This is a genomic window from Corynebacterium sp. 122RC1, from assembly GCF_024580955.1.
Taxonomy (GTDB): Bacteria; Actinomycetota; Actinomycetes; order Mycobacteriales; family Mycobacteriaceae; genus Corynebacterium; species Corynebacterium kozikiae.
In genome coordinates this window covers 1-57,671 of record NZ_JANIKD010000008.1, presented here as the reverse complement: position 1 = coordinate 57,671, position 57,671 = coordinate 1, and the positions used below count along the sequence as shown (strand labels likewise).

The 57,671-nt window shown below is 59.6% G+C and carries 47 protein-coding genes and 4 tRNA genes (1 of these 51 running past the window's edge); 16 read left to right on the top strand and 35 right to left on the bottom strand.

Going from position 1 to position 57,671, the window contains the following annotated elements; translation table 11 throughout:
* Nucleotides 1-370 carry the end of a class I SAM-dependent methyltransferase gene (locus NQ050_RS05590; RefSeq protein ID WP_257038304.1) on the top strand. Its footprint begins 488 nt before the window's first position, so the window shows 370 of its 858 coding nt (coding positions 489-858); its start codon lies beyond the left edge, outside the window; its stop codon occupies nucleotides 368-370.
* Here the strand turns inward: NQ050_RS05590 and polA are convergent.
* A complete protein-coding gene (polA, locus tag NQ050_RS05585) occupies nucleotides 367-3,072 on the bottom strand; it encodes a DNA polymerase I (RefSeq protein WP_257038336.1) in 2,706 nt (901 codons plus the stop codon). The genes NQ050_RS05590 and polA overlap by 4 nt on opposite strands.
* Before the next feature lie 452 nt (nucleotides 3,073-3,524).
* Between polA and NQ050_RS05580 the strand changes: the two genes are divergently transcribed.
* The 5 genes from NQ050_RS05580 to NQ050_RS05560 all read left to right on the top strand — a co-directional run bounded on the left by NQ050_RS05580 (nucleotide 3,525) and on the right by NQ050_RS05560 (nucleotide 7,708).
* Nucleotides 3,525-3,598, top strand: a tRNA-Leu gene (locus NQ050_RS05580).
* Between the two features lie 329 nt (nucleotides 3,599-3,927).
* Nucleotides 3,928-4,917, top strand: coding sequence for a DUF368 domain-containing protein (locus NQ050_RS05575; RefSeq protein ID WP_373456469.1), 990 nt, complete (start codon nucleotides 3,928-3,930; stop codon nucleotides 4,915-4,917).
* Between the two features lie 148 nt (nucleotides 4,918-5,065).
* Nucleotides 5,066-5,971, top strand: a complete 906-nt coding sequence (locus NQ050_RS05570; RefSeq protein WP_257038303.1) for an ABC transporter substrate-binding protein — start codon at nucleotides 5,066-5,068, stop codon at nucleotides 5,969-5,971.
* Nucleotides 5,972-6,007: 36 nt separating this feature from the next.
* A complete protein-coding gene (locus NQ050_RS05565; RefSeq protein WP_257038302.1) occupies nucleotides 6,008-6,934 on the top strand; it encodes an amino acid ABC transporter permease in 927 nt (308 codons plus the stop codon).
* A gap of 6 nt (nucleotides 6,935-6,940) precedes the next feature.
* Complete coding sequence (locus tag NQ050_RS05560; protein WP_306428407.1) at nucleotides 6,941-7,708, top strand: amino acid ABC transporter ATP-binding protein; 768 nt, start codon at nucleotides 6,941-6,943, stop codon at nucleotides 7,706-7,708.
* 57 nt (nucleotides 7,709-7,765) lie between these two features.
* Here the strand turns inward: NQ050_RS05560 and NQ050_RS05555 are convergent, their stop codons facing one another.
* The 8 genes from NQ050_RS05555 to NQ050_RS05520 all read right to left on the bottom strand — a co-directional run bounded on the left by NQ050_RS05555 (nucleotide 7,766) and on the right by NQ050_RS05520 (nucleotide 15,896).
* The gene (locus NQ050_RS05555; RefSeq protein WP_257038301.1) at nucleotides 7,766-8,509 is read right to left on the bottom strand and encodes a sulfite exporter TauE/SafE family protein; all 744 of its coding nucleotides are present in this window, start codon (nucleotides 8,507-8,509) and stop codon (nucleotides 7,766-7,768) included.
* A 73-nt stretch (nucleotides 8,510-8,582) separates the two neighbouring features.
* On the bottom strand, nucleotides 8,583-9,062 hold the full coding sequence (gene coaD, locus NQ050_RS05550) for a pantetheine-phosphate adenylyltransferase (protein WP_257038300.1): 480 nt from the start codon (nucleotides 9,060-9,062) through the stop codon (nucleotides 8,583-8,585).
* A complete protein-coding gene (gene rsmD / locus NQ050_RS05545) occupies nucleotides 9,059-9,694 on the bottom strand; it encodes a 16S rRNA (guanine(966)-N(2))-methyltransferase RsmD (protein WP_257038299.1) in 636 nt (211 codons plus the stop codon). The genes coaD and rsmD overlap by 4 nt, the downstream gene beginning before the upstream one ends.
* Before the next feature lie 3 nt (nucleotides 9,695-9,697).
* Nucleotides 9,698-9,910, bottom strand: a complete 213-nt coding sequence (locus NQ050_RS05540; RefSeq protein WP_257038297.1) for an acetyl-CoA carboxylase biotin carboxyl carrier protein subunit — start codon at nucleotides 9,908-9,910, stop codon at nucleotides 9,698-9,700.
* A gap of 152 nt (nucleotides 9,911-10,062) precedes the next feature.
* Nucleotides 10,063-12,369, bottom strand: coding sequence for an ATP-dependent DNA helicase RecG (locus NQ050_RS05535; protein WP_257038296.1), 2,307 nt, complete (start codon nucleotides 12,367-12,369; stop codon nucleotides 10,063-10,065).
* A gap of 8 nt (nucleotides 12,370-12,377) precedes the next feature.
* Nucleotides 12,378-14,144: a DAK2 domain-containing protein gene (locus tag NQ050_RS05530; RefSeq protein WP_257038295.1), complete on the bottom strand. Its 1,767-nt coding sequence runs from the start codon at nucleotides 14,142-14,144 to the stop codon at nucleotides 12,378-12,380.
* A 10-nt stretch (nucleotides 14,145-14,154) separates the two neighbouring features.
* Complete coding sequence (locus NQ050_RS05525; protein ID WP_257038294.1) at nucleotides 14,155-14,886, bottom strand: uracil-DNA glycosylase; 732 nt, start codon at nucleotides 14,884-14,886, stop codon at nucleotides 14,155-14,157.
* Nucleotides 14,887-14,891: 5 nt separating this feature from the next.
* Nucleotides 14,892-15,896, bottom strand: a complete 1,005-nt coding sequence (locus tag NQ050_RS05520; RefSeq protein WP_257038293.1) for a thiamine-phosphate kinase — start codon at nucleotides 15,894-15,896, stop codon at nucleotides 14,892-14,894.
* 205 nt (nucleotides 15,897-16,101) lie between these two features.
* Here NQ050_RS05520 and NQ050_RS05515 point away from each other — a divergent pair, with 205 nt between their 5' ends.
* On the top strand, nucleotides 16,102-17,148 hold the full coding sequence (locus NQ050_RS05515; protein WP_257038292.1) for a DUF3515 domain-containing protein: 1,047 nt from the start codon (nucleotides 16,102-16,104) through the stop codon (nucleotides 17,146-17,148).
* Between the two features lie 54 nt (nucleotides 17,149-17,202).
* On the opposite strand, the gene NQ050_RS05510 is transcribed toward NQ050_RS05515, so the two are convergent.
* Nucleotides 17,203-18,300: a D-alanine--D-alanine ligase family protein gene (locus NQ050_RS05510; protein ID WP_257038333.1), complete on the bottom strand. Its 1,098-nt coding sequence runs from the start codon at nucleotides 18,298-18,300 to the stop codon at nucleotides 17,203-17,205.
* A gap of 104 nt (nucleotides 18,301-18,404) precedes the next feature.
* Nucleotides 18,405-19,400 (bottom strand): NAD(P)H-dependent glycerol-3-phosphate dehydrogenase, encoded by a 996-nt coding sequence (locus NQ050_RS05505; RefSeq protein ID WP_257038291.1) that lies wholly within the window; start codon nucleotides 19,398-19,400, stop codon nucleotides 18,405-18,407.
* Between the two features lie 249 nt (nucleotides 19,401-19,649).
* On the opposite strand from NQ050_RS05505, the gene NQ050_RS05500 reads away from it, so the two are divergent.
* Entirely contained in the window at nucleotides 19,650-20,645 is a 996-nt protein-coding gene (locus NQ050_RS05500; RefSeq protein WP_257038290.1) for an NUDIX hydrolase, read from the top strand.
* Between the two features lie 79 nt (nucleotides 20,646-20,724).
* Here the strand turns inward: NQ050_RS05500 and leuD are convergent, their stop codons facing one another.
* Nucleotides 20,725-21,315, bottom strand: a complete 591-nt coding sequence (gene leuD, locus NQ050_RS05495; RefSeq protein WP_257038289.1) for a 3-isopropylmalate dehydratase small subunit — start codon at nucleotides 21,313-21,315, stop codon at nucleotides 20,725-20,727.
* A gap of 183 nt (nucleotides 21,316-21,498) precedes the next feature.
* A complete protein-coding gene (gene leuC, locus NQ050_RS05490) occupies nucleotides 21,499-22,947 on the bottom strand; it encodes a 3-isopropylmalate dehydratase large subunit (RefSeq protein WP_257038288.1) in 1,449 nt (482 codons plus the stop codon).
* Between the two features lie 140 nt (nucleotides 22,948-23,087).
* On the opposite strand from leuC, the gene NQ050_RS05485 reads away from it, so the two are divergent.
* Nucleotides 23,088-23,813, top strand: coding sequence for an IclR family transcriptional regulator (locus NQ050_RS05485; protein ID WP_257038287.1), 726 nt, complete (start codon nucleotides 23,088-23,090; stop codon nucleotides 23,811-23,813).
* Between the two features lie 15 nt (nucleotides 23,814-23,828).
* Here the strand turns inward: NQ050_RS05485 and NQ050_RS05480 are convergent, their stop codons facing one another.
* From NQ050_RS05480 to NQ050_RS05450, 7 genes are all read right to left on the bottom strand, one after another.
* Nucleotides 23,829-25,343 (bottom strand): hypothetical protein, encoded by a 1,515-nt coding sequence (locus NQ050_RS05480; protein WP_257038286.1) that lies wholly within the window; start codon nucleotides 25,341-25,343, stop codon nucleotides 23,829-23,831.
* Nucleotide 25,344: 1 nt separating this feature from the next.
* The gene (locus NQ050_RS05475; RefSeq protein WP_257038285.1) at nucleotides 25,345-25,983 is read right to left on the bottom strand and encodes an HD domain-containing protein; all 639 of its coding nucleotides are present in this window, start codon (nucleotides 25,981-25,983) and stop codon (nucleotides 25,345-25,347) included.
* A gap of 66 nt (nucleotides 25,984-26,049) precedes the next feature.
* Nucleotides 26,050-26,688, bottom strand: coding sequence for an NADPH-dependent F420 reductase (locus tag NQ050_RS05470; protein ID WP_257038284.1), 639 nt, complete (start codon nucleotides 26,686-26,688; stop codon nucleotides 26,050-26,052).
* A gap of 2 nt (nucleotides 26,689-26,690) precedes the next feature.
* Entirely contained in the window at nucleotides 26,691-27,827 is a 1,137-nt protein-coding gene (locus NQ050_RS05465) for an LLM class flavin-dependent oxidoreductase (protein ID WP_257038283.1), read from the bottom strand.
* A gap of 283 nt (nucleotides 27,828-28,110) precedes the next feature.
* Nucleotides 28,111-29,781, bottom strand: a complete 1,671-nt coding sequence (locus NQ050_RS05460) for an ABC-F family ATP-binding cassette domain-containing protein (RefSeq protein ID WP_257038282.1) — start codon at nucleotides 29,779-29,781, stop codon at nucleotides 28,111-28,113.
* Nucleotides 29,782-30,069: 288 nt separating this feature from the next.
* Nucleotides 30,070-30,145, bottom strand: a tRNA-Glu gene (locus NQ050_RS05455).
* Nucleotides 30,146-30,985: 840 nt separating this feature from the next.
* A complete protein-coding gene (locus NQ050_RS05450; RefSeq protein ID WP_257038281.1) occupies nucleotides 30,986-31,927 on the bottom strand; it encodes a sugar-binding transcriptional regulator in 942 nt (313 codons plus the stop codon).
* Nucleotides 31,928-32,072: 145 nt separating this feature from the next.
* Here NQ050_RS05450 and NQ050_RS05445 point away from each other — a divergent pair, with 145 nt between their 5' ends.
* The 6 genes from NQ050_RS05445 to NQ050_RS05420 all read left to right on the top strand — a co-directional run bounded on the left by NQ050_RS05445 (nucleotide 32,073) and on the right by NQ050_RS05420 (nucleotide 39,178).
* Complete coding sequence (locus NQ050_RS05445) at nucleotides 32,073-33,833, top strand: glycerol-3-phosphate dehydrogenase/oxidase (protein WP_257038280.1); 1,761 nt, start codon at nucleotides 32,073-32,075, stop codon at nucleotides 33,831-33,833.
* Nucleotides 33,834-34,212: 379 nt separating this feature from the next.
* Complete coding sequence (locus NQ050_RS05440; RefSeq protein WP_373456434.1) at nucleotides 34,213-34,986, top strand: MIP/aquaporin family protein; 774 nt, start codon at nucleotides 34,213-34,215, stop codon at nucleotides 34,984-34,986.
* A 123-nt stretch (nucleotides 34,987-35,109) separates the two neighbouring features.
* Nucleotides 35,110-36,663, top strand: a complete 1,554-nt coding sequence (glpK, locus tag NQ050_RS05435; RefSeq protein ID WP_257038279.1) for a glycerol kinase GlpK — start codon at nucleotides 35,110-35,112, stop codon at nucleotides 36,661-36,663.
* Nucleotides 36,664-36,835: 172 nt separating this feature from the next.
* Nucleotides 36,836-37,696 carry an NAD(P)-dependent oxidoreductase gene (locus NQ050_RS05430; protein ID WP_257038278.1) on the top strand — a complete coding sequence of 287 codons (861 nt, stop codon included), beginning with the start codon at nucleotides 36,836-36,838 and terminating at the stop codon, nucleotides 37,694-37,696.
* 262 nt (nucleotides 37,697-37,958) lie between these two features.
* A complete protein-coding gene (locus NQ050_RS05425) occupies nucleotides 37,959-38,450 on the top strand; it encodes a hypothetical protein (protein ID WP_257038277.1) in 492 nt (163 codons plus the stop codon).
* A gap of 434 nt (nucleotides 38,451-38,884) precedes the next feature.
* A complete protein-coding gene (locus tag NQ050_RS05420) occupies nucleotides 38,885-39,178 on the top strand; it encodes a hypothetical protein (protein WP_257038276.1) in 294 nt (97 codons plus the stop codon).
* A gap of 535 nt (nucleotides 39,179-39,713) precedes the next feature.
* Here NQ050_RS05420 and NQ050_RS05415 read toward each other — a convergent pair.
* From NQ050_RS05415 to gltX, 4 genes are all read right to left on the bottom strand, one after another.
* A tRNA-Glu gene (locus NQ050_RS05415) sits at nucleotides 39,714-39,786 on the bottom strand.
* Between the two features lie 34 nt (nucleotides 39,787-39,820).
* Nucleotides 39,821-39,892, bottom strand: a tRNA-Gln gene (locus NQ050_RS05410).
* A 168-nt stretch (nucleotides 39,893-40,060) separates the two neighbouring features.
* The gene (locus NQ050_RS05405) at nucleotides 40,061-41,095 is read right to left on the bottom strand and encodes an alpha/beta hydrolase-fold protein (protein ID WP_257038275.1); all 1,035 of its coding nucleotides are present in this window, start codon (nucleotides 41,093-41,095) and stop codon (nucleotides 40,061-40,063) included.
* Between the two features lie 3 nt (nucleotides 41,096-41,098).
* Nucleotides 41,099-42,574 carry a glutamate--tRNA ligase gene (gltX, locus tag NQ050_RS05400; protein WP_257038274.1) on the bottom strand — a complete coding sequence of 492 codons (1,476 nt, stop codon included), beginning with the start codon at nucleotides 42,572-42,574 and terminating at the stop codon, nucleotides 41,099-41,101.
* 38 nt (nucleotides 42,575-42,612) lie between these two features.
* On the opposite strand from gltX, the gene NQ050_RS05395 reads away from it, so the two are divergent.
* Nucleotides 42,613-43,737: an isochorismate synthase MenF gene (locus NQ050_RS05395; protein ID WP_257038273.1), complete on the top strand. Its 1,125-nt coding sequence runs from the start codon at nucleotides 42,613-42,615 to the stop codon at nucleotides 43,735-43,737.
* On the opposite strand, the gene NQ050_RS05390 is transcribed toward NQ050_RS05395, so the two are convergent.
* From NQ050_RS05390 to NQ050_RS05340, 11 genes are all read right to left on the bottom strand, one after another.
* Nucleotides 43,734-44,444, bottom strand: coding sequence for a bifunctional 2-polyprenyl-6-hydroxyphenol methylase/3-demethylubiquinol 3-O-methyltransferase UbiG (locus tag NQ050_RS05390; RefSeq protein WP_257038272.1), 711 nt, complete (start codon nucleotides 44,442-44,444; stop codon nucleotides 43,734-43,736). The genes NQ050_RS05395 and NQ050_RS05390 overlap by 4 nt on opposite strands.
* A 52-nt stretch (nucleotides 44,445-44,496) precedes the next feature.
* Nucleotides 44,497-45,294 carry a fumarylacetoacetate hydrolase family protein gene (locus tag NQ050_RS05385; protein ID WP_257038271.1) on the bottom strand — a complete coding sequence of 266 codons (798 nt, stop codon included), beginning with the start codon at nucleotides 45,292-45,294 and terminating at the stop codon, nucleotides 44,497-44,499.
* A 64-nt stretch (nucleotides 45,295-45,358) separates the two neighbouring features.
* A complete protein-coding gene (locus NQ050_RS05380; RefSeq protein ID WP_257038270.1) occupies nucleotides 45,359-46,027 on the bottom strand; it encodes an exonuclease domain-containing protein in 669 nt (222 codons plus the stop codon).
* A complete protein-coding gene (locus NQ050_RS05375) occupies nucleotides 46,027-47,880 on the bottom strand; it encodes a DUF294 nucleotidyltransferase-like domain-containing protein (protein WP_257038269.1) in 1,854 nt (617 codons plus the stop codon). The genes NQ050_RS05380 and NQ050_RS05375 overlap by 1 nt, the downstream gene beginning before the upstream one ends.
* 120 nt (nucleotides 47,881-48,000) lie before the next feature.
* Nucleotides 48,001-49,020: a 3-isopropylmalate dehydrogenase gene (locus NQ050_RS05370; RefSeq protein ID WP_257038268.1), complete on the bottom strand. Its 1,020-nt coding sequence runs from the start codon at nucleotides 49,018-49,020 to the stop codon at nucleotides 48,001-48,003.
* Nucleotides 49,021-49,223: 203 nt separating this feature from the next.
* Entirely contained in the window at nucleotides 49,224-50,816 is a 1,593-nt protein-coding gene (serA, locus tag NQ050_RS05365; protein ID WP_257038331.1) for a phosphoglycerate dehydrogenase, read from the bottom strand.
* A gap of 271 nt (nucleotides 50,817-51,087) precedes the next feature.
* Nucleotides 51,088-52,914: a DUF262 domain-containing protein gene (locus NQ050_RS05360; protein WP_257038267.1), complete on the bottom strand. Its 1,827-nt coding sequence runs from the start codon at nucleotides 52,912-52,914 to the stop codon at nucleotides 51,088-51,090.
* Nucleotides 52,915-52,932: 18 nt separating this feature from the next.
* Nucleotides 52,933-53,889, bottom strand: coding sequence for a cation diffusion facilitator family transporter (locus tag NQ050_RS05355; protein ID WP_257038266.1), 957 nt, complete (start codon nucleotides 53,887-53,889; stop codon nucleotides 52,933-52,935).
* Nucleotides 53,890-54,018: 129 nt separating this feature from the next.
* Nucleotides 54,019-55,035 carry a ketol-acid reductoisomerase gene (ilvC, locus tag NQ050_RS05350; protein ID WP_257038265.1) on the bottom strand — a complete coding sequence of 339 codons (1,017 nt, stop codon included), beginning with the start codon at nucleotides 55,033-55,035 and terminating at the stop codon, nucleotides 54,019-54,021.
* Between the two features lie 203 nt (nucleotides 55,036-55,238).
* Nucleotides 55,239-55,772, bottom strand: a complete 534-nt coding sequence (gene ilvN, locus NQ050_RS05345) for an acetolactate synthase small subunit (RefSeq protein WP_257038264.1) — start codon at nucleotides 55,770-55,772, stop codon at nucleotides 55,239-55,241.
* 18 nt (nucleotides 55,773-55,790) lie between these two features.
* Nucleotides 55,791-57,671 (bottom strand): acetolactate synthase large subunit (locus tag NQ050_RS05340; protein WP_257038263.1); only part of this gene is annotated, 1,881 nt, incomplete at its 5' end.

Sequence of the window (57,671 nt, the reverse complement as noted above, 5' to 3'; positions counted from 1 at the left end):
GCCTTTTGTCCCGGATGTGCAGGCTGTAATGGCAGATATTCACCGGGTCTTGGTGCCGGGCGGCCGGTGGGTGTTCTCCGTGACACACCCTATGCGCTGGGTGTTTCCCGACGACCCCACCGCTCTCACCGCAAGCTATTCCTACTTTGACACCGAGTACGTGGAAACCAGCGAGTCCGGAGAGATTCTGTATGCCGAGTATCACCGCACGTTCGGCGAGTGGATCAGGACAATCCGCGATTCCGGGTTCGAATTGCTGGATGTCCTGGAACCCACTTGGCCGGATGACCTGACAGAGACCTGGGGCCAGTGGTCCCCGCAGCGTGGTGCCCTGTTCCCCGGTACGGCGATTTTTTGCTGCCAAGCCTAGTGAGCCGCTTCGTCCCAGTTCACTCCGGCACCCGCGGACACCTCCAGCGGAACATCAAGGCTGATGGCTTGATCCATCTCGCGTTCCAGGATTTCCTGGGTCCGCTCGAGCTCACCAGGGGCAACTTCAACCACGAGTTCGTCGTGAACTTGCAGCAGCACCCTGGACTGTAGCTTGGCCTCGGTGAATGCTTGGTCCACCCGAATCATGGCCACCTTAATGATGTCTGCAGCGGTCCCCTGAATCGGCGCGTTGAGTGCTGCCCGTTCGGCGTTTTCGCGAGCTACGCGGTTGTCAGAGTTGAGCTCCGGTAGATACCTGCGGCGCCCGAAGAGGGTTTGGGTGTATCCGTCCTTGCGGGCTTGTTCTACTACTTCATCGAGGTAGCGTTTCACTCCACCGAATCGCTCAAAGTAGTTTTCCATGATCTGCTTGGCTTCACCTGCTGGGATTCCCAGTTGTTGGGAGAGACCGAACGCTGAGAGGCCATACACAAGCCCGTAGCTCATGGCCTTTACTCGGCGGCGCAATTCCGGCGTCACTTGGTCCACCGGTACGTCAAAGACTTTGGATCCAACGTAGTTGTGCAGGTCTTCACCTTCCCGATATGCCTCCACCAAGCCTTGATCGGCGGAAAGGTGCGCCATAACTCGCATTTCAATCTGCGAATAGTCCGCGGTGAGCAGCGTTTCGTAGCCTTGACCCACTTCAAATGCGGAACGAATCTTGCGGCCCGCTTCCGTTCGCACGGGGATGTTTTGCAGGTTCGGCTCAGTGGAGCTTAAGCGTCCGGTAGATGCAACCGTCTGGTTGAAGGTGGTGTGGATTCGGCCGTCGGGACCGATTGCCTTCAAAAGGCCTTCCAGGGTGGTTTTCATCTTTTGGTACTCGCGGTGAGCGAGCAAATGATCCAAGAAAGGATGGGGGTGCTTTTCCGCAAGCACCTCGATTTCCTTTGCGGCGGTGGAATAACCGGTCTTAGTTTTCTTGGTTTTGGGCAGCGCGAGCGTGTCAAAAAGCACGGTCTGAAGCTGCTTGGGGCTAGACAGGTTGAGGGTTTCATCCCCCACCAGTGCCCGCGCTTCAGCTTCCGCCTGTGCGACCTGCGCCTTAAACGTTTCGAGCTGCTCCTCAAGCGTTGCCGCGTTCACCTGAATGCCCACGTGTTCCATGCGAGCGAGGATCCCCACGAGCGGCAATTCCAAATCCTGGTACAGCGCAAAGGAGTCAATCGCCTGCAACTGTTCCGTCAGCGCTTCCGCAAGGTCCATGACCGCGGCGGCTTCGTCGATCATTGCCGCAAGCTCATCCGCGCCCAGCCCTGCACCCTCGTGCCCAGCAATGTCGAGCAAACTCAACTGCTCGGCAGATTCCGCGGAACCGCTGGAATCCCCAGCTTGTGCGGCTCCCTGACCTGGCAGTGGGCGCTGCAGGTGACGCTGGTAGACGTCCTTGAGCTCGTAGGTGCGTTGTCCGGGGCGAAGCAAGTACGCGGCGATCGAGGTATCTTGCGCGAGCCCACCCAACGCAAATCCCCTGCCTAGCAGCATGTGGATCGTGGGCTTTGCATGGTGGAAGAACTTTGGAGCGGCACTTGCGAGCCACTGCGCGAGCGCCTGCTCCTCCTCCGGAGTGATCTCCCCCAGATCCACGGCTTTTGCATGGCGTTCGGAATCCAGCAGCGCCACCGCTTGCGCGTCGCCCTGAGCAGGCGTTCCGACGCCCCGCACAACCACAGCAACCCCGTTCTCACCGCGGCCCGCTAGCCACTTTTCCAAGGGCTCTGTATCCACCGTGATCTGGACTTCAGCCTGGATTTCCACCGGAGTTTCGGCTTGCGCCCCCACGGCCGCGATGACGCGTTCGCGCAGGTTAACACCAAATTCCAGACGGTCGAATTGCTCTGTCACACCCTGCAGGTCCGCAGGGCGGAGCTCTAGTTGATCAGGGGAATATGGCAGTTCCAGGTCTTTGATCATCTCTGTGAGCTTGCGGTTCATCCGCACCTGTTCAATGCGCTCGCGAAGGGAAATGCCAACCTTGCCCTTGATTTCCTCCGCATGCTCGAGCAGGGCCTCCAAGGTTCCATATTGGACAATCCACTTGGTGGCGGTCTTCTCCCCCACGCCAGGGACGCTCGGGAGGTTATCGGATGGGTCGCCACGCAGCGCTGCAAACTCGGGGTACTGCGCTGGGGTAAGGCCGTATTTTTCTTCCACCGCCTCCGGGGTGAATCGGTGCAACACAGATACTCCGCGCATCGGGTAAAGCACGGTGGTGGAATCATTGACTAACTGGAAAGAATCGCGGTCTCCAGTGACGATCAACGTTTCAAAGCCGAGCGGTTTTGCTTGGGTGGCCAGTGTTGCGATGATGTCATCGGCCTCGAAGTTTTCTTTTTCCAAGGTCACAATGCCCAATTGCTCGAGCACTTCTTTTATCAAACCAACCTGGCCCTTAAACTCGGGCGGAGTTGCCTCACGTTGGGCCTTATAGTCAGGGAACATTTCCGAACGGAAGGTTTGCCGCCCCACGTCAAAAGCCACCGCAACATGGCTTGGCTGTTCATCTACCAGCAACGTTGCGAGCATTGACAGGAATCCATACACCGCATTGGTGGACTGGCCACCCGAGGTAGAAAAGTTTTCTGCCGGCAGGGCAAAGAACGCACGGAAGGCCATGGAGTGGCCGTCGATGAGCATGAGACGATTGCTATTGGAAGTGCTGTTGGAAGTCACGCGCACCAGTGTAGCCGTCGGCCCGAACGTTGATTGAACGGGTTTGGGAGGGATTAGGGCTGTCCGGCGTTGCCTTGATGGCGCAATGCGCTCCGTGCACGCTGGCGCGTTGGTCGATAGGACGCGTTGGTCGATAGATAAAAGTCGATAGGACCCGTTTTTCCCCAAAATGGGCCGTCCTATCGACCAACGCAACGGCCTATCGACTTTAACCTATCGACCAACGCCCAAAACAACACCCGGATCTGGTCCCCTCGCATCTAGCGGAGCTAGCCAGCCCGAGTATGCCGCGAAAAACATGGTAGTGCGCAACCTCGGCCAAGCGCGCAGTTCCCAAGGAGCCATACACCACCCGCATCGCAGGTGAGCGTAGGATTAGGAATCCAGGAATACCTTGCGCTAGACTTTGCGCCAGCGCCCCTGTAGCCCAATTGGCAGAGGCAACGGATTCAAAACCCGTCCAGTGTGAGTTCGAGTCTCACCAGGGGCACATCTTCAACCCCTTCTACTTGCAAAAATGCAGGTGGGAGGGGTTTTAATTTTTCTAGAAACCGTGGCACCGAGACCAGAACAATCAAGCAGGTCGTGCAATTGTCGTGGAATAGCCGCCGCGGAACTTTAACCACCATGCCCGCCAATACAGACTCTAAGACAATAGCTGGCCCAACACCCGCCACCTATCCGGGTTCCCCCAAGCTCATGGAGTACACTGCACCTTTGAGTTTTCTGGCGCCGCACTCGGGCGCCCCGTCGGAATTGGCTGCAATACACGGCGTACACAACGCAGGCGCCAATTCCCTAAGCAGAAGTTTGGACTTTATGACTGCAACCTCCCCAACCTCCCCAACCTCCCCCACCTCCGCTGCACCGAAGCAGCACAAAAACCCACTGATGAACTTGCTGTACGTCGTGTTCGGCGGCCTAATTGGCTTGGCTGAGCTGGTTCCGGGTGTGTCCGGCGGCACCGTCGCTTTGGTGGTAGGTATCTACGAGCGTGCTATCCACAACGGCAACGCACTGCTTCGCACGGTGAAGTTCGCGCTCACCGACCGTTCCAAGGTGAAGAAGGCTGCAGGCCACGTCGAATGGCTCTTCCTCGCCTGCGTGGGCGTTGGCATGGTATTGACCGTGTTCACCTTCTCCTCCGTGATGCACTCATTTGTGGAGAACAGCCCGGAAACTGCCCGCGCGCTCTTCCTCGGCATGGTGGCTATTTCCATCTTGGTACCGCTGCGCATGATTGACCCGGCGGACTTCCAGAAGCACAAGGTTATGGCAATTCTGCTATTCATTGGGTTTGCACTGCTCACCTTCTTTGGCACTGGCTTTACCTCTGCAGAAAAGACGGACCCTTCGCTCGTTGTCATCTACTTCGCCGCTGCCATCGCCGTATGTGCATTGGTGCTGCCCGGCGTTTCCGGCTCCTTCCTGCTCCTCGCCCTGGGTCTCTACGCCCCCATCATGCAGGCGGTTTCCGAGCGTAACGTGCCGGTAATCATTGTGTTCGTGCTTGGTGCTGCAACCGGTATCGCGCTGTTCATCAAGGTGTTGGACCACATGATGACCAAGCACCGTACCCTTACCCTGGCGACGATGGCGGGCCTCATGCTCGGTTCCCTGCGCGCACTGTGGCCGTGGCAAGACGCGAACGCAAACCTGCTAGCCCCAGGTGACAACCTCGGCTGGATCATCATGATCGTGGCGCTTGGCGCGGCGATCGTTGGTGCCGTGATGCTCGCGGAGACGCTGACCAAGAAGCGCAACCAAAATGAGGAAGCCACCCCAGCAAACCGCGCACTGAAGGGTTAAGGCGGCACGCAGTCCCCCCACCCACGTCCCCTAAACACCGGCAGGCTCCAAAGCAGGCCGGTGTTCTGCATAAGGAGTTCCCGCAGTAGATCCCGCCCACAGCCTGTCGGTTACTCAATACTCTTGAGCAGCTTGTATGGTACTTAGCATGAGATTTGCACAAAAGGCGTGCTCTGCGCTGCTCGCGGCCACGCTGGCGGTGGGTTTGTCCGCATGCGTCACCAATGAAGAGCAGGGCCATCCGGATGGTTGGGTGGAAATCTCGCCGGCGGCTGTGCCGGAGATCGCGGCAATGGTCCCTGAGTCGATTGCTCAGCGTGGAGTGATCAGCGGCGGCACCAATCCTCCGTTTGCGCCATTCGAGTTCAAGAGCTCAGACGGCGCGATCATTGGCGCCGAGATGGATCTCGCCCGCGCGTTGGCGTCGGTAATGGGACTGGAGTTTACGCCCCTGGAGCAGGACTTTTCCTTGATCCTTCCCGCGCTTTCCGGCGGCACCGTTGATATGGGTGTGTCCGGTTTTACGGACAACGAGGAACGCCGGAAGAACTACGACTTCATCAACACCCTCTACGCAGGCATCCAGTGGGGGCAGCGCATAGACGATCCTCCTGTGAGCCGGGAGGATGCGTGTGGCCTTACTGTCGCGGTGCAGCGCACCACGGTTTCTGAAACTGACGACGTCCGCCCTCTCAGCCAAGAGTGCGTGGATCAAGGCAAGGAACCAATCGAGGTCCTCTCCTACGAAACTTCGGACCAAGCAGCCACAGCCCTCGTGCTCGGCCGCGCCGATGCTTTCTCCGCGGACTCCCCGGTTCTCGGATATGCCATTGAGCGTGCCGACGGCAAGCTCACCACCACCGGCGAAATTTTTGATGCCGCACCGTATGGGATTGCGGTTCCCAAGGACTCCCCGCTCGGCCCTGCCCTTGCGGCTGCGATGCAGCACCTCATTGAGTCCGGCGATTACGCCCGCATCATGGACCAATGGGGCATCACTGAGGGGCTACTGGATCAAGCACTCATCAATGAAGTCCCCTACAACCAGCGTTAAGCGCAATCGCAAAGACCACACCATAAAGGATTCAAAATGACACAACCCAAGCCAATCGAGGCGAAGCCCCTGCGCCACCCAGGCAGGGTGCTTTCCGCGGCGATTATCCTCGCGCTGTTTGCGTGGTTCGTGATTTCTGCTGCAACTAACGAGGCCTATGGCTGGGATACCTACCGCCAATACCTCTTTGACACCCGCATCGCCACCGCCGCCATGCACACCTTGGCCCTGACTGTCCTCGCAATGGTGATTGGTGTGGTGCTTGGGTGCGTCGTTTCTGTGATGCGCATGTCCCCCAACCCCGTCCTGCGCAGTGTTTCCTGGGTCTACCTGTGGGTATTCCGCGGTACGCCGGTGTATGTCCAGTTGGTGTTCTGGGGCCTGCTCGGCTCCATTTACCAGACCATCAACGTAGGCTTCGCGGAGTTTTCTGTAGAGGACCTGCTTTCCAACATGTTCTTCCTGGCCGTGATCGGCTTGGGCCTCAACGAGGCCGCGTACATGGCTGAGATCGTGCGCTCCGGCATCCAGGCGGTGCCAGAGGGACAAACGGAGGCCTCAAAGGCACTTGGCATGAGCTGGTGGATGACCATGCGCCGCACGGTGTTGCCGCAGGCCATGCGAATTATTGTGCCGCCCACGGGTAACGAGTTCATCTCCATGTTGAAAACCACCTCCCTGGTTGTGGCGATTCCCTACACCGCCGAACTCTATGGCCGTTCTATGGACATTGCTGCCGCGCTCTTTGACCCCGTGCCGCTGTTGTTGGTGGCGGCAACGTGGTACTTGGCAATTACTTCCCTGCTTATGGTTGGTCAGCACTACCTGGAAAAATACTTTGAAAAAGGTGCCACTAGGGAGCTCACTGCCCGCCAGCTCGCGGCATTGGCTGACGCTGAGGGAGCTTTGCCGAAAAACGTCCAAGTTGTCCCGGAACCTCCTCGCCCAGGAAAGGATGCGTAACGCACCATGAGCAATCATTTGATGATTGACGCCCAGCAAGTCTGCAAGAGTTTTGGCCAACTTGAGGTTCTCAAAGGCATCGACCTCCAGGTGCCAAAGGGCAGCGTCACCTGCTTGATTGGCCCTTCCGGTTCCGGCAAATCCACCTTGCTGCGCTGCGTCAACCACTTGGAGAAGGTCACTGCTGGCCGCTTGTACGTGGACGGCGAGCTGATCGGCTATCGTGAGCGCGACGGCGTCCTCTATGAAATCTCGGAGAAGGAGGCCTCCCGCCAGCGCTCGGACATTGGCATGGTGTTCCAAAACTTCAACCTCTTCCCACACCGCACTGCCTTGGAAAACATTATTGAGGCGCCGGTGCATGTGAAGAAGGTCCCGGAGGCGCACGCGCGCGCACGGGCCGAGCAGCTCCTCGCCCAGGTGGGGCTCGCGCACAAGGCGGAGGCGTACCCGGCGCAACTTTCCGGCGGCCAGCAACAGCGCGTGGCAATCGCGCGTGCGGTTGCTATGGATCCCAAGCTCATGCTTTTCGACGAGCCGACCTCCGCACTTGACCCAGAACTCGTCTCTGAGGTGCTGCGCGTGATGCGTGAACTCGCCCAAGAAGGCATGACCATGCTGGTGGTCACCCACGAAATCGGCTTCGCCCGCGAAGTAGCAGACAAAGTGGTGTTCATGGACGGCGGCGTGGTAGTTGAGGAAGGCACCCCGGCAGAAGTGATTGATAGTCCACGCCACGAGCGCACCAAGGCATTCCTTTCCAGCTTGCTGTAGCACGTTCTTTCCCGCTGCGAGGGTGAGGCCCACACCGCCCCTCCAAGCGTGCAGCAGCTAGAAAACCCCGAGAAGCCCGCGCACTGTAACGGTGGCGCCACCAGCAAAGGCACAGGCCAGTGCGGCTTTGCGCGCGGACTCTCGGGATATTTTTGTGGCCAGTTTGCCGCCGAGTGCAATCCCGATCATCATTGCTGCAATCCCTGCGACCCACACCCAAGCGCTGGTGTTTGCTACCCCGCCAGAGCCGCCGAGCAACTTAGCGCAGAATGAAACCAGACCGGCAACCACAAAGATGGGCTGTAAGGTGGCCGCGAAGCTGCGCTGTTCCCAACCGCTTGCTTGGGCATAGACCGTGATCGCCGGCCCCGCCACTCCAGCGAGCGTGTTCATAAACCCGCCCACGGTTCCAGCTGCAAGCATCGGAATGGTTCCACGAATGGCGGGCAGGTGCCGTGCCCCAAACACCACCCCACCGAGGGCGATGAGCAAAAGCGCCCCCACGATTAACTGCAGCCACGCCCCCGGCATGTGATTGATCAGCAGTACCGCCGGGAGAGCGCCGAGCCAGAGCACCGAGGCAATTGCGCCAAATGCCTTCCAATCAACGTGGTGTTTCACCGTGAACGTGGTGAGCAAGGCATTGATGGTGGCCAACAGATTTACCACCATCACACCCTCAACAGGCCCCAGGAGCATTGCTAATACGGGTGCGGCGAGCAGCCCCAGGCCCATGCCTGATACCCGTTGCATGCAGGATCCAACGGCAACAGCACAGAACACCACGAGGATTTCCAGCATTGTCACGCCTCTGCCGCTAACTGGTCAACCTAGGCAGCCTCGTCCACTGCCCCGACTGTCCCGACTATCCAGCCTATTCAGCCTGTTTCTTCGCGAGCATCCGGTTCACTGAATCCGGCACCATCCCGGTCACGTCTCCGCCGTACTTCACCACTTCTTTCCATAAGGTGGAGGAAAGGTAGCCAAAGCGCGGGTCAGTGAGTAAGAAGATGGTGTCAATGCCGGAAAGGCGGTTGTTCATTTGCGCCATCGGCAGCTCGTATTCGTAGTCCAAGGACGAGCGCAGGCCCTTCACAATCGCATCAATGCTGTGCGCGGTGGTGTAATCCACCAGCAAACCGTGCCAATTGTCCACCTTGACGTTGCTTAGGTGAGCGGTCGCCTCGGTGATCATCTGTACTCGCTCGTCCAGGGTAAACATGCCGGTGTTCTTGTTTGGATTGGCGGTGACCAACACCGTCACCTCATCATATTGCGCGGCTGCACGTTCAAAAATGTTCAGGTGCCCCATGGTCACTGGGTCAAAGGACCCCGGGCAGATTGCGCGTTTCATCCCTCTTCACCTTCTTCAACACCATCGCTACCCTGGACGCCGGAGTCTTGGGCATCCCACAAATCCTTGTGGAATACGGCCATGTCCATCCGCGCGATACCGAAGGTGCGCTTCTTGAGCTTCTGGGTTGTTGGCACCAGGCATTCGGGCCACGCTGTTTCGGCGCTGTCTCGGTGGCGTTCGATGACCACGGCGGCGCCGTCGGCAAGCGTTGGCAGCAGCGCCTGCACCATTTCTGCTACCGCCTCATCCGCGAGCTCATAAGGTGGGTCCGCAAGCACCATGTCAAAGTATTCTTTGGGCGCGGTTGCCAGGTAGGTGGAGGCCTTCATCTCCTCGATTCGCACGTCGGGGTGGCCAACTACCTGCGCGTTGTGCCGGATCACCGCCACTGCTTTGGGGTTGTTTTCCACCAGCACCACGGTTGCAGCCCCGCGGCTCGCGGCCTCAAGCCCCAGCGCACCCGACCCTGCGAAGAGGTCCAAGACGCGGAAATCCTGGAACCCAAAGCGTACAGCGAGCGAGGAAAACAGGCCCTCTTTCGCCCGATCCGAGGTAGGCCTGGTGCCGTGTTCGGGCACCTTCAGTTTGCGGCCGCGGGCCTCACCAGAAATCACACGAGTTTGCCCCATGGTTTAGGCCTCCCTGAGAGTGATCAGGGCGTCTCCGCCGATCACGTCCGAAAAATCAGCCACATGCAGCTCGTCCACCACCCCCGGTCCTGGCGCCAGCAGCGGGGCTTCAAGCTTGATTGCCTCTACAGATGCGAGCTCCTGGCCGGTCTCAACCCTGTCTCCGGCGGCAACTTTGTAGTGCACAATGCCTGCAAAAGGGGCGCAAATTTTCATGGGTCTACCTTAGCGCAAGCAGCGCGTGCGAGGGCGCGCCCCACCCATTACCGACGCCGCCAGCACGCCCACCCATCACCGCCGCACGCGGGAAACAGCGCTGGGACTTGTCGCAAGGTTTTGTCGCTAGGTTTTGTCGCTAGGTTTTGTCGCTAGGTTTTGTCCAAGTACTCCTGCAGATGCAGCTCGATGCCCTCCACCAGCGCAGCGGCGAGCTCCGGGTCCTGCGAGGCAAGCCGATCCGCATCCTGATGCGCTCGCTCCACCAACTCCCGATCTTGGGTGAGCTTGAGGAAGCGCGTGGTACGAGCAACCCCAGACTGGCTGACGCCCAAGACGTTGCCCTCTTGGCGCACACTGAGGTCCAATTCCGCGAGGGCAAAACCGTCATTCGTCTCTGCCACCGCCTGCAAGCGGCTAAAGCTCGGCTCCTCCACGCTGCGATCGGTGTAGAGGAAGCACAGTGAAGCATTGCCGCCGCGGCCCACGCGCCCGCGGAGCTGGTGGAGCTGGGAGATGCCAAACTGTTCGGGTTCGGTAATGATCATCACTGTGGCATTCGGGACGTCAATGCCCACCTCAATCACGGTGGTGGAAACCAGCACGTCAATCATGCCGGCTGCGAACTGGGCCATGATGGCGTCTTTGTCCTCTGGATGCATGCCGCCGTGCAACATCGCCACCTTGAGGCCTTTGAGCTCGCTGTGTTGAAGCTGGAGCTTGGTCTCCTCCACCCCTCCTTCGCCCTGGATCCTGGGGCAGACCACATAGGCTTGGCGGCCTTGCTGGATTTCCTCGCGGGTGCGTTCCCACATGCGCTGCACCCACTTGGTATTCCCCGCTTGGATCACATGAGTTTGAATCGGTTTCCTGCCGCCCGGCAGTTCGCTGAGGATGGAAACGGTGAGGTCACCAAAAGCCGTGATGGCAATGGTGCGTGGAATCGGGGTGGCCGTCATCACCAACAGGTGCGGGGTCAGCCCATTGGGCCCCATGTTGCGCAGGTGGTCACGCTGTTCCACACCGAAGCGGTGTTGCTCATCCACCACGCAGAAACCCAGGCGGAAAAACTCCACGCCCTCCTGCAACAGCGCATGAGTGCCCACCACAATGTGCGCTTCACCGGACACAATATCCAACAGCGCTTGGCGCTTGGCCACCACAGGCAAACTCCCGGTGAGAACCGTGACCTTTGCCTGCACCCCCGCCTGATCCAGCAGAGCGCGGATGCTATGGCCATGCTGCTGAGCCAGCACCTCAGTGGGTGCAAGCAGTGCGCATTGGTATCCGGCATCCACCGCCTGCAACATAGCAAGCACACTCACCACGGTCTTACCGGAACCAACTTCACCTTGCAGCAGACGCTGCATGGGGTGCTCACAACTCAGGTCAGCGGTAATCTCCTCTAACACCTTTTGCTGACCTGTAGTGAGGGCATACGGCAAGGCAGCGGCGAGCTTCCCATACCTCGACTCCCCACTCGATGAAGCTCCACCCGACGAAGCCCCACCTGCCGCTCCCGCCGCAACCGCCAAGATGGGCGCCGAGCGGGTTTGCGCCTGGGCACGTCGTAACGCCATGACCAAGTTCAGGGTGAGGGCCTCGTTGTATTTCAGCCGCTGCACCGCATGGAACGCGCCGGGTTCCTGAGCGAGGTGGAGCTGGCGCACGGCGGTATCAAAATCGGGCAGGCCTTGCGGGATGTGCGCGCCGATCGGGTCTGGCAAGGTGTCGGTATTTTGGAGCACCTGGTAGATGGCCGCGAATATCCGCCAGGAGGGCATGCCCTTTTTCGCCGGATACACAGGGATGTAGGGCAAGTTGGCCAGGACGTTCGCGAGTTCCTCACTGGGCAGCTCGTTTGCCATGTGAGAAAGACCGGAGGAGCCTTTTGCCCGTGTCACCTTACCGGTGGATTCATCAACGCTGGGAAACACCAGGTAGTCGGGGTGTTGGAGTTGCACTTGCCGGCCAAAGAGTTTCACCTTGCCGGTGAACATTCCCCTTGAACCTTGCGGCAACATGGAGGGAATCCAATGCGCGTTGAAGAAGGTGGCGCTGAACTGCGCCGATCCATCAAAAATCGTGACCTCGTAGAGCTTCATCGGGCGCCCCGATTGCTTTCCATGGCGCGCGGTCACAGTGCGCTGGTTCGTGTGTACCACCTCCCCGATGATGGTGATCACCTCCCCCTCCGTGATCATCCCGGCGGCGTGCACCTGGCCTTGGGCAACGTAGGCCCGCGGCGCGTGCATGAGCAACTCGCCCACGGTGGTGTACCCAAACTCTTTGGCAAAGGCCTTCGCCTCTTTTTCGGGCAGCACCTCACGCAACGGCGTGGCGTTTTCCCAAGGACCTGCGGGCGGCGGAGGTGGCGTCGGCTTGCTCCGGACTCCTTTTACGGAGGGTGTCTTGGGCGTCTTGCCTGTTAGGGCAGGTTTTCCGCGAGTGCTGCTCATGGTAAAAGCTACTCCACGCCAATCTCTGCCAGGTTTGCCATGTTGTGCGCAGGGTACACAGCGACCTCCGCGCCGTACTTTGCAAGGTCCTGTTCAAGCGCGTGCTGCAGCGCGTCCCCGTTCAGCATTGCACGGGTGCCCGCGTCCCGCTCTTGCTGGGCCGCGGTAGCGTGAATCAACACGGTAAGGCGCTCCCCGCCTTGGGCAAACATGTTCTTGGTGGTCTCACGGATGGCGGTTGGGAGGTCATCGAATACGCCCAGCACATTGGTCCCGGAAGTAGCCAGGACGTCATGCTTCGCGCACGCACCGGCTGGGGTGAGCCGCGCTTTTTCCGCCCTAGTGAACTCACAAATCCGCATTCCAGCCACAGCTTCAGACATGTCATAGGAATCCACGGCCAGCGGCAGCGTCGGATCGTGCACCGCAAGGGCTGCGAGTCCTCGCACCACAGCTCCCGAAAGCACAATGTTGATGTTCTGCTGGAATCCACGGCTCGCACGAACCACCGCCGCCAGCTCCAGCTTGGTGAGCAGGCCATTTGGCAGCAGAAGCACCTCCTTGGCCTGACTGTGCTGGATGGTCGCCGCGATCTCCCCTACCAATTCCTGGCGCACAACATCCTGGCGGTCCCGGTCACGGCCTTTCCCCGCCTCTGCCTCCACAACAAGGGCCCCAGCCTGGGCAAAGAGGTCCGCGAGTTCCCCAGCAGGGCTGAGCACAACAACGACGCGCCCAGGTGCCCCAGCTTCCCCATGCCTTTGGGCCGCGGTAGGAAGCACTTCGATGCGCAGGTCACTCACCGTAGCCAAAGCGTATGCAGCGGTGATTACCTCCGCAGCGCGCTCGGTGTGGATGTGGACGGTGCACTCGGAATCACTGGCTGGGGCAATAACGAGGGAATCGCCCAAAGGTTCCAATGCTTCAGCAAGCTGGGTGCGGTCCACCTCAGCGGCGTAGAACATCACCTCCAGGTAGCCGGAACCGGAATCGGAATCGGAATCGAGGGACCCTTCACCGTGGCTACAGGCTAATGCGGGCTGGGTGCTGTGCCGCGTCGGTGTTTCGGGTGATGGAGCGGATTTGGCCTGGCCAAACACCTCCGAAAGGTCAATAGCCGGGTTCCCCAGTTGCTGGCTCAGCACATCCAACACCAGTACCAAACCTGCTCCGCCAGCATCCACCACTCCGGCCTCTCGGAGTTCGGGCAGTTGGCTGGGGGTTTCCTTAAGAGCGGTGAGTGCAACGGATGTGGCTGAATGAAGGAGTGTTGGCAGGTCGGCAAACGGGTGGGCGTCGGTACGCTCCCCTACCTGCGCTACCTCACGCAGCACCGTGATGATCGTGCCCTCCACGGGTGCGGCGATTGCCCCCTCCACGAAACGCAATCCCTGGCGCAGTGCCTCCTGGAACCCGGGTGCGTCCAGCGGGCCGCGTTCGCACGCCTGCGCCACACCGCGAAGCACCTGGCTGAGCACTACTCCGGAGTTTCCGCGCGCGCCCTTGACCGCTCCCTTTGCCAAGGCTGCGGCTATTTCCAACACATCCCACTGAGCGCGCCCAGCGGAATCCCCATCTGCTTGAGCAAAGTAAGCTGCCTGGTCCACCGCCGCGCGCATGGTGAAAGCCATGTTTGAGCCGGTGTCTGAATCCGGAACGGGGAACACGTTGAGTGCGTTGATCTGCCTGCGATGCGCCTCCAATGCATCGGCAGCGGCGTGGGCCCACTGATAAAGCCCGTGGCCGTCGAGTGCATGCGAAGGCGGAGTTGTCATGCAAAATATCCTACAAGCGCCAGTCCACAGGTTGTGCGCCCGCGGCCACAAGATGCTTGTTTACCTGACTAAACGGCGCAGAACCAAAGAAGCCGCGGCGGGCAGACAGAGGCGAAGGGTGCGCACTTTGCACTGTCGGATGCGCGCCGAATAGCGGGGCTGTTGCTTTGGCGTCATTGCCCCAGAGCACTCCCACCAAAGGGGCTTGCCGTTCTGCGAGAGCGGTAATGATCGCCGCAGTGAAAGCCTCCCAGCCAATTCCCCTGTGTGAGCCAGCGGCACCAGGGGCGACCGAGAGGACTCTATTGAGCAGCATGACGCCCTGTGCAAGCCACGGGCGAAGATCACCATTTGCCGGCTTGGGCACCCCTTGATCGTGTACGAGTTCTTGGAAAATGTTGTTCAAGCTGCGCGGCAAGGGGGCCACTTCTGGGGCAACGGCAAAACTCAACCCGATTGCGTGCCCCGGCGTGGGATACGGGTCCTGGCCAAGGATTACTACCTTGACGGCGTGAAACGGGATGCTCAAGGCCGCCAGCAAATTCTGAGGCTGGGGTAGGAAGACCGGTTGCTTGTGCAGGATCGCGTCTATCTCCCAGAGCGTGGCCGCTTGGCTTTGGAGAAGCGGCAGCCAGCTTGGGTGAACGAGCCCAGCGGTCTCATCGGCCCCAGCAGCTCCGTTGGGACGCGCCCACTGAGGCAGTTCGGTCTGTGGCAGATCAGGGGTATTTTCCGTGGTCATGGAGCTCACTCTGCTTTCGCTTCCGTACGAACCCCGGGAAATGAATTCCATCCCTCGAATTGATCAACGCAGGTGCCGTCAAGAAGCACATGCTGTTGGTGATGCTGATGGTGCTGCGCTTTGCGCACCACCCCGATCTGGCGGAACCCCGTGGGTGCGGCATGCGCGGTGGTTCCCAGTAGCGTGTGGTCCTCGCCGCCGGAAAGTACCCATTGCCACGGATCTTGGTCGAGTACCTTGCCGGCGAGGCGCATGAGAGGGCTAGGTTCCAGCGCAGTTGCCTGCAGGTCCATGATCACCCCGGAGCGGCGGGCCATGGTACCAAGGTCTGCAACGAGGCCATCTGAGTTGTCGGTCATGGCTGACACACCGGCAGAACGAGCCACGAATCCGCGCCCTGGCGGAACGTGTGCCTGGCAGTGCGAGCGAAGCAACGGCAAGAACTCCGTGGGCATCTCTTCCCTGCCAAACCTGCGGAGTAGCGCAAGCCCCGCCGCAGATGCACCGATCTCGCCTGAAGCGATGATGATGTGCCCCGGCTTGGCGGCGTCCAGCGTCAGTGCCGGAATGGAACCTCCAAGCTGGCCGATTGCGGTGACAGAAAGGACGATTTGTTCACCGTCAGTGATGTCCCCGCCCACGAGTTCCGCGTGGTAGTCCTTCACCCGCTGCGAGATACCTCGCGCCAGCTCGGAGATGAATTCGAGCCGAGTGTAGCTCGGCGCGGAGATGGCCAGGAGCGCAGCCACAGGCCTGGCGCCCATCGCCTCGATGTCTGCAAAGTTCTGGGTGATGGCTTTGCGCCCAATTTCCGCGGGGGTGGACCAGTCCAGCGTGAAGTGGCGGTTCTCCACCAGCATGTCCGTAGTCACTACGGTGCGCGAATTTGGGGCGGCGTGGCTGAGCACGGCGGCATCGTCGCCATTTCGGCTGCTCGGAGCGTGCGCGATGATGGTGTTAATCGCTTTCCGCTCGCCTACCTCCGCGAGTGTGGGGTTAATCCGTTTCAATTTCGGCTCCTCATCCTTCGCACCAACAATAGCCCGCAGAGCAAAGGCGGATGTACGGCGGCACGCGGTTCGCGGTTCGCGGGGGCTTCAAGGGATGAAAGTGAGTAGTTTCGAGGCTCGGTCCTCGGGTCTCGGGCTCTCGGGGCTCTCGGGCCTTGGGGCTGGGAGCTGGGCCTCCTAGGGCAGCGTTGTAGAATTGTTCCCTATGAGTTCGCCCAGCCAGTCCACTCCCACCTCCAAACAACAATTTTGGCGCGGCAACTGGCCGATGCTCCTCGCTCTCTTCCTCGCATTAGCCCTGGTTGTGGCTGTGCTGGTGGGGGCCAAAATGGTGTATGAGAAAGCGGCGAACCAGCCCGTGGCAATGAGCGTGCTGGACACCCCCGATGCCAACTCCGCAGAGTGCGCAGACTTCGTAGCCACCCTCCCCGAGGAACTCCTAGGCCTTGACCGCGCCGAGCTGGTTGAGCCCGCACCCAACGGCGCCGCCGCGTGGCAGCAGGATTCCCAAACCCGCATCACCTTGCGCTGTGGCGTGGATTTGCCTTTGCAGTACAACGCGCTGTCGCTGATTTCCGAACAGTCCGGCACACACTGGCTCGAGGTCGCGGACACCACCCCGCAATCCACGATGCGCACTTGGTACTCAGTGAACCGTTGGCCGGTTGTGGCAATCACTGCCGACGACGCCAGCGCCCCACACACCGCGCCCACAGGCGAACTCAGCGCAGCCATGGACTCGCTGGAAGTCCGTCAAGCGGCGTTCAATCCGACCCCGCTCGCGCAGCTCACAACCGCAATCGAGGCCGGTGGAACATCCGGTGGCTCAGAAGGTGCTGACTTAGCGCAACGCTGCGAGGACCTTTTGGCCTCTCTGCCTGAAACCTTTGGCACCGGTCCCACCTACACCGCGATTGACGCGATCGACGCGGTTGAAAATGGCCCCAAAGCCCAGGCTTTGGAAGGCTACTCCCGGGCGTGGGTGGCACCTGGCCATGAGGCTGTGGTGATTCGCTGCGCGGTTGACTTCCCCCAGTCCTACGAGGCCGGCGCACAGTTGCAGCAGATCAATGAGATCGCCTGGTTTGAAGACACCACCCTAGGAAACGGCACCACCGCCTCGGTTTGGTACGGCCTTGGGCGTGACATCATCCTGGCCGTCAGCACCCCACAGGCTGCAGTGGATTCCGTGCTTGTTCCGGCGGGCGAGGCGTTGGTTGAGCACTCCTCACCGCAAGAAGGCGAGCTCTAAGCCCGCACCACAAGCAACACCCTCAAGCAATTCCGTTCAGGCTAGATGCAGAATTTAGCGCGCCGGAAGCTCGCGCTCGATCAGAATGGCTAGCAGGTCCGCATACGCAATGCCGGAGGCCTCCATCACCTTGGGGTACATGGAGATGGGAGTAAACCCTGGCATGGTGTTCACCTCATTGAGCACTGGGCCGTTGGCGGTGACAAAGAAATCCACGCGCGCCAGGCCATGGCAATTCAGCGCACGGAAAGCATCCGCAGCGAGCAGTTGCACCTGCTTGGTGGTTTCCGCATCGAGCGGTGCCGGGATATGCGCGGTGACCACGCTGTCCAGGTACTTCGTGTCAAAGCCGTAGAAACCCTCAGCTCCGCCGTGGGTATCGGCAAGCTGGGCGAGCACAGAGGACACGATAGTGCCGTCGGCTTTCTCCAGCACACCACACTCAACTTCTTCACCGACAATTTCCGATTCCACAATCACCTTGTGGTCATACTCGCGCGCATACGCCATTGCCGCAGGCAGTTCCTCCCAAGAGGTCACTCGAGAGATACCAATGGAGGATCCACCGCGGGCTGGCTTGACGTACACGGGCAGTCCAAGCAGGTCTTTGTCCGCCTGCGTGAGTTCTTGGTTGCCACGTAGAATCACTTCTTTACCCACTGGAAGGCCCTCAGCGGCGAGGAGCTTCTTGGTGAACTCTTTGTCCATGCCACATGCGGAGCTCAATACGCCGGTGCCAACATACGGCACGCCGGAAAGTTCAAAGAGACCTTGTACGGTGCCGTCTTCACCGTAGGGGCCGTGGAGCACCGGGAAGATCACGTCCACCTTGGCGTAGAGTTCGCCGTCGGTAAAGCGGAACTCACCGGCCCTATTTGGGTTGAGGGATAGCGTAACTTCGCGGACCAGCTCCACCTGGGGCATCACGCGGTCTACGGTGCGCAGTTTTTCGGGGTCAAATTCCCCTACCGTCCAAACGCCGTCCTTGGTGATACCCACTGGCACACACTCAAAACGCTCCGGGTCCAAGTGGCTCAGGATAGCCCCTGCGGAGACGCAAGAAACCTCGTGTTCAGAGCTGCGCCCGCCGTACACGATGGCCACCTTGATCTTCCCAGGTGCCTCGTGTCCAAGTGCTGAATCAACTGCCAGATCAGTTGCCGAGTTGGTGGATGCTTGATTGATGTCACTCACGAGCACTCACTCTACCCTTTCCACGCCTTGCAACCGCGGCGGGCACACGCTCACAACGGCGATCATTCAGGTTTTTTAGACCTCCCCATGAGGGCTGCCACGGTATCACCAACGTCTACTCCCTTGTGGCACACCGCATACACGGCGGTGGTGATGGGCATTTCAACACCTTGCAGTTTGGCCAGCTCGTGGATGGATTGTGAGCTCGTCACTCCCTCTGCAACCTGGCCGTGTGTGGCCTCGCGGGCGTCGTCAAGCGTGCCACCCTTGCCCAGCCGCTCGCCGAAACTACGATTGCGTGAAAGCGGCGAGGTGCAGGTGGCAACGAGGTCGCCGAGGCCTGCCAAGCCTGCGAAGGTGCGTGGGTCGGCGCCCATGGCTTCACCGAGCCTCGTGATTTCCGCGAGGCCACGAGTGATGAGCATGGCCACGGTGTTCTCCCCCATCCCGCGGCCCACAGACATGCCGCAGGCCAACGCGATCACATTCTTGCATGCACCGCCGATTTCCGCGCCAACGACGTCCGTATTGGTGTACGGGCGGAAATAGGGAGCAGACAAGGCCGCCTGAACCAACTGCGCGCGATTGTGGTCCTCGCAGGCAATCACTGTTGCCGCAGGCTGTTCCAACGCGATTTCGCGGGCAAGGTTTGGCCCCGACAGCACCGCAATCCGCTCAGGGGCGGCGCCGGAAACCTCCGCGATCACCTGACTCATGCGCTTAAAAGTGCCCTTTTCCACGCCCTTTGCCAAAGACACCAACGTGGCATTGTTGGAGATCATCGGGGCCCATTCGCTCAGATTTGGCCGAAGGGTTTGGCTTGGCACGCCCAACACCACAATTTCAGCGCCGTCCAGCGCCTCAGCGGCGTCAGCGGTGGCCTCCAGCGCTTCGGGGAGCTGCACTTGTTCCAGGTAGCGGGAGTTGGTGCGTTGCTCATTGATTTCCTGGGCCACTTCTGCACGCCGGGCCCACAGCGTGGTGCGGCAACCGGCATCCGCGAATACCTTGGCCAGCGTGGTTCCCCACGAACCTGCACCCATTACCGCAACCTTCATGCGCACCGCCTTCTTTCCTGCTACTCGCTTGCGCCTACTTTTCACTTGCGCCTCCCACCGGGATGCCGGAATCAGTTGATCTGCGCCGGGGTGATCAGAGGCACTGCTAAATGTCTAGTGTACGTGCAAAGTCTGCGGGCACAGTCAATTTGCCGAGCTGTGGCAAAGCTGCCGTGGGAGTAATGTTTCATCCAGTGAGTTCCGCCGGAGAACCACCCTCGGCTTGCACTATCGAAAACAGGGAGCACCATGGCCAACATGCACGAACAAGACAAAGATCAACGCTCTGCGCTGCACATTACAGGCCGCTACCAGGTGATTCGGAACAACGCCGCCAAAGAGTTCCGCCGCTCAACGCTGGCTGCGGGGGCAGTGGTGTGGCGGGAAAATCCCAGCACTCCGGAAGGTGTGGAAGTGGCAGTGATTCACCGTCCGCACTATGACGATTGGTCGCTACCCAAGGGCAAGGTGGACCCTGGCGAGTCTTTGGTGGTCACGGCGGCACGGGAAATCCTGGAGGAGACCGGTTACTCCGTAGTGATGGGCAAACTGCTGGGCAAGGTGACCTACCCGGTTGGTGACCGCACGAAGGTGGTCTACTACTGGACGGCCAAGGCACAATCCGGCAACTTCCACCCGAACAACGAGGTTGGTGAACTTGTGTGGCTCGACTTCGCCTCCGCCCGCCAACACCTGAGCTACGAGGTGGATCGGCAGATTCTGGACAAGGCGCAGAAACGCCTTGCGGTGCCCTCTGATTGCCGAATCCTGTTTGTGCGCCACGGCCGGGCACACCACCGGGAGAATTGGAGTGGCAATGACTACCTTCGCCCGTTGGACAAGAAGGGCCGCAGGCAAGCGGACTACCTTGCACCCCTCTTGCAGGCTTACGCCCCGGACAGGCTGATCTCTGCGGAACCCGAGCGCTGCCAACACACCGCCGCACCTACAGCTCAAGCTTTGGGCCTTGACGTGCTGGTAGATAACTCCTTCGGCGACGACGGCTGGATCAGCAACATGAACCAATCCAAACGAAAGATCGAGGAGTTGATTTACCAGGGCGGCACGTCGGTGGTGTTTGCGCAGGGATTCATCATTCCCGACGCCATCGCGTGGCTCGCCTCCCGCGGGCGCTTGCCGCTTGACGAGGTGAAAGCCAAGAAGGGCTCAATTTGGGTGTTGAGCTTTCATGAAGGAGAGCTCACAGGGGCGGATTATATTGAAGGGCCACTGCCGGTGAAGTAGGCATACTAAAAGGCGCAGCGTAAGGGATGCTGCGCCTTTTTCGTTCCCGTTGGGCTATCCCTGTGCTGTTCAGGGATGTTTACTGGGTCTTTGGCTTGAAGCTTGGACGCTTTGCCTCGAACTCCTGAATCTCTTCTTCTTTGCGCAGGGTGAGCCCGATGTCATCGAGGCCTTCCATGAGGCGCCAGCGAGTGTAGTCATCTACGTCAAAGGAGTAGACGTTGCCCTCGCAGGTTGCGGTGCGCGCATCGAGGTCCACGGTGATTTCCGCACCGGGGTTTTGTTCGAGCTGCTTCCACAGCAACTCGATGTTCTGCTGCTCCATCTGCGCTGCCAGCAGTCCAGCTTTTCCTGAGTTCCCGCGGAAAATGTCTGCGAATCGGGAGGAGAACACCACACGGAAGCCGTAATCCATGAGTGCCCACACTGCGTGCTCGCGGGAGGAACCGGTACCAAAGTCTGGGCCGGCAACCAGCACGGAGCCCTCCTTGTAGGCATCTTGGTTCAGCACAAAGTCCGGCTCATTATTGCGCCAGTTACTAAACAGGCCGTCCTCGAATCCACTGCGGGTCACGCGCTTGAGGTACACCGCGGGGATGATCTGGTCAGTGTCCACGTTGGAGCGCGTCAGGGGCACGCCAACGCCTGTGTGGGTGACAAACTTTTCCATTTTTCAAAGCTCCTTTTTTTTGCCTGCGTTGCCATGTGCCATTTGCCGTTGGTGAGGGGTTTCACCTCCCCAAAGCTCACGTCACGATTCCGGTTCCGATTCCAATTCTGGTGCCGATTCCGGTCTCGGCTTCGGTCTCGGTTATGGTCTCGGCTTCGGCTTCGGCGGCAGGCGTTCGGCTAGTTAGGCAGTTGGCAGGTCCGCTGGGGATGCGAGGGTTCCAAGGATTGCGGTGGCTGCGGCAACCTCTGGGGACACCAAGTGAGTCCGTCCACCAGGGCCTTGGCGGCCTTCAAAGTTGCGGTTCGAGGTGGATGCGGATCGCTCGCCAGGCTTGAGTTGGTCTGGGTTCATACCGAGGCACATGGAGCAACCCGCAGTACGCCACTCAGCACCGGCCTCGACGAACACCTGATCCAGGCCTTCTTCCTCGGCTTGAGCCTTCACCATTGCAGAGGAGGGCACCACCATCATGCGCACGGAGTCCGCCACCTTGCGACCCTTGACCACCTCGGCTGCGGCACGCAAGTCCTCGATGCGGGCGTTCGTGCAGGAGCCCAGGAACACGGTGTCGATCTTGATGTCGCGCAGTGGGGTACCTGGGGTGAGGTCCATGTACTTCAGCGCCTTCTCAGCTGCGGCACGCTCATTGTCATCACCAAAATCCTCAGGGTTTGGCACGTTTGCCCCCAGTGGAAGGCCCTGGCCTGGGTTGGTACCCCAGGTGACAAATGGGGTGAGCGCGGAGCCGTCGATCTCCACTACGGTGTCAAATTCTGCACCTTCGTCGGTGGGCAGGGTCTTCCAGTAGGCTACGGCCTCGTCCCAGTCCTTGCCGGTTGGCGCCATCTCGCGGCCCTTCACATAGGCAAAAGTGGTCTCATCTGGGGCGATCATGCCCGCGCGAGCACCTGCCTCGATGGACATGTTGCAGATGGTCATGCGCGCTTCCATGGAAAGCTTTTCAATGGCTTCGCCGCGGTACTCGATTACGTGGCCCTGGCCACCGCCGGTACCAATCTTGGCGATGATTGCAAGAATGAGGTCCTTTGCAGACACGCCTGGCTGCAGCTCACCGCTGACGTTGATCGCCATGGTTTTGAAAGGCTTGAGCGAGAGCGTCTGCGTTGCCATCACATGCTCCACCTCAGAGGTGCCGATGCCGAAAGCCATCGCGCCGAAGGCACCGTGGGTAGAAGTATGGGAGTCGCCGCACACGATGGTCATGCCTGGCTGGGTCACGCCGAGCTGCGGCCCAACTTGGTGGACAATGCCCTGGTTGATGTCACCCATCGGGTGTAGGCGCACGCCAAACTCCTCGCAGTTCTTGCGCAGGGTTTCCACCTGGGTGCGGGAGGTCTGGTCCTTGATTTCCAGCAAGCTACCGGCAACGATGCCCTCGGTGGGCACGTTGTGATCCTCGGTAGCAAGGTGTAGCTCAGGGTGGCGCAGCTTGCGGCCAGCCATGCGCAGTCCGTCAAACGCCTGGGGGCTCGTGACCTCGTGGAGCAATTGGAGGTCAATGAAGATGAGATCCGGCTCACCGTTTTCACCCTGGGAAACTACGTGGTCACGCCACACTTTTTCGGCCAGAGTGAGCTTTTCTTTCTTCGAATCCACTGGGCTGGTCATGGTCCGAATCACCTCTTTCCTGCTTCCACCCATCCCGTATTGTTGGTGGGATGGGCACACCCTCCACGCAGTGAAACTGCTTGGAAACGCCTGTTGGCACCTCGTGGCTGTCTCACTAGATGGAATGCTAATATCATGTCATGGGAAAGATTAACACAGATTCCTCGCCAACGAGCGGCATTAAGGTCCTTGACCGCGCCGTAGCAATCCTGCTCACCGTTGCCGAGCATCCTGTGAGCCTCACCGAGCTCTGCGCAGCCACGGAACTCCCCCGCGCCACCGCCCACCGTTTGGCGAGTGCCCTGGAAATCCACCATCTCCTCGCCCGCACCCCGGAGGGCAAATGGACCATCGGCGCGGTCACGCATTCCCTTAGTTCCGGCACTGCCAACCAGCTCATCGACGCCGCCAATCCCATCATGACCCAGCTCGTCGCCCGCACAGGCGAATCGGTGCAGCTCTACCAGCTCGCTGGGGAGCAGCGCGTGTGCATCGCGGCCCAAGAACCGGCAATTGGGCTGCAAAACACGGTCCCCGTGGGCACGAGGCTCCCCCTTTCTGCAGGGAGCGCAGCCAAGGTGTTCTTGGCTCACTCTTCCCCAGCGTTACGACGTCAAGTGCTGGCCCACAGCCATAGTTTCACCGAAGAAGAGCTGTTGGCGGTTCGCACCAAGGGGTGGGCTGAGTCTATTTCCGAGCGCGAAGTGGGCCTGGCCAGCATCTCTGCCCCGGTGTTTGACCACGAAGGCCTTTTCACCGCTGTACTTTCCATCTCTGGCCCAGTGGAACGCCTCCGCCCCACTCCGAGCGCCCGTTGGGAGCAGGACATCGTGCGCGCGGCTGCCCAAATTTCCGCTGCGGTGTAGCCAACACGCGCTCAGCTACTCCGCCTGCTTCTCCCCTACTACATCGATGCCGCGCACTTCTATTGGTGTACTTGCACTCAGCTCGATTTCCGCCACTGGGATTTCCTGCAGTTCCTCCGGGAGCGCAAACTCAATGGTGGCAGGAATATACAGCCCTGAGCTCACGTCCGTTTCCCGATTCTTCAGCGCGGGGTGGGAGCCATCTGCTGCAAGTTCCAGCGACTGACCATTAGTAAAGCGCAGGGTGAGCCTTAATACTGTGGAACTGCCATCGGGGCTGCTCCCAAAAGGCGCGGCATGCACCGCAATCTTGCGGGCCGTTTGCTTGTATTGCAAAACGTCCACAGAGGCAGTGGTGATGTGCGAGACCTCGCTAATCGCCATCATCACCCCGGTGTCCGGTTCCGTGCACATTGGCGCAGTTTCTGCAGAATCACCAATGCCACGGCTGCACACTGCCCCGATATCTTTCGGCGCAATTCGCACTACGGTCTCCTGCGCGGATTGAGCAACTTGTGCGACGAGCATCGGCGGATTCATGGCAGCCAAGGCCGCAGGCACAGCAGGCATTTGGGCCGAGAAGCGGGAATCACTTGGCGCGCTGTTGTTGCCCAAGGTTTGCCCGAACCAATCCAGCGCCACGTCTCGTACCAGGTTTTGGTGCTCCTCCACCGAGGCGCAAGGCTGGAGGTCACACGCAACGCGGTCGTCTTTTCCGGCGCTCGCGAGCGTTTGGTTGATCAGTGTGTGCCCATATCCGTTTAGCGTGGCTACGTAGGCTGGCTCGGTTCGATCCTTGGTGATGTGCTGTGTCATCCAGATCGCTGCCGCAGGCCCTACGTCTTGGTCATCAAAACTGTCAATGGCCAAATAGGAGACGTCGGGCGCCGGTGGGCTGAATTCCTGCTGGTCAAAGGTGTCATAGAACGGCCCATAGGCAAACACGCTATCCACCCCGAATTGCTGCGCGCCAAGATTCACCAGTCCCGCGGCGCGTGAGTGGACGAACATGCCCACCTCCCGCGGAGCGTACCCCGGCGCATTTTCCTCTAACGCTGCGGCCACCACCGCTTGCCACACTGCGGGTTGATCATAGGGGCTGTGCAGGAGTCCACCTTCCCACACCGCCCCGAGATCCGGGATGAGCACCGCGTACCCTTCATGCGCCAAGGCTTCGCCGAGGTAGCGCATGCCTTCGTCGTAGCGGTATCCCCCACCTGGGCAGGAACGAGCAAAGGTGTCATCGGTGCAGTTTGGGTAGCGCAGGTGATTCACAATCACAAGCGACGCGTCCTCAAGGCTTCGACCTTCAGGAACATAAAATTGCCCGCGAACAGGCCATTGCTGCCCTTCTGCGGAGACGGACGCGAAATCGTAGGCCTTACCCAACGGAACCTGCTCACTTGCAGCCTCCCCACTTTGCGGCTGTGCAGCGCACGCGCTCAACACCACCAAAAGGACCGACGCCATCATTGCCACGATAACCTTGAACCAAGAGGCCGCGCCGGCCTTTGGTTTCCAGGATTGCACACTATCCCTCACCGGTAATCACCTCCAATTGTGCGCAAAGCGCAGGGTATTGGCTTGCTTCCAAGGCCTTGGGTATCCGGCTTTCAAAGAGCTCAAGGTTGGCCCGGTACCACCATGCCACGCCCTGTTTCCCCGTTTTGAACCGTTCCCAGAGGGCCTCGCCAACCTGCGCGTAGTCCTGCAGGATTGACTGCAGATTGTGCGTCTTGTCCGCGAGGGCCACGAGTACTGCCCCTGGATCGGTCTTCGCACTGCTCAGCACATCAAGGTATGCACGGTTGCGCTCCCACCAGTTGTTGATGGAGGCGTCTTTGGTAACAGCGCGAACCATGCTCGCCACTTTCAGCCCGAATTCCACTTCCATCTGGGCAAAGCTATAGCGATCAGGCGCGTCCTCCACTACGTCATGAAGCAGCGCCGCGATGCGCACATCTTCACGCTCGGTGAGGGCACACGTTATTGCATACACCCCGAAGACGTGAGAGATATAGGGCAAGCGCGTGCCCTTTCGGAGTTGCCCCTCATGGCACAGGGCCACCACGTTTATAGCGTGCAACACCTTCGTACTGGGCATGGCAGCGCCACGGGGCTTGAGGAAATCACCCTGTGGATGCTGCAATATCTGATCGTTGTGCGTCACAACAATCATTATGCAACGCGCACCCCCACGAACCACCTGTCCGAAGTGGGGCCCTTGGGGGCGTCGTTAATGCTCCCCTTCTACCCCCAGTAACTCCTGCAGCCGGTCCTTTGGCAGCGCCGCCCCGAAACCGGGCTGCCCCGGCTCGAGCACCTTGCCCTGGTGCAGGCTCCCAAGCGGGACGGGGTCAAAGCCGAAGGAATCCACCAGCTCGGCTGCGGCGCGCACGTCCTTGGGCGAATCACCAGCAACGGCCATTGCGAGGCGTGCCGGGGCGCCCGGAGGCAGACTGTGGTCGGCGAGGTCGTGGTAGCCCATATGATTGAAGGCCTTGACCACGCGCTTGAGCCCCAGCTCGCGCTGGACGAACTCGCTGGAACTCGGCAGGAGCTCCTCAGGGTTCAGGCTGCGTCCGTCCACCTCCCACCAGTAGTTCATGGCGTCGATCACCAGCGTGTCCTTCAGCATTTCCGCAGGCAGATTGCGGAACTTTCCCAAAGGCAGGGCCAGGATCACCGCGTCCGCACCGGGAATCACTTCCTCCGCGCGCCCTACCTCGCTTCCCGGCGCCAACACGCTCATGGTCAGCTCGATCTTGCTTGGGTCACCGGAGCCCGCTACCTTCACGGTATAGCCGGCTCCCAGCCCGAGCTGCGCGAGGACAACACCGAGCTTCCCGGCGCCCAAAATCGCAATCGTGTTCATGATTAGCCCTGTTCAGCGACGGTCTTGTCGGAGGATCCAGAGGAGTCTGCGCGCCCGGTCTGTCCGGCCCGCTCGGCCCGCTCGGCGAGAAGTTCGCGGACGCGTGGGATCACTTCCTCTCCATACAACTGGATGGAAAGCTCGCGGTCCTCTACCGGCTGCTGCCCGTGCCCGTAGATGAGGTCAAATCGGTCCAGGTGGAGGGCTTCCGCGGTGTCTGCAATCTTGCGCGCCACAGTCTCTGGCGAACCGACGTACAACGCACCCTGCTCAATCTCGAATTCAAACTGCTGCCGTGTGAACTCTCCCCAGCCACGCTCGCGCCCGATCCGGTCACGGTTCCGCTTGAACGTTGGGAACAGCCGCTCGCGGGCCTCTTCATCGGTCCGCGCGATGAAGCCAGGCGAATGCACACCCACCAAACCGGGCGTGGTGCCAAGCTGCTCAGCGGCACGGAAGTATAGGTCAACGTACGGAGCAAAACGACGCGCACTGCCGCCGATGATGGCGAGCATCAAGTTGAAGCCGTAGCGCGCGGTGCGAACCACCGACTCCGGGGAACCACCCACGCCGATCCATGTTTCCATGCTGCCCGCCTCCGTCTTAGGGAATACATCAGCGTTGCGCAGCGCTGCTCGCGTTTGCCCCTCCCAGGTCACAGGCTTTTCCTTAAGCAATTCCGCAAACAGCTCCGTCTTCTCCTCAAAGAGGGCGTCATAATCGCGCAGGTCGTAGCCGAATAATGGGAAGGATTCCGTGAAGGAGCCTCGGCCTAGCATTACCGACGCCCTACCGTTTGACAAAGCATCCACCGTGGCAAATCGCTCAAAAACGCGGACTGGATCATCGGAGCTCAATACCGTCACGCCGGTGCCGAGCTTGATGTTTTCCGTCACGCTTGCGATTGCAGCCAGAACGGTCTCTGGGCTCGAAATTGCGAAGTCATCCCTGTGGTGCTCTCCAAGCGCAATGTATTCAATGCCCAACTTGTCTGCGAGCTGTGCCTCCTTCACCACTTGGCGGATGGCTTCTGCATATGTGACCAATTCTCCGTTGCGAGTTGGGATGTCACCAAACGTATCCAAACCAAACTGCAATGGCTTTGGGGAATTATTGGTGTGTGCGTTTTCCGTGCTCATGGCGGGTTCCGTTCCTTTACTTTCAAGGTTTGTTGTCATATCTACTAAATGGAACACTAGCAGACCTCAACTCATTCCCGGGCGCGTTTGCGGCCTTCGGGGCTGAGGCAGGAAACGCGAAAAACCGGAAGCCGCCCTTTGGGGCTTCCGGCTTACAGCATTCCCACGCAATCAATCAGTCAGGGAGCTTGGCTGAGCCATTTGCTCAGTGCTGCTCAGTGCTGCTAGTTGTTGCGAGACTTCCTCCACACGAGGCCCGCACCCAATCACATCTCAATGCCGGCTACCGCACAGGCTCGAGGTGAAGGCGCCGCCCATGCCAGTGGTCAATCAACCAACGGTCATGGCTGGCAATGATGAGCGTCCCCTGCCAGTTGCGGAAGGCCTCCTCGAGGGCGTTCATCGTCTCCAGGTCCAGGTAATTCGTCGGCTCATCAACCACAAGCACAGAAGGGCGTGCTGCCAAAGCAACAGCAAGCTGCGCACGGCGTTGATTCCCCGCGGACAAATCCTTAATCGGTGTACTCCACAACGAGGGATGCAGGATCCCCTTCCCTGCCTCCCCAATGCCACTTCGCATCGTTGCTGCATCAAAATCAGAGGCGGCTTCGTCGGGGAGCCTCTGCAAAACAGTTCCGACGGATTCATCTCTGCTGATCACACCACTGCTCACAAACCCCTCAGGTGGGCTCCCTGCGACGATCCAGTTCAACAGGGTTGACTTACCAGCACCGTTTTCCCCCGTCACCAACAGGTGTTCACCGTGCGCCAAATCAAAGGTGACAGGTGCGAGCCTGCCGTCCACCGCCGCGTCCCTCACCGAGACAGCTAAGCCGCTGCGAGGTGGCAGTTCGTAAGATGGAAACTCGAGGTTATAGTGGCGTGGTTTGCGGACCTCCTTTTGGGAGAGGCGTTCCAGGCGAACATCGTCTTTGCGCGTCCTTTTCACCGATGTGGCTGCTGCACGATCGGTAAAGAACTTCTTTACATTTCGATCCGCAGTTTTCACCCGAACTCCGCCGCGCGCGATCTTCATGCTTTCCTGCCGGTGCTCCTGGAGATCTCGTTTCTCTGCCTGCTGCGCAGAATGGATTTGCTGATGCTTCGCACGGGCCGTCGCCTTTGCAGCGAGATAGTCCGTGTAGTTGCCCGCGTTCCGGTACACCCCTGCAATGGTTTCGCCGTCAAGCTTGGCGAGTTCTTGCCACACAGTAATGTCCATGTCGTAAATCACGGTGGCGGTGCTTTCAATGAAGGCTCTGTCGTGGCTAGCCACCAGAACCGGGCCGCCCCAATCCTGGATCACATTTGCAAGGTACTGCACGGCCTCACTGTCCAAATGATTAGTCGGCTCATCCAGCACCAACACCTCAGGTTGGCCTATCAAAAGGCCGGCCAGGTTGAGGCGCGCACGCTGACCAGGTGAAAGAGTAGGTAGCATCCGCTCACTCCCTGCCCCTCCTCCGGCTCCTGTCCCTGTTCCAGCCCCGATCCCGGTCCCTGCAAACTCTGCAAGTCCGAGCCCCGCGAGAGTTTCACTCACGAATGCATCCAGAGACCACACGTTGAGGGCATTCAACCGAGCGAGGATCTGGTCATATTCGGTTTCCAGGAGCTGGGACGGCTTGCCACTATCCGTAGCCAATGCTTCTGTAACTTCTTCAAAGCGTGAAAGCAGCTCCCTGAACGGCGTTAGTACCGCATCGAGGTATTGTGCAACACTGCCTTGGAAGGATTCAGGATCTGGAATGGTCTGCGGGTCAAACACAGTGACAACTCGACCCGAATCAGGCGTGAGCTCACCAGTGAGCAGCCTCAGCAGCGTGGATTTTCCCACCCCATTCGGGCCAATGAGGAAAGCCCGCTCACCGGCTGAAACGTGCAAATTTACTCGGTCTAGAATCTGGCGGGAGCCAAAGGAAAAGGATACGTTTTCAACAACAATTTCAGGCATTGCGAATCCCAACAGGTAGAAGTAACTTCGGTATCTCCTCAGTGAAACTGAGCGGAAATTACATCTTCACCGGATTCACACGCTCCTTACTCAACATCAATGGCATCGCCCACCACCCGTCAAAAGCGTTTCGCAATGCAGTGGCCTCAGAATGCAGTGGCCTCAGAACTCCTTTGTTCTGGGTAGTAGGGCCCCTATCCTAGCAAATAGCCCGAAACGCAACGAGGCTGCCAATGAATATTCACTGGCTGCCTCGTTGTTTCCTACGCGCTTTAAGAAACCACGCATTGGTACCCCGTACGGGATTTGAACCCGTGTTACCGGCGTGAGAGGCCGGCGTCCTAGGCCGCTAGACGAACGGGGCTTTGTTCGAACTGCTCGAAAGCGGTCTTGCAGAAGTGTATATGCAAGGCAAGGAAACTCACAAATCAGCAGCTCAAGCAGCTAATTTCACAACCGCTCACAGCCCGCTTACATGAGCAGCCCAGCTCTCCGTGGCAGCTACAATAGGCCGCCCAAAGAACTGGGGTGAGTGGTTCAAATGCCTTGCCTGCTTCGCTCATCGAAGCCTTTGGGCTGTGTGTGCGGAAGTTTCAGTGGCTGCATCTTCTTTCACGGCGCCACGTCCGCGGCCTCCTGCGGGGAGGTAGGTGCCAAGGCGTTCAGCTACCAGGCAAGCACTTGATGCTGGGGCGTTCCCGCATTGCCTCCAAGGGATGGCTCCTGATTCGCGCATGCTTTGCGCTTGGAAGTCTGGATCATGGCGTTGCCGGCGCTCGCTCGGCAAGCAATGCGGTACGCGTGCTGCCCTTCAGATTCACTTACTGCCATAGAACCTCCTTGCAAATGCTCGGGATTATTACGCTCCAGCTCCTACAACACTCCCTGATCACCCGCTTACTGCCAATGCCTCAAGAAAACCGCAGCCCCTCGTTCAACAAGTTCCGTATTACTTTTTACTGAACCACTAGGACCACTGTCCTCCAAAGCACCAGCCCGCGGGCCAACCTTTCAAGAATCATCGCTAGGCATTCGGCCGAACTCCAATGGACGGAAGCCGGACCTATACAACCAAGCGAGAGTTCCTATTAAGGATTGGCTCACACCATAAGAGGTGAACCGTCGGTAAGCGTCTGCAGTTGTTGGATAAGCCTCAGCATAGCGCTGTGATGCAGACTTGGGAAGACCTTTTGTGAAATCTAGATCACACAATGAGTTCTGCAAGCCTACTGCTCACAACCAAGTCGGTAATCGCACCCGTTCGCAACGCTCCTCGCAGCGCCGCCGCGCGGTGCGCACCGGACGCCACGCACACGCGTCGGTCAATCTTTTTCAAATCTCTCGGCGTTGGCCCCGTTGCACGCTTGTTCACGGCAAGGTCCTCCCAGGAGCCGTCCTCGCGCAGCATCACGGTGCACATGTCCCCTACTACCCCTGCCACTCGGGCTTGCGCCTGCTGAACCTTGTCAAAGTAGCCACCGGCGTACACGTGGGAGGGAATCTTGCCACCGAACGCACCCACACCGAACACCGCCACCTGCGCCTCCCGCTGCACCGAAAGCACGTTGCGGATGCTGCGCTCACGCCACATCGCTTCCTTGGTTTCGGCGTGATCAAAGAAAGCGGGGACGGGAAAGTGAACCATGTGAGCGTCGTAGGCGGAGGCGATTTGTCCCAAAATCGAACCGGAGTACGCAATTCCGGTGTTCCATGCATTGCCCGCGCCGTTGAGTTGGACCACCGTAACGTCTTCCAAGAGCCTTCGGGGGAGGTATTGAGCCACCTCGCTCACCGTGGACCCCCATGCCACCCCCAGCGTTGTGCCTGAATCCACCAAACTGTCTACGAGTTTTGCCCCCGCGGAGGCTACTGATCGCATCCAGCGGAGCTCAGAATAGGAACTCGGCGCACGCACAACGTGCGCATTCACGTGATATTTTTCCGCGACGAGCTGCTCTAATGGGTCTTGCGGACGCATCTCTTGATGGATCTGGATGGTCACCACTCCCGTTTGCCGCGCCTCAGCGATCAACCGGGAAACAGTGGGCCTAGAGACGCCCAGACGCTCCGCCACGCGCTCCATCGTAAGGTTTTCACCGTAGTAGAGCTGAGCGGCCTCGTACACCACGTTTTTCCTTTTGTTCATCAGTGCTCAACTATAGATGAAACTTTGTTCATCGGGCTTGAGCGGTGGAGGTCACAGGCGTCAAATGGGCAATAGAACGGTTCCGTAAAGGAAACGCATAAGGAAACGAAATCAGTTTCACGTCAGATACTTGGAAGGCAAGGCAATGACTGCCACTTTTACTCACAAGTCCTACCTCTCAGCCGAACAGCGCCAAGCTGCGCTGGAGGCCATGTCCGATGATCAGGGTGTAGACATCTTGGTCATCGGCGGCGGTGTCACTGGAGCCGGTATTGCCCTGGATGCAGCAACCCGCGGCCTGCGCACGGCTGTCGTGGAGGCTGGCGACTGGGCGGCGGGTACCTCCGCATGGTCCACCAAGCTGGTGCACGGCGGCCTGCGCTACCTCTACAACCTGGACTTTAAGCTGGTTGCTGAGGCTCTGCGCGAGCGAGGCCTGCTCCTGGAGCGCACCGCACCACACCTGGTGAAGGCTCAGCCATTCCTGTGGCCACTGAAGATGCCAGTGATCGAGCGTGCCTACTCTGCTGTTGGTATTGGCATGTATGACACGATGGCGTTTGCTGGCGCTGGCGGCCACCGCACAGTTCCAGCTCAGCACCATTTCACCAAGTCCGGTACCAAAAAGATTTTCCCGAGCATCAAAGACAACGTCTTTACTGGTTCAATCCAGTTCTACGACGCCCGCGTGGATGATGCCCGCCTGGTTATTGACCTGGTTCGCACCGCTGCAGGCTACGGCGCCCTCGCTGCTTCGCGCACGCAGGTCGTCGGCATTGAAAAGAACAGCTCCGGCCGGGTTGTTGGCGCGAAGATTGTGGACCTGGAGACCGGCGAAGAGCGTACGGTTAAGGCACACCACATCATTAATGCCACTGGCGTGTGGACCGAAGAGTCCGAGTCTATGGCCACCAAGGATGCCGGCCTCAAGGTGCTCGCATCCAAGGGCATCCACTTGATCGTCCCCCGTGATCGAATCAAGGCTACCAGCGGTATCTTTACCCAGACTGAGAAGTCGGTGCTCTTCTTCATTCCGTGGCAGCGCTACTGGATCATCGGTACTACGGACACGCCTTACCACGAGGACATCGAACGCCCAGTGGCCACCAAGAAGGACATCCAATACGTCCTGGATCAGGCAAACAAGCTCGTAGACGATGCCCTCACGGAAGATGACATCATCAGCACCTACGCCGGTCTGCGCCCACTTCTGCAGCCAACCCTGAAGGAAGGTTCTGAGAAGGCCTCCACCAAGGTATCCCGCGAGCACACTGTCACCGAGGTTGCCCCAGGAATGAGCGTGATCGCCGGCGGCAAGCTCACCACCTACCGAGTGATGGCTGAAGACGCCGTGGACTTTGCCCTCGGCGAGCGCGCCAAGGCCCTGCCATCTGTGACCACCAACATCAAGCTCGTAGGCGCTGAGGGCTACGAGGTACTCGCTGCCCGCGCCGAGGCACTGGCAACCGAGCAGGGCTGGACCTCCCAGCAAACCGAGCACCTCCTGGAACGCTACGGCGCCGAGCTCATCGACGTCATCAGTGCAATCGAGGAAGATCCTTCCCTTGGCGAGCCGCTGAAGGAGGCCCCACAATTCCTGCGTGCCGACGTGCTCCGCGCCGTGCGCACCGAGGGCGCACTGCACCTTGAGGATGTGCTGGTGCGCAGGGTTCGCCTTGATCTGGAAGCCAAGGACCGCGGCCTTTCCGCCGCAGAAGAGGTCCTGGACATCATGGCTGAGGAACTCGGCTGGGATGACGCCACCCGCACCAAGGAGCTCGACGCTTACAAGGAGCGCGTGGAGGCCATCGCCGCAGCTGAGACACACGATACCGATGCCGAGGCGGCAGCCGAGGTAGTTGGTGCAACCCACATCGCTCCACGCCAGCCAATCCAAAAGGCCTAGCTGGCCATGGTTGAGGTTTGCGCTTACAAGTGAGCAAACCTCAACCACCTGCGTGGGAATCACCATTCCTGCTCCCCTGCCTGAGTTGCCAGTACACCTAAATGTACAAACCACTGGCGGTTGAGGAGGGAGCAGGCAGGCAGTTCCCTAGTAACACAAGACATTCACTGTATTTCTCTTATCCAAATGCAATGGGATGCCGAGCATGCTGTTAATCGCAATCACGCCTCCGAACAGTACAAATCACGACCACCGCGATAAAGCAGCAAACCCACAAGTTTTGCCTCATCCGGCTTCCCGGCCTGACATTTCCTTTCCCCAGTGTTCCGCTGCGTACCTCGCAGGGGTTCTTGGGGAACCCAAATGAAAGAGGTTTTCCATGAGTACTCTCCTCGCTTCTGGCCTAGTGAACGCTGACGGCACCGCCACCATCATGGGTGCGTTCGCTTCAGAGGTACTAGGTACCGCAATGCTCATTCTTCTCGGCGCAGGTGTCTGCGCCGCTGTCACCCTTCCTAATTCCGCTGCGCGGAATACCGACTGGCTCACTATCGCCTTCGGCTGGGGTTTCGCCGTGTTTGCTGCGGTATATGTTTCCGGCCCCTCTGGTGCGCACCTCAACCCAGCTGTTTCCATCGGCCAACTCGTTGCAGGTAATGATTTCGCCCCAGGCATCGCTCCAACATTCACCAACTTCCTGATCTACGTAGTTGCACAGTTGATCGGCGCATTCATCGGCGCCTGGGTTGCCTACCTTGCATACAAGAAGCACTTTGATATTGCGGAGCCTGGTACCACCAAGGGAATCTTCTCCACTGGTCCCGCTGTCCGTTCCTACGGCTGGAACTTTGTCTCTGAGGCCATCGGTACCTTCGTTCTCGTGGGCTTCGTTGTGGCATCCGGCCAGACTCCTTCCGGCCTCGGACCACTAGCTGTGGCTCTCATCGTTGTTGCTATCGGCTTGTCCCTTGGTACTCCCACCGGGTACGCCATCAACCCAGCACGCGACCTCGGTCCTCGTATCGCACACGCATTGATGCCAATCAAGGGCAAGCCCTCCAGCGACTGGGCCTACGCATGGGTTCCAATCGCCGGGCCACTGGTCGGTGCAACCCTCGCGGCTCTGATCGTCCCCGCGGTTCTGGCAATCTAATCCGCCTAAATCCTCGGCAAACTCCTTAAACTCAGCAATCCCCCACCTCCATAATGTTTCGCACCTTCGGTGCAGCAGCCGCGGACTGCGGTTTAGGTGGACTACAGAAAGGCAACATCCATAATGTCTTCCCTCCCAGAGCGTAAGAAGTACATCCTCTCCATTGACCAGGGCACCACCAGCTCCCGCGCAATCCTGTTCACCAAGCAGGGTGAAATCAAGAGCGTGGGCCAGCACGAGCACGAGCAGATTTTCCCAAAGGCCGGTTGGGTTGAGCACAACCCACTGGAGATCTGGGAAAACGTCCGCAAGTCTGTGGGTGAGGCACTCTCTCGCGCAGAGGTGAACCACCATGAGATCGCAGCCGTGGGTATCACCAACCAGCGCGAGACCACCGTGGTGTGGGACAAGAACACTGGCGAGCCTGTATATAACGCCATCGTGTGGCAGGACACCCGCACGCAGAAGATCTGTGATGAACTCGGCGGCGAGGCCGGCCCTGGGAAGTACCATGACATCACCGGCCTGAACTTGGCAACCTACTTCTCCGGCCCCAAGATCAAGTGGATCCTGGACAACGTAGAAGGCGCACGCGAGAAGGCGGAGGCTGGCGACCTGCTGTTCGGCAACACCGACACCTGGGTGCTATGGAACCTCACTGGCGGCAAGGATGGCGGCGTGCACGCCACCGACGTCACCAATGCGTCCCGCACCCTCCTCATGAACATCCGTACCCTTGAATGGGACGAGAACATTGCTGCAGACATGGGCATCCCAATGTCCATGCTCCCACAGATCCGTTCCTCCTCTGAGGTCTACGGTGAAGGCCGCCAAACTGGTCTGCTCGCCGGCACCCCTATCGCCGGCATCCTCGGCGACCAGCAGGCAGCAACCTTCGGCCAGGCTTGCTTTGAAAAGGGCATGGCCAAGAACACCTACGGCACCGGTAACTTCATGCTCATGAACACCGGCAACGAGCCTGTGATCTCTGAGAACGGTCTGCTCACCACCGTGGCTTACAAGATCGGTGACGCTGATCCTGTGTACGCCTTGGAAGGCTCCGTGGCTGTGTCCGGCTCCCTGATCCAGTGGCTGCGTGACAACCTGCGCATGATCGACCACGCTTCCGAGTCCGAGGAGCTAGCAACCAGCGTTGAGGATTCCGGTGGAGCATACGTTGTGCCTGCGTTCTCTGGCCTGTTCGCACCACACTGGCGCCCAGATGCCCGCGGCGTAATCGTGGGTCTGACCCGCTACGTCAACCGAGCACACATCGTTCGCGCTGCTCTGGAGGCAACCGCATTCCAAACCCGCGAGGTTCTGGACGCAATGAATGCCGACGCCGACGCCGCAGGCACCAAGGTTCACCTGGAGGAGCTGCGTGTAGACGGTGGCATGACCGCCAACGAGTTCCTCATGCAGTTCCAGGCAGACCTGCTCGGTGTGCCAGTGATCCGCCCAAAGGTCATTGAGACCACCGCTCTCGGCGCAGCCTACGCAGCAGGTATTGCTGTTGGCTTCTGGGAGGGTGAGAAGGACGTGATTGATAACTGGGCCGAGGACAAGCGTTGGGAGCCCAGCATGGACAAGGAAGAGGTGGAGCGTCAGTACCGCCTCTGGAAGAAGGCCGTGTCCAAGACCTTGGACTGGGTTGATGAAGACGTAGACCACGAGTAATCACCCGCTCCCCCTACTCTCCTTTGCCGCAGCGCCCCGCCTCACACATTCAACCTTGTGTGGCGGGGCGCTTGCGTGCGTCGGTAAAGATCCCCCTCACGTGCCACCTGCCGCATCCTGGCGTAGGTTGTGGAAGTAGCAGGTTTTTCATGGTCGAACAGGAGGCAGCACAATGAAGATTGCATTTCTTGGCACGGGGCGCTTGGGCACTGAGCTCGCGCTGCAGTTGCTCAAGGATGGCCACGAGCTCACGGTGTGGAATCGCAGCAAAGCAAAGACACAGACGCTTGCCGACGCCGGTGCGGGCGTTACAGACACCGCTGAGGAGGCAGTCACGGGCGCTGAGCTGGTGGTGAGCTGCCTGTTTGATGCCAACGCCGTGCAAGAGGTGATCGTGGATCCGGGGCTCATTCCGGATGGGGTTGCGTGGGCAGATGCGTCCACGGTTGCGCCGAAGGACACCGAAGTTTTCGCGGCTGCGGTGCCGAGTTACGTTGCCACGCCGGTTGTGGGCACCCTTGGGCCCGCCCGGAATCGGGCGCTGGGCGTGTATGTGGGTTCGGCAGATGCGGAGGTGCGTCAGCGAGTCTTTGAGGTAGTGAAGGTCTGGGGTGAAACGAACCCCGAGCGCGTGAAGCAGGTGGACACCCCAAGGCAAGCGGCGGCTGGGAAATTGATCGCGAACCTGGCCCTTGCCGTGACCGCGCAGGGCTTCAAGGAGGCCTTGCTATTTGGAGAGTCCCAGGGCGTGGATGCGCAGACAGTGGTGGAAATGCTGGGTTCCACTGGGCTCGAGTTCATCCGAAACATGAAGAGCCCGTTTGTGCTGGGTGAACGCGACACCGCCCCAGGTGACTTCACCGTTGATGCGATTGCCAAAGATGTTCGCGCGATCCTCACTGAGGCCAACTTGCCTCTACCCGCAATTGCAGCAGCGCTGCAGTCTTTCGAGGTGCAGCAAGAGAACGACCGCGGTGATCACGACTTCTCCGAGATCCTGGTGCACCGTGCCGATAGGCCGGACATGCCTTAATGGAGAGCCTGAGGGGCCTCGCGCTGGTGCTGGGATCAGGTTCGGGTTTGGGTTTGGGGTGACTGCTTTGCGAAGCAGCCCCAAGGAGCCGTAACGAAATCTTACAGCGAAACAATTTACCTGGTAGATAGAGTTCGCGGCATTCCTGTGAAAGAAGTATACCCTTCTGTTATTGCAGGGAACCTTTCCATCAAGATCGTAACTGCCTTCCCAGGTGCAAAGTGCCTTAGACACTAGGGAACAATGAGGAGCCGAACAAGCTGTGGATGAGTTTAATACAGCTCTTTTTCAAGTCGTTTCTGAGATGTGTGCAGGGAAGATTCCAGAACCGTTGCAAAGAAATGGGTGGACGTTATTTGATGACTTGAAGTTGGAAGCGGCCTCTCATTACTCGCATAATTTTCAACGATACCGGTACATTCCTTTCCGCCTTGCCGTGAATCATGACAAGTGCAGGTCGGAAATCTCACGAGCACAAAGTGCAGGCCTTGACGAATATGGAGACCCTGTCAGGCAGGGGAAAAAACCTCGCAAGAAGAAGGGCCGCAGCACCTATCATTTCCTGAATTACTGGCTCCTGGAGGCGCTGGGGAAAATGGAGTTTGCTGCCGATATGGCATATTCGATGGAGCGGCTCCACCCCCAAGAGATTGGTTTTGACGTGATTATCCATGGTGAATCAGACTGGGAAATAAGAAAGTGGTACCGGGGGGAAAGGCACATACTGGACGACCTGATCGGAGGGACGTTTTAACTTAAGGGCGCTGTTGAAAACTCCCTATTGTGTAGAAATGATGAAGGTGCACACTTGCGAGGGCTACTCGCTAGCAAATTGTTAGCGAGCCACACCCCTGGTTGCAATCGAAGAGTATCCTCATCGCCATGTTGCGATGGGGATACTTTTGATGGTGCTGCTTCAAACTCCGACGCCTGAGGAATATGTGCGGATTCACCGGCATGGGGATCGGATCGATCGAAACTCCTCGGAGGCGATGAAGGCCACCACAGCTGAGAAGCTGCAGATCCCACTGCGCAAGGCGGGCTACAAGGTCATGGGCGACCTCGTCAAGGGTCAGATGGGCTTCGTAGGCTACTTACCAAGGTGCTCAGCTTATTGACGGCTCCTGGTACTTCCCCGGCATGCCCGCCCACTGGCGCAACGCTAGTACCCTATTCGCCGCTGGCGAGATGGATCGTGACGAGCTTTACGACATTATCGAGCGCCGCCAAGCATTCGCTCTTCAAGTCAAGAAGATAAACGAGGATGGCTCTATCGACTTGTATTCCCCGGCACGCGGCAACCGTGCCAAGCTCAAGGTTGACGGTATCGGTGTTGACAAGTCTCTAGAAGGTGCGACCCTGCGTAAGGTGTTCGCTCGTGACTTGACTAAAGAAGACCGAAACAGTGCCGTCTTCAAGCAGACGCAGATTCGCATCCCTGTGGATGCAGCAGCAAAACACGTTAAGACGGGACCTTTTTAGGGAACGCAAGAATGGGCTGACACTTATCGGCGTGGACGAAACACGATTCAGAGCCGTAACGCCCTTCTCAAGAACGGCCACATGGGATTGGGCGACAAGACTCGCCGTCTCGTACGTGGATTCGCGAACGCGACCCTTGTAACTGCTCTCGGCATCGTAGGTGTCAACATTCACCTGATTCAAAAGTTCCTTCACCGAGTCGTTCTCGACTTGAAAACGAATCCCAGTGATCCGGTTCCAACTCAGCCATGTAAGCGAGTCTCCGATTGGAACACATTTGGCAACGTCGCGCCACAGGCTCCCCCGGCTGCAGCCTAGAGGCCAGCAAAGACCACCGCCCATTCGGGCCGTGGTCTACAGGTCGTGGGCTACTGCCCATTGAGGCTAAACTTCACCCGCTCTCTGTGGCTTTTACGCACCATGAATCGAGCGAGAAAAGCAAAATCCCGATTCTCAATAACGAGAATCGGGACTCCGTTCGGCGATTGTCCGTTTCGTGAAATTCGTAGATCAGAAACTTGAAGCCGTAGCGTTGTACCCCGTACGGGATTTGAACCCGTGTTACCGGCGTGAGAGGCCGGCGTCCTAGGCCGCTAGACGAACGGGGCATAGAACTTTCATTCTGGCGAGCTATGCTCGCTGCTGGCCTACCAGGACTCGAACCTAGAATGACGGTACCAGAAACCGTAGTGTTGCCAATTACACCATAGGCCAATGTTTCCAGCATGCCGTTCCGGCTGTGCTGTGCAACGGGAACTAATATAACCACGTTTTTGTAACTTGCACAAACCTGCAGGAAAACTCGCCTTTTCACACCCCAACAGCTTCACGACCCATCCACAGCCGCGCCTTGGGCCTTGTGCCTTGGGCCTTGGGCTCGGCCTAAGTGTTCTGCTTGAAGAAATCCCACATGTAGCCACTGGTGCCCTGTTCTTGGCTCCAGGAGTGCCGCATGCCTTGCACCTCTACATAGCGCACGGGTGCCGCGCAGCCTTCAAATTGCCGGGCAAGGGCAGGCGCGCTGATTGTCCCTGCGGTGGATTCCACCACCTTTTGTTCGCATTGAGCCCGCTGGGCAGCCTCTTGGGCTACGGTCCACGCGCTGGCATACGTCTGGCCATGCCGCTGCCCACCGTCCACGCTGATCACCGGATCGCTCGTACCTTGCATCAGCAAGGTTGGCACGGCAACGCCTTCGCAGTCTTGGTGCATCGCGGGATACATCGATCCCGCCACGGAAACCACCGCCTTGATGGGCGCACCGGCGTGGCAGGCCAATGAATATGCAAAGGCCCCGCCGTTGCTAAAGCCCGCCGCGTAGAAGCGTTGTGGGTCCAAGTTGTAGTGTTTCCCTACCTGTGTGAGCACCTGTTGCACATACTGCGCATCTTGCTCAAAGGTGGTTGCAGAATAGGGCGCGCCTGCCCAGGCGTTCTGCACACCCTGCGCAAAGATCACGATTGCCTCATTGCTCATGAGGTTGTTGCCCTGCAGCATGCTCTGGGCGGTTTCCTTCCACCCGTGGAACACAATGAGCACCGGGGTTGGAGTTTCACCGGTGTACTCCGCGGGGACGGACAAGAGGTATTCCCTGTCCCCCACGCGCTGCATCGCAGACGTACCGGGCAGCACTGGATACTCGGCAACCGGAGTAGAGCCAGGGCGGGTTTCAACCGTCCATGCAGCGTGGCGCAGTTTCACTTCTTGCGCATCACCCTCACTGCCCTCGCCGTTCCCGCCGGTGGCTTGATACGAAGGCACGTCAGCTTGCGCGGATGTATCTGCGGAACCAGCACTAATCTCCTGCGCAGAGTGCACCGAGTGCACAGAATGCACAAAGGCCGCGCTGCCGCCGAGCATACAGGCAGCAGCGAACACCGCGATACCGCCAGCCCGGAGAGTCCTGAGAAGCTGCACGAATTACGCCTGGTACGGGGTCTGAGCAAGCGCAGCGCGCAGGCGGTTCAGGGTGGATTCCTTGCCCAGAAGTTCCATGGATTCGAACAGTGGTGGGGATACTGCCTGGCCGGAAATGCCCACACGCAGCGCACCGTAGGCTACTCGTGGCTTGAGCTCAAGCTTTTCAATCAACGCCCCCTGGAGAGCGGCCTCAATGTTGGCGGTGTTCCACTCGTCAACCGCTTCGAGCGCAGCAATGCCTTCCTCCAGCGGCTGCACAGCGGTTTCCTTGAGGTTCTTCTTGGCGGATTTTTCATCCAGTTCCAGGGCGTCGTCCGCGGTCACCAGGAAACTCAGCAGCCCCCACGCCTCAGACAGGGTCTTGATGCGGGTCTGCACCAACTCGGCAGCAATCGCGAACTTGTCTTCGGGGTAGTCCGCCGGGAACTCGGTGTACTCGCTCAAGTAAGTGCGCAGGCGCTCGGTGAACTCGCCGAGCGGGAGCAGGCGAATGTGATCGGCGTTGATCGCTTCCAGCTTCTTTTGGTCAAAGCGCGCGGGGTTGCCCAGGACGTCGGCAACGTCGAAGTTGGCCACCAACTCATCCACGCTGAAAATATCTTTGTCTGCAGAAAGCGACCATCCCAAAAGCGCCAGGTAGTTCAGCATGCCCTCGCGGATAATACCGTTATCGCGGTGGTTGAACAGGTTGGACTCTGGGTCACGCTTGGAGAGTTTCTTGTTGCCCTCACCCATCACGAACGGCAGGTGAGCGAACACTGGGGTTTGCTTGGCCACGCCAATTTCCTTCAACGCCTCGTACAGCGCGAGCTGACGCGGAGTGGAAGGAAGCAGATCCTCGCCGCGCAGGACGTGGGTGATACCCATGAGGGCGTCATCCACTGGATTCACCAGGGTGTACAGTGGCGCGCCGTTGGAGCGGGCCACCACGTAGTCCGGCTGCGTGGAAGCCTTGAACTCAATTTCCCCTCGCACCAGGTCATTCCACTTCCAGTCATGATCCGGCATACGCAAGCGCCAGACGGGCTCGCGGCCTTCTGCCAGGAATGCGGCGATTTGCTCCTCGGTGAGGTCACGGTCAAAGTTGTCATAGCCAAGCTGCGGGTCACGGCCAGCGGCGATGTGGCGCTCGCGCACCTCATCTGCGGTGGAGTAAGCAGGGTACACCCAGCCGGCGGCCTTGAGCTTTTCCAGAACATCCGCGTAAATGTCCATGCGCTGGCTCTGGCGGTACGGCTCGTGCGGGCCTCCAGTTTCTACGCCCTCATCCCAGTCCAGTCCCAGCCAGCGCAGGGACTCCACGATGGCCTGGTAGGAATCTTCTGAATCGCGCGCCGCGTCCGTATCTTCAATACGGAACACCAGCTTGCCGCCGGTATGGCGAGCATAGGCCCAGTTGAACAGTGCGGTGCGAACCATTCCCACGTGTGGGGTTCCGGTTGGCGATGGACAGAATCGAACGCGTACATCAGACATGGTTTCTCATCTTAGCCCGTTTGCTAGGCTGATACCTTATGAGCTCAGCCCCGGCCACCGCACCAGATTTCCTCCTCTCCAGGGCACATGGATCGGTTCGCACGCAGGGGGCCCGCCGGACGTTCAATAGCATCGCCGCAGCCAAACAGGCACTTTCGCAGGGCGCGGACATGGTGGTGGGTGCGATCCCCTTCAACCCTGAGCACCCCTGCGCCCTGACCGAGCCTGAGCGCATCATCCGGGAGGATGGCCCCCTGGAGCCGCACGCGTACTACCGGCATGGGGAGGGTGCGGCGCTGCACGCGTCGTTAATTGCCCTCGATCCACCGCTTGAGGAGCATGAGCGGCGGGTGGCTGCGGCTGTCGCGACGATTAAGAAGACCGCGCTGCAGAAGGTGGTGCTGGCGCGGAGCGTGAAGATTGCATTTGATCCGCCGGTGGATCCCCGCTTGATTGCGGCGCGGCTGATTGATCTTTCCATTGATCGTGACGGCTTCATCGCCGACCTCACCCCCGCGGGCCCCGCGTACCAGGGGCATTGGCTCGTGGGGTCCTCGCCGGAAGTGCTGGTGAAAAAACAGGGCTCCACGGTGAGTGCGTATCCGCTGGCGGGGTCGCTGCCCAGGGTAAACGACCCAGTACAGGACCGCATCAACGCCGAGGAACTGCGCCGCAGCACCAAGAACCTCGCCGAGCACGCTTTTGTGACCGCACACCTGCGCAATCTCCTCCAACCGCTGTGCTCCAGCCTTACCATCCCCTCCTACCCCGAGCTCACCCGCACCAACGAGATGTGGCACCTCGCAACACCCATCAGCGGCACACTCAGACCCGAACACGCGCAACTCACGGCACTTGATTTGGCGCAGCGCTGCCACCCCACCCCCGCGATCTGCGGAACGCCTACCGACGCGGCCCGGTGCGTCATCGAGGAAGCGGAGGCTCCGCGGGGATTCTATGCGGGGGCAGTGGGCTGGTGTGACAGTTCCGGTGACGGCGAGTTCATGGTTGCTATCCGTTGCGCGGAGGTCAGCGCCGGTGGGCACAGTGCTGTGGCTTGGGCGGGCGGCGGCATTGTGGCGCACTCTGATCCCGCGGAAGAGGTTGCAGAAACCAGCGCGAAGCTGCGCACCATCATGAACGCGCTGGGCTTGCGCGGCTAACGCTTGCGGGCGAGCAAGACCTCATCATCGGCATGATGAGGGGACTTGGAGTTGGGGTTGGAAGTGGAATTGGGGCGGACCTCGGCCAAAAGTACCTCCCACTCCTGCTCGGGCAGGTACTCAGCGAGCTGGAGCGGCCACACATAGCCTTCGGGCTGCGTGTGGGAGTGCTGCTCCATGGTGGCAAAGCTGTGGTGCACCACCAAGAGATAGCCACCTCGCGCTACCGCCTGGAGCAATTGCTCGATGCTGGATGGATCGGCATGGATCGGCGCGAACATGGCGCTCACGAGCTGGAAACCGCCGCCAGCTTGCAGGAGTTGGGTGGCCTCGGTGAGCGCAGCGGGAGCATAGCCCTGGATGATGGCGGTGCGCTCCGCAATGCCAGTATCGGAATGGGCATCGGCACCGGCAGCGGCGGCCTGGATGGCCGCCCGCGCACGCCTGACCGCGTGCGGTGAAGGCTCGATCCCCACCACTTTGCCGGCACCACGCTGCGCCAGCCACACCATGTCTGCGCCTTCACCCGCGCCCAGATCGAGCACCGCGCCGGATGTTATGGCAGGGTCAAGCCCGAACTCCTCCACCACTTGGGTAAGGATGCCGTTCGGGTTACCGGACCAGCGCGCATGCTCTGGATCGTAGATTTCCGCCTCCGGGTTGGTGTGCCAGCCAGGTTGAGCATCCTCGTGGGAGTGGTGTGCCATGGTATTGGTGTTACCGGTTCCTGCGGGTTGGGAGGGGTTCTTTCACACCGGCTTAGGCGCGCTCGACTGGGTTGCCCAGCTTGCCGATGCCCGGGATTTCAATCTCGATGAAGTCACCTGGGAACATTGCTGCGGTGCCGGCTGGGGAGCCGGTGCAGATGACGTCGCCAGGCAGCAGGGTCATGGAGGCGGTGATGAACTCGATGATTTCACCGATGTTCATGATCATCTGATTGGAGTTGGAATCCTGCTTGGTCTCCGTCACACCCTCGTGAGTGAGGTGTGCCTTGATTGGCAGGTTCTCGGTATTGATGGAATCCAGGTCCGTTTCAATCCAGGGGCCCAGGGGTGCGAAGGTGTCAATGCCCTTGGCGCGGGCCCACTGGCCGTCGGCGAATTGGAGGTCGCGGGAGGAGACGTCGTTGATGATGGTGAAGCCCAGCACCACGTCCTTCCAGTCCTGTGCCTTGACGTTCTTGCAAGGTTTTGCAATGACCAGCGCCAGCTCGCCCTCGAATTCCACCTTGGTGGCGAACTCTGGAATCTTGATAGCCGCACCTGGGCCGATCACGGCCGTTGGTGGCTTCAGGAACAACGTTGGTGGCAAGTGCTCCGCAGACTTTTGGAAAACTTCCGCAACGTGGTCTGCATAATTGCGGCCGATTGCCACAATCTTGCTTGGCAGCATTGGGGCAAGAAGCTTGACTTCATCATGCTTCCATTCTTTGCCCGTGTGCTTCGGTGCAGTAAAAGGCGTGCCCTCAATCTCCTTGAACACAACCTCTGGCTGTTCACCTTCAACGGTGCAGAAACTCATTCCTTCTGGGGTAGCAATTCGTCCAAAACGCATAACGGTCATCCTACTATGTTTGGACTCCGGCCCTGCCACCACTACCCCTAAAGGGAACAGCCAGCTACACCTGCATTGCCTTCAGCGTTTTGCCCGTACCTGCAACCACCTGCGCCAAATACAGCTCCGCGCAGGCTAATGCGTCCACCAATGCGTTGTGGGAACCGTACTGGGGCAACCCGTAGCGGGAACGTACCCTCGGCAGGCGCAGATCTTCACCGCGGGGGTAGGTGCCCATGCGTTCCATGTGGCGGCGCTCCACCGCGAAGGTGTCCACCACCTCCACGTCTAAACCCGCACCGAAGTGGCGCCTACACGCGGCATCTAGGAAGCTGGTTTCCAAGGCGCTGAAGTGAGCCAGTAGGACCCGCCCCTTGAGTGCGTCGAGTAGCTTGGCGACCGCCTCCTTCTCCTCAATCCCCTCCTCCAGCATGGTGTCTGTGATGGAGTGAATGGTTGCAGACTCTCCCACGCTCTGTCCGGGAGTTGCAGACTTGACCAGAGCATAGCCGGCGTCGCCGAGTGTGATCTGGGCGGCGTCGATAGGCACCCATCCGATGGACAGGATGCGGTGCTCCTGCGCCTTGAGCCCCGTGGTCTCCATGTCAACGGCCAGCAGTGGCAGCTCGGAAAGTGGCGTGGAAGGTGCCGGTGCCGGGGTGTGGTAAAACTCGGCCAGCGCCCCGGTTGCTTTCTTACTGTTGCGCGAACGCCCACCAAACAACCCCAGCATCAGATGTTCCTCACCGGGTACTTCGTGGCCAGGGCGTTTTGCATGGACTTGATGATCTGGAAGGCGTCGCGCAGGTGCTCGCGGTCCATCTTGGAGAGTTTCTGCGGGTCAATGTGGTAGCTCGGGTGCTCACCCGCATGTACCTGGTCAGCCTGATTCTTCTGGGCAATGGCATTGAGGAAATCAAAGGCGTCCACCAGATCCTGCGCGCCCTTGGTGCTCACTGCACCGCCCGCCGCCGCCAGCAAGCGTGGCCGGGTGCCCACGGCGTTGATGCCATCGGCAACTGCGAATAGGCGGGCCATCTGCACCACGGCGTGGATGCCACCCTTTTTCACGTCCAGCGTGTTTGCGTATTCCCCCGAGCGCTCCACTACAAAGCCGCGGAAGAAGCCCAAAGGAGGCTCCCTGCGTGCGGCAAGGGTTGCCAGATGAGCATGCATGCGGCCTGCACCATGGGCCATTTGGGTGGCAACCTCGTGAACCTCCCGTGCCAGTTCATGTGCACCGTGGATGGAGCGGAAGTCAAAGAAGGTTTGAGCGTGCAGGAGGGCGTCTGGGTCTGGATTGGTGATCCACGTGTGGAAGGTGTCAATCCAGGTGGACTTGGTCATGCGCCAAGCCGGGTTCATTGCCATCATGTCCCCTGGACAGAGCACCTGGCCTGCATGGTCCAAACCCTTACACACGTACTCACCGAGGCGTTGGAAGTACTCGCCGTGCTGGGCTTCATTGAAGCTATCGTCCAGTACTAGACAGTTGTCTTGGTCACTGGCCAGCCCCATCTCACGCCGGCCCTGGGACCCTACCACTGCAAAGGAGTACGGCACTGGCGCGGGGCCGAGCTCGCGTTCGGCGAGGGTAAGCAGCCTGCGGGCCAGGTTGTCTGCAGCAACAGTGAGCATCCCGGAAACGTCTTCTGCGCTGGCACCCCGTTCGATGAAGCGCACCGCCACGTTTTCCGCAGACTGGAACACGCCGCGCAGCTCCTCTGGGGAGTTCTTCTTGGACATATCTGCGGTGACGTAAATGGGATCATTCTGCAGCAAACGCATGATGTCCGGCGAGGTCACAATACCTACCAGCTTGCCTTCCTCAGTGACCGGCAAGTGGTGGATCCCAAGCTCAGACATGCTGAGCATCGCCTCAAACGCTGGGGTGCCTTTGCTCGCGGTGATCGGGTTGGCGGTCATCACTTCCGTTACGGGCAAGGTCACATCGAGCGCGCCGGCAACTACCTTGTTGCGCATGTCTCGGTCCGTAATAATGCCGTCCGCTCCCCCATCGTGGCTGATAAGCAGGGAGGACACGTTGCGCTCGCGCATCTTCGCCGCAGCCTGCTGAATCGTTGCATCAGGCGCCACGGTGGCGGGGTTGGCAATCATGAAGCTGCCCAAGGTGGTGCGAAGGATTGCCGACGCAGAGTCGTTGCGCAATTGGTTCGCTGCCGCGCTCATGCGCTTGGACTGGCTGGAGAAGAACCGTGCCAGGTCATCATACTTGTTGGCGAGTTCCAAGAATGCTTCGCGGGGCAGGGTGAGTAGCAGCGAGTCCTCCACCGTGACCATCTGGTAGCGCGAGGCGTTTTCCCCCATGAGCGTGGAATAGCCGAAGCACCGCCCCGCTTCACGGCGATCCAGCAGCACCCCTTGGTCATCCAGAATATCTACGGCACCGGCTCGGATGATGTAGCACACATCATTTGGCTCACCGACGGCGAGCAGTTCCGCCCCTTTGCGCTCGTAGCGCATCTTCATTTTCGCGGGCAGCTCTTGCAGCTCTGCTGTGGGAAGCTGGGCAAACGGGGCGTTGGCCGCCAGAAATTCGCGGACCTCATCAAGCTCAACACTCATAGGGGCATAGTACTTGGCACAGGATTGACGCGGGGCACAAACTGCTCCTCAATGTGAGCAGGTGCACCCTCTTTGCGCCAACGCCCCCTCCGCGACCCGCGCCAAGTCACCGCCGCGGTATTAGCCCTTGAGGGCGGCGGCGATCCTATCGCCCACCTCGGTGGTCACCACCTTGGTGCTGGTGCGGGCTGCAACGTCTGCCTCGACCGCAGCCTCAATGCGTGCGGCGTTGTCCTCATCGCCGAGGTGGCGCAGCATCATTGCAGCAGAAAGGATAGCGGCCGTTGGATCGGCGATGCCCTGACCAGCGATGTCTGGCGCGGAGCCGTGCACTGGCTCGAACATGGATGGGTTGGTACCGGTGGCATCGATGTTGCCCGAGGCAGCCAGGCCAATGCCTCCGGTAACGGCACCGGCGAGGTCAGTGATGATGTCACCGAAGAGGTTGTCGGTCACGATCACGTCATAACGAGAAGGGTCAGTAACCATGTAAATGGTTGCGGCGTCAATGTGGTTGTAATCCACCTGGACCTCTGGGTACTCCTTGGCCACCTCATCAACGGTGCGCTGCCACAGGGAGCCTGCAAACACCAGCACGTTTGTCTTGTGGACCAGGGTGAGCTTCTTGCGGCGCTTTTGGGCCCGGGCGAAGGCGTCTCGCACTACTCGCTCCACGCCGTAACGAGTGTTTTGGGAAACCTCAGAGGCCACCTCATGCTCGGTGCCCTCGCGCAGCACACCGCCCACGCCTGCGTACAGGCCCTCAGTGCCCTCACGAACCACCACGAAGTCGATTTCGCCGGGCTCGCTCAGCGGCGAGGTTGCAGTTGGGTACAACTTGGAAGGGCGCAGGTTCACATGGTGGTCCAGGGCAAAACGCATCTTCAGCAGCAATCCGCGCTCCAGCACCCCTGGAGGCACCTCGCCGGGGGCACCGATCGCGCCGAGCAGGATCGCGTCGTGCTCACGCAGGGAGGCAAGGTCGGCGTCGGTCAGCAGCTCACCGTTGCGCAGGTACCGACGTGCGCCGAGGTCATATTCCGTAGTCTCAATGTCATCGCGAACTGCGCGCAAGACCTTCAACGCCTCTGCGGTAACCTCTGGGCCAATGCCATCTCCACCGATCACTGCCAGTTTCATGCAAGCTTCCTTCCATTGAGCGTTGCCGCTCCTTTAGCTGTCTTTAGCTGTCTTTTCCACAGGTCGCAGTGGATGCCGGGACCCTGTGTACCCAGCGGATTTTAACACACCCACCGGCCCGAACTTCCGGGCATGGTACGCGAAAGCGCGGGCGCCAACCCTGTAATGGTGGCGCCCGCGCTGTTCAGGAATGTTGGCTTTGACTAGTCCAGCTCAAGCTGGAAAGCCTCGGCGTCAAGATCCTTGGCAATTGCTGCGAGCAGCTCCTCGGAGACTTCCTGCTCCACGCGCAAGATGAGCACTGCACCTGGGCCATCGGATTCCTGGGTGAGGGCGGCAGCAACAATGTTGATGTTTTCTGCACCCAATGCGGAGCCCACCTTGCCCAGTGCGCCGGGCGCATCGGCGTAGTTGAAGAAGAGGTTGCGGCCGGTGGCACGCAGATCCAGGCCGCGGCCGTTGATGCGCACGATCTTCTCCAGGCGCTCAAGACCGGAAAGCGTACCCACCACGGACTCAGAGCTGCCGTCGGCAGCGATCGCACGAACCTCGATTGCGGAGCGGTGTGAAGGGGACTCCGAAGCGGTGGTCACCTTCAGGTCCAGGCCACGCTCCTGTGCAATGCGCGGTGCATTCACAAAGGTCACAGGCTCCTCGATGATGCCGGAGAACAGGCCACGCAATGCGGAAAGGCCAAGCACCTCAACGTCCTCGCTGGAAAGCTCACCGCGAGCCTCCACTTCCAGGGACACTGGGGCTTGCTCAAGCAGCTTGCCGGCGAGCAGGCCGAGCTTGCGGGCAAGATCCAGCCACAGCGCTACTTCCTCACCCACGCGACCACCGGAGACGTTCACAGCGTCCGCCACGAACTCCCCAGCCAGTGCCTTCAACACGGAGTCGGCAACGTCGGTACCTGCCCGATCCTGCGCCTCCTCAGTGGATGCGCCGAGGTGCGGAGTCACCACAACCTGTGGCAGCTCGAACAGTGGGGACTCGGTGCAAGGCTCGGTCTCAAACACGTCAAAACCGGCGCCACGGATGCGGCCTTCCTTGATGGCATCCGCAAGTGCCTGCTCATCCACCAAGCCGCCGCGTGCTGCGTTGATGATGATCTGGCCTGGCTTGGACTTTGCGAGCAGCTCAGCGTTGAACATGCCCGCGGTTTCTTTGGTCTTTGGCAGGTGGATGGTCACAAAGTCAGCGCGAGCCATCAGCTCTTCCAGCTCTACCAATTCCACACCGAGCTGCGCTGCGCGAGCGGGGTTTGCGTAGGGATCGTACGCGATGATGGTGGTTTCAAAGGCGGCCAGGCGCTGCGCGAAGAGCTGCCCAATGTGGCCAAAGCCCACGATGCCCACGGTCTTGCCAAACACTTCCACGCCGTTGAAGGAAGAACGCTTCCACTCGTGATCGCGCAGCGTCTTATCTGCCGCAGGGATCTGGCGAGCGGTGGAAAGCAGCAGGGTGATTGCGTGCTCGCAAGCGGAGTGGATGTTGGAGGTTGGGGCGTTTGCCACCATCACACCGCGCTCGGTTGCTGCTGGGATATCTACGTTATCCAAACCAACGCCTGCGCGGCCAACAATCTTCAACTTTGGTGCTGCGGCAAGAACTTCCGCATCAACGGTGGTTGCAGATCGCACGAGCAGCGCGTCTGCATCTGCTACTGCCTTGAGCAGTTCGGGGCGGTTTGGTCCATCTACCCAACGGACCTCCACTGCATCGCCCAGGGCGTCTACGGTGGATTGTGCAAGCTTGTCTGCAATGAGGACAACAGGACGGCCAGAAAGGCTCACGTTTTTCTCCTGGATATGATCCGTGATTGCCGCATCTGCCGGTGACACGACCACGCCCCGGCACATGGGGTCCGCACCAGCTCATCGGCGCGCAACGTGCAATATCCTAACCCGAATTTCCTAGTAATGGATAGATAAGCCCAAAAAAATCGCATTATATGCGCAACAGCACAGCGAACAGCAACGCCCCCAGGCAGCGCCGTGAAATGTGGCACCTGGGGGCGTCGGAACGCCTGCTCCTTGTTGCTCCTTGCTGCTCCTTGCTACCTACTTACTGCTCCTCGACGAACGCGGAGGGGCCTTCCTCGCCTGCGGTGAGGTCGCGTTCATTGACGTCTCGCAGTGCCTCGGTGCCCATTGCCTCCTCGATCATGGCGAGGAAGCGGCGCCTGCGGTCCTTGAAGAACTCCGCTGCGTTTGCAGAAAGCACCAGCTCAGGGGCAATCAGGTGGGACTCGAGCACGGAATCGAACTCGGCGTCGTCCATGAGGGACTTCGATTGGATACGGTACAGGTAGCGCGCGGGCGAACTCTCCTCCACCATCACATGCGTGCGCCGGCCCATCGGGGTGCGGTTGAGCACGCTGTTTGCTAGCACGGGGTCGATATTGTGATCTGCGCACCATGCTGGTGGGAAGACTTCGCGGAAATGCACGCCAAGCTCGTGGAAAGTATGCCTAGAGAAGGTCACGCCGGTGCGCCAGTCGCGGGCGCCGCGGCCCATGAGCAGGGCGTAAATGCCCTTGTAGAGGCCGGAATCCGAGTTGGCACTGAGCAAGCGGGACTCCACAAAGCGGGCGTCGCGTACGGACTTTGGGGTGAGATCCCAAGAGGATGCCCCATCCTCCTCCAATTCCGCGGCGCGAACCCACGCAGTGACCTCATCCACGTCCAGGCCAGAACGAATGGCAACTGCCGGGGAACCGTAGAGCTCGCCGAACACGCCGCACCAGAACCAGCGGTTGAGTCGATTCCATGCCTCGCGCTTGGAAAGGGTGCCTGGTTCCTCCGCGAGCAGCGCAATAATTACCGCGAGCGGCACCAACTGTGCCGTGTACGGCACCTGAGAGGTAGTGATTATGCAGCGATGCGCCATGTAGCTGGCCGCCTCATGGAATGCCGCACGCATGGTTTTTGCCGCCGGAATGTAATCCTCAAGGCGCAGCTTCAGAATGGACTCGCGCTGACCTGAGGCGTGACCCTGCTTGGAAGACACATAGAGCGCCACCGCAGAGAGGAACTCAGTTTGGCCGATGCCGTCAAGCGCAGGGTATTTGCGCAGGACCTTTTCCGTCTCCTCCCAATCTTTCCGAAGCGCATAGTCCGGGTCCTGGGCCGCAAACAGGGCCGTCAGCAACTCAAACACGTCCATCTGCAGACCGCTGGAGTTGGCTTGAGCAAAGATGGAACCAATCCCCTCTTGGGCAGTTTCCCGGTCCAGGCGGGTCATTGGCACCGAATAACGCACCAGAGGCTTGACTACCTGATTGTGGAAACGCTTAATCTGCTCTTGCTGCGCAGGCTCCAGGCCATTGGCAAGGTCAAAGAGCATGTCCGTGCCCTCATCTGCCAACAGTAACCACACGGGCACTACCCCGGCCGCGATCGCGTCTTCCCTACTACTGATGCGCTGGCCGTGGATCGACGCAAAGTGGGAGCGCACCACGCCATCTTGGTCTACCGCTATTACTGCCTCATCGGGCATGACATCCGCGGAGACAGCCTTGACCAGATCCACATAGAAACGCCGGTGCACGCGCTTATTGCGGAAGTCCACGGTGGACACCAGGCCGTCATGCTCCAAGCACTGGTACAGGGTGGTCAGGCGCTGCTGGCCATCGAGCAGGAGCAGGCCCGGGTCCACCCCCAAGTCTGGAGCCCCATGCAGCGGACGGGGGCGAAAGCGCATTTCCGTGTTGCGGGTATCCAGCGCCAGAAGCGCGCCCATTGGGTAACCGCGCAACACCGTGACCAGGAGATTACGGATCTGGTCCACGTTCCAGCGATAGTCGCGCTGGAAGTCTGGAAGTTGCAGATCACCTCGGTCAATGCGATGGAACAGATCAATCAGATCGTAACTTGGAGTGCTAAAACCCATGCGGCCTATCCTAGTGCGTCACGAATCGTGGTTGCAGACCTGCTCATGCGTCATGTGGTGTGTTGTTTCCAACTGAATAGTGGAATGACGAATCCCAAACTCTTGCAGCCTCTGCTGCGCCGCATCCAGCACACCACATTCGGCGAGCACGTGGGCGTGCGGTGTATCCACTACGAGGTGACAGGTTGCCAGGATTTCATTGCCGTCCAAAGACCACACGTGCAAATCATGCACCGCGGTCACCTGCGGAATTGTGAGCAGCGAGGCGTGAATGGCTGCGGTGTCCGCCGCCTCCGGGGCCTGCTCAAGCAGCACCCTCACCGCGCGGGCAAACAGCTTCAGCGAACGCGGCAGGATCAAGGCGGCGATGAGGAACGACGCTACCGAGTCCGCCTGCATGAAACCCGTGGTGATCATTATCACCGCTGCAACAATCACGGCCACTGAGCCCAGTAAATCCGTGAGCACATGTAGAAACGCGCCCTCCACGTTCATCGATTCCCCGCGATGCCCATGCAGAATTCCGGCGCCGATGGCGTTTGCCACCAGACCTATAGACCCCACCACCAGCATCATCGTGGTATCCACCTGACCGGGCTGCCCCAGCCGCACCACGGCCTTCCACACAATCACCACCGCGATCGCACTCACCGCCGCTCCGTTGACCAAAGCAGCAAACACCTCGACACGCTTGTAGCCAAAGGTTGCGCGTGCCGACGCACCCCTCAGCGCCAACACCGCTGCCACTGCTGCAAGCATCAGGCCGGTGGCATCGGAAAGCATGTGCATCGCATCTGAAATCAAGGCCAGCGAGCCGGAAAGAAAACCACCCACGAGTTCCACCAGGAACACAGCGGCCGTGAACAGCAGAACCCACAACAAGGCCTTCGTGCTGCCAGGAAGATGATTATGGTCGCCATGTTGGCTGTGGCTGTGGCTGTGGCTGTGGTGGATCGCGCCGTGATCGTGGCTCATACGCTCACCCTAAACCATTGCAATGGTGATTGGAAAGGAGCTGTGGTTGTGGCCGGGCGGACAGATGCAAAAGCACCTGGTATTCACACCAGGTGCTTTTAAAAATGCAGTGCCTCAGCGGTTTCGTGCTTAGGCGGTCTCTGCGCGGGCGTCAACCTTGACCCAGCTCATGAGGTCACGCAGCTTCTTGCCGGTTTCCTCGATCTGGTGGTTGTTGTAGGAAGCACGAAGGTCCTCGAGCTCCTTGTTGCCGCCCTCAACGTTGGCAACGAGGCGCTTGGTGAAGGTGCCGTCCTGGATGTCCGCGAGGATGTCCTTCATGCGATTCTTGGTGTCGGCGTCGATCACACGAGGGCCGGAGAGGTAGCCGCCGAACTCTGCGGTGTCAGACACGGAGTAGTTCATGTTGGCAATGCCGCCCTCAAACATGAGGTCCACGATCAGCTTGAGCTCGTGCAGGCACTCGAAGTAAGCCATTTCTGGCTCGTAGCCAGCCTCAACCAGCACCTCGAAGCCAACCTTTACCAGTTCCTCGGTGCCACCGCAGAGCACGGCCTGCTCGCCGAAGAGGTCGGTCACGGTCTCAGCCTCGAAGGTGGTTGGGATCACGCCTGCGCGTGCCCCACCGATTGCTGCTGCGTAGGAAAGGCAGAGTTCCTTGGTGTTGCCGCTTGGGTCCTGAGCGACTGCGATGAGTGCAGGAACGCCCTTGCCGTCCACGAACTGACGACGCACCAGGTGGCCTGGGCCCTTGGGCGCAACCATGCCGATGTTGATGTTTGCGGCTGGCTTGATGAGCTCGAAGTGGATGTTCAGACCATGGCCGAACAGGAGGGTATCGCCATCGTTAAGGTTTGGCTCGATTTCCTCGGTGTAGACCTTTGCCTGAGTGGTGTCTGGCACGAGGATCATGATGACGTCTGCCCAAGCAGCAGCCTCGGAGTTGGAGAGGACCTCGAAGCCAGCTTCCTTTGCCTTTACAGCAGACTTGGAGCCTTCGCGAAGGCCAACTACAACCTCAACGCCGGACTCGCGCAGGTTCTGTGCGTGAGCGTGGCCCTGGGAGCCGTAGCCGAGCACTGCAACCTTCTTGCCTTGGATCAAGGAGAGGTCTGCGTCTGCGTCATACAGAAGTTCAATAGCCATGGAAGTGTGTTCCCTTTCGGATTGGAGTTCTCTCAATAGTCATACCACACGATGAGACAATTGCCCTGAATTGTCTCACAGTGTGGGAAATGTATGGGCGCCGTCTCAGATTTCCACTTGCCCCACGCACCGCACGTGCCGCAATAACCCTGCGGGATGGGGCGCTTGGGGGCGTCGGAAAGCTGCTGCAACAGCGCCTAACGTTACCTATTCATCGGGGCAAGCGTTGCAGGAGCCATGGTCTTCGGCCCGCGGTTAAGTGCGATCTGGCCGGAGGAGATGAGCTCTCGGATGCCGAATGGCTCGAGGACGTCGAGGAGTGCCTGGAGCTTGCCCTTGGTGCCGGTGGCCTCAATCACTACGGAGTCGGGGGCCACGTCCACCACACGGGCACGGAAGATGTTGGCAGCATCCACAACCTGCGGGCGGTTGGAGGCATCGGCAGAAACCTTCACCAGCATCAATGCGCGGGCAATGGTGCTCTCTTCTTCCAGGCGCACCACCTTGAGCACCGGGATGAGCTTGTTGAGCTGCTTGGTGATCTGCTCGATGTTCACTTCGTCCGCATCCACAACGATGGTGATGCGGTTAATTCCCTTAGTTTCTGTCTTGCCTGACACCAGGGACACCAGGTTGAAGCTGCGGCGGGTGAACATGGCGGAGACGCGGGAGATGATGCCGTCGATGTCTTCCACCAGCACGCTGAGGATGTGGCGAGAAATTTCTTGATTGGTCATACGTTTCTTCCTTCTCCTCTACTTGCCGGTTTCCTGCTGAGGGTTGTGCTGCTGCATGCCTTCTTCAATGGCCTCGTCAATTTCGGCAGGGTCCACTGCGGCGGATTGATATTCGTCATCCCCCTCGAAAAATGGGCGCAGGCCGCGAGCGTACTGGATTTCAGAGTTCGAGGAACCAGCCGAAACCATGGGCCACACCTGAGCATCCTCGCCCACGATGAAGTCAATCAGCACTGGGCGGTCGTTGATCTCTCGCGCCTTCTGGATGGTGGGGACGATGTCCTCTTCTTTGGTCACACGGAACGCAGCGCAGCCAAGAGCTTCTGCGAGGCCGACGAAGTCTGGAACGTACTCAGTCTGCTCTCGCAGCTTGGTGTGTGAGTAGTGCCCGTCATAGAACAGGGTCTGCCACTGGCGCACCATGCCCAGGTTGCCGTTGTTGATGAGCGCCACCTTGATGGGGAAACCCTCGACCGCACAGGTGACCAGCTCTTGGTTGGTCATTTGGAAGCAGCCGTCGCCGTCGATTGCCCACACTTCGGTGCCTGGGGCGCCGGCCTTCGCACCCATGGCCGCCGGGATCGAGTAGCCCATAGTGCCGAGGCCACCGGAGTTCAACCAGGTACGTGGCTTTTCAAAGTCCAGGAACTGCGCCGCCCACATTTGGTGCTGGCCCACGCCTGCGCAGTACACCGCGTCTGGGCCAACCTCTTCGGCGAGGGCGCGGATGACGGCCTGGGGGTCAATCAGGCCGTCGTCAGAAGGCTCCCAACCGCGTGGGAAACGCTCCTTGAGATCACGCAGGTAGTCCAGCCATGCGCTGATGGATGGCTTGGCGATGTTTTTATTTTGGAAGGTCGCAAGCAGCGCTTCCAAAACCTCGCGGGCATCGCCCACGATTGGCACATCGACAGGGCGGATCTTGCCGATCTCCGCAGGGTCAATGTCCGCATGGATCACCTTGGCGTCTGGGGCAAAGGTGCGGGTATCGCCGGTCACGCGGTCGTCGAAGCGCGCACCGATGGCGATCAATAGGTCTGAGCGCTGCATCGCACCAACGGCAGGGACGGTGCCGTGCATGCCTGGCATACCCATGTGGAGTTCGTGAGAGTCCGGGAATGCGCCGAGGGCCATCAAGGTGGTAACCACCGGAATGTTGGTGTGCTCCGCGAACGCCTTAAGGGCCTCGGAGGCCTCCGCCTTGATCACGCCGCCGCCGATGTAAAGGACTGGGCGCTTGGCCTCAGAGATCAGCTTTGCGGCCTGCTCCACCGGGCGGGAGTGCGGGGTGGTCACTGGGCGGTAGCCGGGCAGATTGATCTGCGGGGGCCACACGAAATCAAGTTCAGAGGCTTGAATATCCTTTGGAATGTCCACCAGAACTGGGCCAGGGCGGCCAGTGATTGCCAGGTGGAATGCTTCAGCGATTGCTTGCGGGATCTGCTCCGGGCTGGTCACCATGAAGTTGTGCTTCGTCACCGGCATGGTGATGCCGCGGATATCTGCCTCCTGGAAGGCATCCGTTCCCAGCAGTTGGCGGCCAACCTGGCCAGTGATCGCAACCATTGGCACGGAGTCCAGGTAGGCATCTGCAATTGGGGTCACCAAGTTCGTAGCACCCGGGCCGGAGGTGGCGATACACACACCAACGCGGCCGGTCACTTGGGCATAGCCGGTTGCGGCGTGACCCGCGCCCTGCTCGTGGCGCACCAGGACGTGGCGCAGCTCTTTCGACGCGTACAGGGCGTCATACAGCGGCAGGACAGCGCCGCCAGGCAGGCCGAACACGAGGTCTGCGCCGAGGAGCTCAAGGGAACGAACTACTGCTTGGGCACCGTTCATACGCTCGGGCTTGTGCGACTTGCTCATGGAAGCGAGCGTCGCTGGGGAGGGTGGGGT

Excerpts from the sequence above, each read along its gene's own strand:
- NQ050_RS05505 (WP_257038291.1), bottom strand. The coding sequence starts at position 19,400 with ATGAAGGTTGCGGTAATGGGTGCAGGTTCGTGGGGAACCACGCTGGCC.
- NQ050_RS05485 (WP_257038287.1), top strand. The coding sequence starts at position 23,088 with ATGGGAAAGATTAACACAGATTCCTCGCCAACGAGCGGCATTAAGGTC.
- NQ050_RS05420 (WP_257038276.1), top strand. The coding sequence starts at position 38,885 with ATGGATCGTGACGAGCTTTACGACATTATCGAGCGCCGCCAAGCATTC.
- NQ050_RS05370 (WP_257038268.1), bottom strand. The coding sequence starts at position 49,020 with ATGAAACTGGCAGTGATCGGTGGAGATGGCATTGGCCCAGAGGTTACC.
- NQ050_RS05555 (WP_257038301.1), bottom strand. The coding sequence starts at position 8,509 with ATGCTGGAAATCCTCGTGGTGTTCTGTGCTGTTGCCGTTGGATCCTGC.
- NQ050_RS05360 (WP_257038267.1), bottom strand. The coding sequence starts at position 52,914 with ATGGGTTTTAGCACTCCAAGTTACGATCTGATTGATCTGTTCCATCGC.
- NQ050_RS05570 (WP_257038303.1), top strand. The coding sequence starts at position 5,066 with ATGAGATTTGCACAAAAGGCGTGCTCTGCGCTGCTCGCGGCCACGCTG.
- NQ050_RS05430 (WP_257038278.1), top strand. The coding sequence starts at position 36,836 with ATGAAGATTGCATTTCTTGGCACGGGGCGCTTGGGCACTGAGCTCGCG.
- glpK (WP_257038279.1), top strand. The coding sequence starts at position 35,110 with ATGTCTTCCCTCCCAGAGCGTAAGAAGTACATCCTCTCCATTGACCAG.
- NQ050_RS05380 (WP_257038270.1), bottom strand. The coding sequence starts at position 46,027 with ATGCTGGGGTTGTTTGGTGGGCGTTCGCGCAACAGTAAGAAAGCAACC.
- ilvN (WP_257038264.1), bottom strand. The coding sequence starts at position 55,772 with ATGACCAATCAAGAAATTTCTCGCCACATCCTCAGCGTGCTGGTGGAA.
- NQ050_RS05440 (WP_373456434.1), top strand. The coding sequence starts at position 34,213 with ATGAGTACTCTCCTCGCTTCTGGCCTAGTGAACGCTGACGGCACCGCC.
- NQ050_RS05460 (WP_257038282.1), bottom strand. The coding sequence starts at position 29,781 with ATGCCTGAAATTGTTGTTGAAAACGTATCCTTTTCCTTTGGCTCCCGC.
- NQ050_RS05470 (WP_257038284.1), bottom strand. The coding sequence starts at position 26,688 with ATGAACACGATTGCGATTTTGGGCGCCGGGAAGCTCGGTGTTGTCCTC.
- coaD (WP_257038300.1), bottom strand. The coding sequence starts at position 9,062 with ATGAAACGCGCAATCTGCCCGGGGTCCTTTGACCCAGTGACCATGGGG.
- leuC (WP_257038288.1), bottom strand. The coding sequence starts at position 22,947 with ATGACCAGCCCAGTGGATTCGAAGAAAGAAAAGCTCACTCTGGCCGAA.
- NQ050_RS05515 (WP_257038292.1), top strand. The coding sequence starts at position 16,102 with ATGAGTTCGCCCAGCCAGTCCACTCCCACCTCCAAACAACAATTTTGG.
- leuD (WP_257038289.1), bottom strand. The coding sequence starts at position 21,315 with ATGGAAAAGTTTGTCACCCACACAGGCGTTGGCGTGCCCCTGACGCGC.
- NQ050_RS05565 (WP_257038302.1), top strand. The coding sequence starts at position 6,008 with ATGACACAACCCAAGCCAATCGAGGCGAAGCCCCTGCGCCACCCAGGC.
- NQ050_RS05575 (WP_373456469.1), top strand. The coding sequence starts at position 3,928 with ATGACTGCAACCTCCCCAACCTCCCCAACCTCCCCCACCTCCGCTGCA.
- NQ050_RS05530 (WP_257038295.1), bottom strand. The coding sequence starts at position 14,144 with ATGACAACTCCGCCTTCGCATGCACTCGACGGCCACGGGCTTTATCAG.
- NQ050_RS05525 (WP_257038294.1), bottom strand. The coding sequence starts at position 14,886 with ATGACCACGGAAAATACCCCTGATCTGCCACAGACCGAACTGCCTCAG.
- NQ050_RS05355 (WP_257038266.1), bottom strand. The coding sequence starts at position 53,889 with ATGAGCCACGATCACGGCGCGATCCACCACAGCCACAGCCACAGCCAC.
- NQ050_RS05500 (WP_257038290.1), top strand. The coding sequence starts at position 19,650 with ATGGCCAACATGCACGAACAAGACAAAGATCAACGCTCTGCGCTGCAC.
- ilvC (WP_257038265.1), bottom strand. The coding sequence starts at position 55,035 with ATGGCTATTGAACTTCTGTATGACGCAGACGCAGACCTCTCCTTGATC.
- NQ050_RS05465 (WP_257038283.1), bottom strand. The coding sequence starts at position 27,827 with ATGAGCACGGAAAACGCACACACCAATAATTCCCCAAAGCCATTGCAG.
- NQ050_RS05395 (WP_257038273.1), top strand. The coding sequence starts at position 42,613 with ATGAGCTCAGCCCCGGCCACCGCACCAGATTTCCTCCTCTCCAGGGCA.
- rsmD (WP_257038299.1), bottom strand. The coding sequence starts at position 9,694 with ATGGGGCAAACTCGTGTGATTTCTGGTGAGGCCCGCGGCCGCAAACTG.
- NQ050_RS05450 (WP_257038281.1), bottom strand. The coding sequence starts at position 31,927 with ATGAACAAAAGGAAAAACGTGGTGTACGAGGCCGCTCAGCTCTACTAC.
- NQ050_RS05445 (WP_257038280.1), top strand. The coding sequence starts at position 32,073 with ATGACTGCCACTTTTACTCACAAGTCCTACCTCTCAGCCGAACAGCGC.
- NQ050_RS05535 (WP_257038296.1), bottom strand. The coding sequence starts at position 12,369 with ATGAGCAGCACTCGCGGAAAACCTGCCCTAACAGGCAAGACGCCCAAG.
- gltX (WP_257038274.1), bottom strand. The coding sequence starts at position 42,574 with ATGTCTGATGTACGCGTTCGATTCTGTCCATCGCCAACCGGAACCCCA.
- NQ050_RS05560 (WP_306428407.1), top strand. The coding sequence starts at position 6,941 with ATGAGCAATCATTTGATGATTGACGCCCAGCAAGTCTGCAAGAGTTTT.
- polA (WP_257038336.1), bottom strand. The coding sequence starts at position 3,072 with ATGCTCATCGACGGCCACTCCATGGCCTTCCGTGCGTTCTTTGCCCTG.
- NQ050_RS05390 (WP_257038272.1), bottom strand. The coding sequence starts at position 44,444 with ATGGCACACCACTCCCACGAGGATGCTCAACCTGGCTGGCACACCAAC.
- NQ050_RS05385 (WP_257038271.1), bottom strand. The coding sequence starts at position 45,294 with ATGCGTTTTGGACGAATTGCTACCCCAGAAGGAATGAGTTTCTGCACC.
- NQ050_RS05375 (WP_257038269.1), bottom strand. The coding sequence starts at position 47,880 with ATGAGTGTTGAGCTTGATGAGGTCCGCGAATTTCTGGCGGCCAACGCC.
- NQ050_RS05540 (WP_257038297.1), bottom strand. The coding sequence starts at position 9,910 with ATGAAAATTTGCGCCCCTTTTGCAGGCATTGTGCACTACAAAGTTGCC.